Origin of the sequence: Enterobacter sp. A8, assembly GCF_004296595.1 — a bacterium.
Lineage (GTDB): Bacteria > Pseudomonadota > Gammaproteobacteria > Enterobacterales > Enterobacteriaceae > Enterobacter > Enterobacter cloacae.
The window spans coordinates 56,863-108,449 of sequence record NZ_SCMF01000009.1 but is presented as its reverse complement, the minus strand read 5'-3'; the positions used below and the strand labels follow the sequence as shown (position 1 = coordinate 108,449).

The window sequence follows — 51,587 nt, the reverse complement described above, 5'->3', positions numbered from 1 at the left end:
TGCCGAACTCAGAAGTGAAACGCCGTAGCGCCGATGGTAGTGTGGGGTCTCCCCATGTGAGAGTAGGGAACTGCCAGGCATCAAATAAGAAGAACCCCGTACCGTAAGGTGCGGGGTTTTTTGCTTTGTTTTCTCCCTCTCCTTGAAACTTTCTCACCTTAAGCTTGCAGACTCGACATTCACGCCAATTCTGGGTATCGTTGGCTGTCTGGATGTCTAAACGTTTATACGTATGCTGTGAGGATACAAGGTTATGCCGATTCGGGTGCAGGACGAGCTACCAGCCGTCAATTTCTTACGTGAAGAAAACGTCTTTGTGATGACCACTTCACGCGCGACAGGTCAGGAAATTCGCCCGCTGAAGGTGCTCATCCTTAATCTGATGCCCAAAAAGATCGAAACAGAGAATCAGTTCCTGCGCCTGCTTTCGAACTCTCCGCTTCAGGTGGATATTCAGCTGCTGCGGATCGATGCCCGTGAGTCGCGTAATACGCCTTCTGAGCATTTGAATAACTTCTACTGTAACTTCGACGATATCCGCGAGGAAAACTTCGACGGACTGATTGTCACCGGTGCGCCGCTGGGCCTGGTAGAATTTAATGATGTCGCCTACTGGCCGCAGATCAAACAGGTACTGGAGTGGGCAAAAGATCACGTCACGTCCACGCTGTTTGTCTGTTGGGCAGTACAAGCTGCGCTGAATATCCTCTACGGCATCCCCAAACAAACCCGTACCGAAAAACTCTCCGGCGTATACGAACACCACATTCTTCACCCTCATGCCTTGCTGACACGCGGGTTTGATGATTCGTTCCTGGCCCCGCATTCGCGCTACGCCGATTTCCCGGCGCAGCTGATTCGCGACTACACCGATCTGGAGATCCTGGCCGAAACAGAAGATGGCGATGCTTACCTGTTTGCCAGCAAAGATAAGCGTATTGCCTTTGTAACCGGGCATCCTGAATACGATCCACACACCCTCGCGGCAGAGTATTTCCGTGATGTCGAAGCGGGTCTCAATCCGGATGTGCCGTATAACTACTTCCCGAAAAACGATCCCCAGAACAAACCGCGAGCCACCTGGCGCAGTCACGGGAATTTGCTGTTTACCAACTGGCTCAACTATTACGTCTACCAGATAACGCCATACGATCTGCGTCACATGAATCCGACGCTGGAGTAATCTTCTGCGTAAAACGATCCTAAAGCGTTTCAGCTATTCACATCAGGCACCTTCGGGTGCCTTTTTTATTTCCGAAATTCAACTCAACATGCAATAAAACTTTAAATTCACAGTAATCAATAAGTTGAAGTTAAATTGAATTTAAAATGGAAATTGTTTTTGATTTTGGAAAAAATAGAGATAGTCTTAATTCTGCTGAGCGAAAACTACACAACGATCTTTCGTTCGCATTGGGGATGTGAATTTGGATCTTTGATGAGGAGCAGAGTGATGACTCAACAGGCAACGACGGTCGATGAACTGGCCTTTACCCAGCCGTATGGCGAGCAAGAACAGCAAATTTTGACGGCTGAGGCGGTTGAATTCCTGACTGAACTGGTGACCCGCTTTACGCCGCAGCGCAATAAGCTGCTGGCTGCACGCATTCATCAACAGCAGGAAATTGATAATGGCAAGCTGCCTGGGTTTATTTCGGAAACCGCTTCCATTAGACGCGGCGACTGGGAAATCCGCGGCATCCCTGAAGATTTGCAGGATCGCCGCGTTGAGATCACTGGCCCGGTAGAGCGCAAAATGGTGATCAACGCCATGAACGCCAACGTCAAAGTCTTTATGGCGGATTTTGAGGACTCCCTGGCCCCGGACTGGCGTAAAGTGATCGACGGGCAGATCAACCTGCGCGATGCCGTTAATGGCACCATCAGCTATACCAACGAAGCCGGTAAAATTTATCAGCTGAAACCCAATCCGGCGGTTCTGATCTGTCGCGTACGCGGCCTGCACCTGCCGGAAAAACACGTCACGTGGCGCGGAGAAGCGATTCCGGGCAGCCTGTTTGATTTTGCCCTCTATTTCTTCCACAACCACAAAAACCTGCTGGCAAAAGGCAGTGGCCCCTATTTCTACCTGCCGAAGACCCAGGCCTGGCAGGAAGCGGCCTGGTGGAGTAAGGTGTTCAGCTACGCGGAAGATCGCTTCAACCTGCCGCGTGGCACCATTAAAGCCACCCTGCTGATTGAAACGCTGCCTGCCGTATTCCAGATGCATGAAATCCTGCACGCTCTGCGCGATCACATTGTGGGTCTGAACTGCGGACGCTGGGACTACATCTTCAGCTATATCAAAACGTTGAAAAACTACCCCGATCGCGTACTGCCGGATCGCCAGGTTGTCACCATGGATAAACCGTTCCTCAGCGCCTACTCGCGCCTGCTGATTAAAACCTGCCACAAGCGCGGTGCCTTTGCGATGGGCGGCATGGCGGCCTTTATTCCGAGCAAAGACGCTGAGCGTAACAATCAGGTGCTCAACAAGGTGAAAGCTGACAAGGAGCTTGAAGCGCGTAACGGTCACGACGGCACGTGGATCGCCCATCCAGGCCTGGCCGATACGGCAATGGAAGTCTTTAACCACGTGCTCGGCGACAACAAAAACCAGCTGTTTGTCACCCGTGATGACGATGCCCCAATCGCAGAAGAGCAACTTCTGGCGCCGTGCTCGGGTGAACGCACGGAAGAGGGCATGCGTGCCAATATCCGCGTGGCCGTGCAGTACATCGAAGCGTGGATCTCCGGTAACGGCTGTGTGCCCATCTACGGTCTTATGGAAGACGCGGCGACGGCAGAAATCTCCCGTACCTCTATCTGGCAGTGGATCCACCATCAGAAAACGCTCAGCAACGGCAAGCCGGTGACCAAATCCCTGTTCCGCCAGATGCTGGCCGAAGAGATGCGCGTCATTCAGGACGAGCTGGGCGAACACCGCTTTAGCAGCGGACGTTTTGATGATGCCGCCCGCCTGATGGAGCAAATCACAACCTCAGATGACTTAATCGACTTCCTCACCCTGCCAGGCTACCGCCTGCTTGCGTAAATCCACCACATAACAATATGGAGCATCTGCACATGAAAACCCGTACCCAACAAATCGAAGAACTGAAGAAAGAGTGGACACAGCCGCGCTGGGAAGGTATCCGTCGCCCGTACAGCGCTGAGGAAGTGGTGAAACTGCGTGGCTCGGTCAATCCGGAATGCACGCTGGCGCAAAATGGCGCGGCGAAGATGTGGCATCTGCTGCATGGCGGCTCCAAAAAGGGCTACATCAACAGCCTCGGTGCACTGACCGGCGGTCAGGCGTTGCAGCAGGCGAAGGCCGGTATCGAAGCCATTTATCTTTCCGGCTGGCAGGTCGCGGCGGATGCCAACCTGGCCTCCAGCATGTATCCGGATCAGTCGCTCTATCCGGCAAACTCGGTGCCGTCGGTGGTGGATCGGATCAACAACACCTTCCGCCGTGCGGATCAGATCCAGTGGGCGGCAGGTATTGAGCCAAACGATCCGCGCTTTATTGACTACTTCCTGCCGATCGTCGCGGATGCAGAAGCCGGTTTCGGCGGCGTGCTGAACGCCTTTGAGTTGATGAAATCGATGATTGAGGCCGGTGCAGCGGCCGTACACTTCGAAGATCAGCTGGCCTCGGTGAAGAAATGCGGACACATGGGCGGCAAAGTGCTGGTCCCGACCCAGGAAGCGATTCAGAAGCTGGTCGCTGCGCGTCTTGCCGCTGACGTGCTCGGCGTGCCGACGCTGGTGATTGCCCGTACCGACGCGGACGCGGCTGACCTGATCACCTCTGACTGCGATCCATACGACAGCGAGTTCATTACCGGCGAGCGCACCAGCGAAGGATTCTATCGTACCCATGCTGGCATTGAGCAGGCCATCAGCCGTGGCCTGGCGTATGCACCGTACGCGGATCTGGTCTGGTGCGAAACCTCCACGCCGGATCTGGCGCTGGCAAAACGCTTTGCCGATGCTATCCACGCCAAATACCCGGGCAAACTGCTGGCCTATAACTGCTCGCCGTCCTTCAACTGGCAGAAGAATCTGGACGATAAAACCATCGCCAGCTTCCAGCAGCAGCTGTCAGACATGGGCTACAAGTATCAGTTCATCACCCTGGCGGGGATCCACAGCATGTGGTTCAACATGTTCGACCTGGCGCACGCCTACGCGCAGGGCGAAGGCATGAAGCACTATGTTGAGAAAGTGCAGCAGCCGGAGTTTGCCGCGGGTAAAGAGGGCTATACCTTTGTTTCTCATCAGCAGGAGGTGGGAACCGGTTACTTTGATAATGTGACCACGATTATTCAGGGCGGCGCCTCCTCCGTCACCGCCTTAACGGGGTCAACAGAAGAAGCACAGTTCTAATCTTTTCCCCCTCTCCCCTCTGGGGAGAGGGTTGGGGTGAGGGGGAATCTATGTCGCGTGGTCTGGAATTACTGATTGCACAGACTATTTTGCAGGGCTTCGATGCCCAGTATGGTCGTTTTCTGGAAGTCACCTCCGGCGCGCAGCAGCGCTTTGAGCACGCCGACTGGCATGCGGTCCAGCAGGCCATGAAGCAGCGTATTCACCTCTACGATCATCACGTGGGACTGGTGGTGGAACAACTGCGCTGCATTACCGACGGTAAAAACCCTGACGCGGCATTTTTACTGCGCGTTAAGGAGCACTACACCCATTTGTTGCCAGACTACCCGCGCTTCGAGATTGCGGAGAGCTTTTTCAACTCCGTGTATTGCCGGTTATTTGACCACCGCTCATTATCTCCTGAGCGGTTATTTATTTTTAGCTCCCAGCCGGAGCGCCGTTTTCGCACCATTCCGCGCCCGCTGGCGAAGGATTTTTTCCCCGACCACGGCTGGGAGAAGCTCCTGCACCGCGTGTTAACAGATTTACCGCTGCGTTTGCCGTGGGAGAATAAAGCCCGCGATATTGGCTTTATCATCGCCCATCTCCACGAATCCTTTGGCGAAGAGGCTCTCAGCCACTGCCATTTGCAGGTCGCCAACGAGCTTTTCTACCGCAATAAAGCCGCATGGCTGGTGGGCAAGCTGGTGACGCCCTCCGCCACCGTGCCGTTTCTGCTGCCCATACACCGTACCGATGACGGCGAACTGTTTGTCGATACCTGCCTGACCACCAGCGCTGAGGCCAGCATTGTGTTTGGCTTCGCCCGCTCCTATTTTATGGTCTACGCTCCGCTGCCTGCCGCCCTGGTGGAGTGGTTGCGCGAGATCCTGCCGGGCAAAACCACCGCCGAGCTGTATATGGCGATTGGCTGTCAAAAGCATGCCAAAACGGAAAGCTACCGGGAGTATTTGCGTTATGTCACCACCGCCGATGAGCAATTTATCGAAGCGCCCGGCATTCGCGGCATGGTGATGCTGGTCTTTACGCTGCCGGGATTTGACCGGGTTTTTAAGGTCATCAAAGATACATTCGCGCCGCAGAAAGAGATGACCGCAGCGCATGTTCGTGCCTGCTATCAGCTGGTGAAAGAACACGATCGCGTCGGACGTATGGCGGATACGCAGGAGTTTGAAAATTTTGTGCTGGATAAGCGGCAGATCGATCCGGCTTTAATGGCCCTGTTACTGCAGGAAGCACCGGCAAAAATCACCGATTTGGGCGACAAAATAGCGATTAGCCATCTGTATATCGAGCGCCGTATGGTGCCGCTGAATATCTGGCTGGAACAGGCCGACGGTCAGGCTTTAAAAGATGCCATTGAAGAGTACGGCAACGCGATTCGTCAGCTTGCCGCCGCCAATATCTTCCCTGGCGACATGCTGTTTAAAAACTTCGGCGTGACCCGACACGGGCGGGTAGTGTTCTATGATTACGATGAAATTTGCTACATGACCGAGGTTAATTTCCGCGATATCCCGCCGCCCCGTTACCCGGAAGATGAACTCTCCGGCGAGCCGTGGTACAGCGTCTCACCGGGCGATGTCTTTCCCGAGGAGTTTCGCCACTGGCTGTGCGCCGACCCGCGTATTGGGCCATTGTTTGAAGAGATGCATGCCGATCTGTTTCGTGCCAGCTACTGGCGCGGGCTGCAAACGCGGATCAAAAACGGGCATGTGGAAGATGTGTACGCCTACCGTCGTAAGCAGCGGTTTTGCATCCGGTTTTCTCTCTCTCCCGCAGGGTAAGGGCATCATGTTTTCTCCCTCTCCCTGTGGGAGAGGGCCGGGGTGAGGGCAACAGACCGCACTCAATCCTAGCGAATCCCACCATACGCCAGGGTCACCTCTTTCGCCGCCTTAATCACCAGCGCACCCAGCTCGGTGACGCGATCGTCGGTCATACGGGAAATCGGCCCGGAGATGGAGATGGCGGCAAACGGTTCGCGATGCTCGTCAAAGATACAGGCCGCAATGCAGCGCAGGCCCAGGGCGTGCTCCTCGTCGTCAAACGAATAGCCGCGCTTACGGGTCAACGCCAGATCTTCTTTCAGATGCACCGGTGAAACCAGCGTGGCGTGGGTATAGGCGTGCAGCCCTTTACGGTGCAGCAGCCCCGTCACCTGTTCCTCGCTCAGCTGCGACAAAAAGGCTTTCCCCGCGCCGGACGCGTGCATAGGCAGCTTACCGCCAATGGGGGCTGACATACGCATCAGCTGGGTACACTGTACCTGGTCAATGATGATCGCCTGATGGTCGCTCTGGTCGAGCACGGCCAGATTCACGGTCTCGCCCGACTCTTCCATTAATTTGCGCAGGATAGGGTGCACAATCGCCAGCAGGTTGCGGCTTTGCAGGAAGCTGCTGCCGACGATGAACGCATGGGCGCCGACTGCCCAGTGCCCCAGCTCGCCAACCTGACGCACAAAGCCAAGCTGTTGCATGGTGGTCAGCAGCCTGTGCGTAGTGGAGTTCGGCAAACCGGCCTGTTGGGCCAGCTCCGTCAGGGCCACGCTGCTGTGCGACTCGGCTATCCATTCCAGCAGCTTCAAACCGCGTGTAAGCGATTGAACCTGTCCACCCTGTTGTGCGGCGGGGGTGGCAGCAGGTTTTCTGCCGCGTTTCGCGGGAACGGTCGTGACCATGACGATCTCCTTTTTCTGTATCGTGGAAATCATTTTCGTTTTATTTGGTGATTTTGCAACCGTTATCCTGACTGATCGGATGAGTGATAGTGAACATGTCTCATGTTACCGCCGTGTGACTTTTCCACCCTGCAAGATTGTGCCAGTATGGACCGCAGCCTTTTGGCCTGGTTGAGCGTTGTCGGGAGCAAGTGTGAGCAGCAAAGTAGAGCAACTGCGTGCGCAGTTAAATGAACGAATTCTGGTGCTGGACGGCGGCATGGGCACCATGATCCAGAGCTATCGCCTCAGTGAAGACGATTTCCGTGGCGAACGTTTTGCGGACTGGCCATGCGATCTCAAAGGTAACAATGACCTGCTGGTATTAAGCAAACCGCAGGTGATTGCGGATATCCACAACGCCTACTTCGAAGCGGGTGCGGATATCGTTGAAACCAACACCTTCAACTCGACAACCATCGCCATGGCGGATTACCAGATGGAATCCCTGTCGGCGGAGATAAACTATGAGGCGGCGAAGCTGGCCCGCGCCTGTGCCGACGCGTGGACGGCGCGCACGCCGGAGAAACCGCGCTACGTTGCCGGGGTGCTGGGCCCAACCAACCGCACCGCCTCTATTTCACCGGACGTAAACGACCCGGCGTTTCGTAACATCACCTTTGACCAGCTGGTGGCAGCCTACCGTGAATCAACCAAAGCGCTGGTGGAAGGCGGTTCCGACCTGATCCTGATTGAAACGGTTTTCGATACCCTCAATGCCAAAGCCGCGATTTACGCGGTGAAAGAGGAGTTCGAGGCGCTGGGCGTCGAGCTGCCAATTATGATTTCCGGCACCATTACCGATGCCTCTGGCCGTACCCTGTCCGGGCAGACCACCGAAGCGTTTTATAACTCTTTGCGCCACGCGGAAGCGCTCTCCTTCGGCCTGAACTGTGCGCTGGGTCCGGATGAGCTGCGCCAGTATGTGCAGGAACTGTCACGTATTGCGGAATGCTACGTCACCGCACACCCGAACGCCGGTCTGCCAAACGCCTTTGGCGAATATGATCTGGATGCAGACACCATGGCGGCGCAGATCCGCGAATGGGCCGAATCCGGTTTCCTGAATATCGTTGGCGGCTGCTGCGGCACCACGCCAGAGCACATCGCCGCAATGAGCAATGCCGTGGCCGGTCTGCCGCCGCGTAAACTGCCCGAGCTGCCGGTTGCCTGCCGGCTCTCCGGCCTTGAGCCGTTGACCATCGGTGACGACAGCCTGTTTGTGAACGTTGGGGAACGTACCAACGTCACCGGTTCCGCGAAATTCAAACGCCTGATCAAAGAAGAGAAGTACAGTGAAGCGCTTGACGTTGCCCGCCAGCAGGTAGAAAGCGGCGCGCAGATCATCGACATCAACATGGATGAGGGGATGCTCGACGCCGAGGCGGCGATGGTACGTTTCCTCAACCTGATCGCCGGCGAGCCGGATATCGCTCGCGTGCCGATCATGATTGACTCCTCCAAATGGGAAGTGATCGAAAAAGGGCTGAAGTGCATTCAGGGCAAAGGTATCGTCAACTCCATCTCAATGAAAGAAGGGGTCGATATCTTTATTCACCACGCGAAGATGGTGCGCCGCTACGGCGCGGCCGTGGTGGTGATGGCCTTTGATGAAGTGGGCCAGGCGGACACCCGCGAGCGCAAAATTGAGATTTGCCGCCGCGCGTACAAGATCCTGACCGAAGAGGTGGGCTTCCCGCCGGAAGACATCATCTTTGACCCGAACATCTTCGCCGTCGCCACCGGGATTGAAGAGCACAATAACTACGCCCAGGACTTTATCGGCGCGTGTGAAGACATCAAACGTGAGCTGCCGCATGCGCTGATCTCCGGCGGTGTCTCGAACGTGTCGTTCTCGTTCCGCGGCAACGACCCGGTACGTGAAGCGATCCACGCCGTATTCCTCTACTACGCCATCCGCAACGGGATGGATATGGGGATCGTCAACGCCGGACAGCTGGCGATTTATGACGATCTGCCCGCAGAACTGCGCGACGCGGTGGAAGATGTGATCCTCAACCGCCGTGACGACGCCACCGAGCGGCTGCTCGATCTGGCAGAAAAATACCGCGGTAGCAAATCGGACGACGCTGCCAACGTCCAGCAGGCCGAGTGGCGTAGCTGGGATGTCAAGAAGCGGCTGGAATATTCGCTGGTAAAAGGCATCACCGAATTTATCGAGCAGGATACCGAAGAGGCGCGCCAGCAGGCCGCCCGGCCCATCGAGGTTATCGAAGGGCCGCTGATGGACGGCATGAACGTGGTGGGCGATCTGTTCGGCGAGGGCAAAATGTTCCTGCCGCAGGTGGTTAAGTCCGCGCGCGTAATGAAGCAGGCCGTGGCGTATCTGGAGCCGTTCATCGAAGCCAGCAAAGAGCAGGGCTCCAGCAACGGTAAAATGGTTATCGCCACCGTGAAGGGCGACGTGCATGACATCGGAAAGAACATTGTCGGTGTGGTGCTGCAGTGCAATAACTACGAGATTATTGACCTTGGCGTAATGGTGCCGGCGGATAAAATCCTCAGGACCGCGCGCGAAGTCAATGCTGACCTGATTGGCCTTTCCGGGCTGATTACCCCGTCGCTCGACGAGATGGTTAACGTGGCGAAAGAGATGGAGCGTCAGGGCTTCACCATTCCGCTGCTGATTGGCGGGGCGACCACCTCAAAAGCGCATACTGCGGTGAAGATTGAGCAGAACTACAGCGGCCCGACGGTCTATGTTCAGAACGCCTCGCGCACCGTGGGCGTGGTCTCAGCGCTGCTCTCCGACACCCAGCGCGATGACTTTGTGGCCCGGACCCGCAAAGAGTACGAAACCGTCCGCATTCAGCATGCCCGCAAGAAACCGCGCACCCCACCGGTGACGCTTCAGGCGGCGCGCGATAACGATCTGGCGTTTGACTGGGCGAGCTATACGCCGCCGGTTGCCCATCGCCTGGGCGTGCAGGAGGTGACCGCCAGCATCGAAACGCTGCGCAACTACATCGACTGGACACCATTCTTTATGACCTGGTCGCTGGCGGGCAAATATCCGCGTATCCTGGAAGATGAGGTTGTCGGCGAAGAGGCGAATCGCCTGTTTAAAGACGCTAACGACATGCTCGACAAACTCAGCGCCGAGAAATCCCTTAACCCGCGCGGCGTGGTGGGGCTGTTCCCGGCTAACCGCGTGGGCGACGACATCGAAATTTATCGCGATGAGACGCGCACTCACGTGCTGACAGTAAGCCATCACCTGCGCCAGCAAACCGAAAAGGTCGGGTTTGCCAACTACTGTCTGGCCGATTTTGTTGCGCCGAAGCTGAGTGGTAAAGCCGACTACATCGGTGCCTTCGCCGTGACCGGCGGTCTGGAAGAGGACGCCCTGGCGGATGCCTTTGAAGCGCAGCACGATGATTACAACAAAATCATGGTCAAAGCGATTGCCGATCGTCTGGCGGAAGCGTTCGCAGAGTATCTGCATGAGCGCGTACGCAAGGTTTACTGGGGCTACGCGGCGAATGAAAATCTCAGCAATGAGGAGCTGATCCGCGAAAACTACCAGGGGATCCGCCCGGCACCCGGCTACCCGGCCTGTCCGGAACATACCGAAAAGGGCACCATCTGGCAGCTGCTGGACGTTGAGGCCCATACCGGAATGAAACTGACCGAATCTTTCGCGATGTGGCCTGGGGCATCGGTATCCGGCTGGTACTTCAGCCATCCGGACAGCAAATACTTTGCCGTGGCGCAGCTGCAGCGCGATCAGATTGAAGATTATGCACTGCGTAAAGGCATGAGCGTCTCTGAAGTGGAGCGTTGGTTAGCGCCGAATCTCGGCTACGACGCCGACTGACCGTCACTTTTCCTTACAACTAACAGGGCGCTCATTGAGCGCCCTGTCTCTTTCTTACGTTTAAACCCTTATACTGACCTAAGGAAAATGAATAACGATAAGGAGGATAACCTTCCGTGCTGACCCTGTTACATCTGCTCTCGGCAGTCGCACTGCTGGTCTGGGGCACCCATATTGTCCGTACCGGCGTGATGCGCGTATTTGGCGCACGTTTACGTACTGTTCTCAGCAGCAGCGTGGAGAAGAAACCGCTCGCCTTCTGCGCGGGTATTGGCGTAACGGCGCTGGTTCAGAGCAGTAATGCGACCACATTGCTCGTGACATCGTTTGTCGCTCAGGATCTGGTGGCGCTGGCCCCTGCACTGGTTATTGTGCTGGGCGCTGACGTGGGTACCGCGCTGATGGCACGTATCCTGACTTTCGATCTCTCCTGGCTGTCGCCGCTGCTGATATTTATCGGGGTCATCTTTTTCCTTGGGCGTAAGCAGACGCGCGCTGGTCAGCTTGGACGCGTGGGGATTGGCCTCGGGCTGATTCTGCTGGCGCTGGAGCTGATTGTGCAGGCGGTCACGCCCATTACCGAAGCCAACGGCGTGCAGGTTATCTTCGCCTCGTTAACCGGCGATATTATGCTGGATGCGCTCATCGGCGCGGTGTTTGCCATCGTCAGTTACTCCAGCCTGGCGGCGGTGCTGCTGACGGCCACGCTCACCGCCGCAGGGGCGATCTCCTTCCCGGTCGCACTGTGTCTGGTGATCGGGGCTAACCTCGGCTCGGGCCTGCTGGCGATGCTCAATAACAGCGCTGCCAATGCTGCCGCGCGCCGCGTGGCGCTCGGCAGTCTGCTGTTTAAGCTGGTGGGCAGCCTGATTATTCTGCCGTTTGTGCACCCACTGGCGAACCTGATGGACAACCTCTCTCTGCCGAAGGCCGAGCTGGTGATCTACTTCCACGTCTTCTATAACCTGGTGCGCTGCCTGGCGATGGTGCCGTTTGCTGAACCGATGGCGCGCTTCTGTGAACGGCTTATACGCGATGAACCGGAGCTGGATGCGCGCCTGAAACCGAAGCATCTGGATACCTCCGCGCTGGATACTCCTGCGCTGGCGCTGGCCAATGCCGCCCGCGAGACGCTGCGCATGGGTGATGCCATGGAAACCATGCTCGAAGGCCTGCAAAAGGTGATGCACGGCGAGCCGCGGGAAGAGAAAGAGCTGCGCCGGCTGGCGGATGATATCAACGTACTTTATACCGCTATCAAGCTCTATCTGGCGCGCATCCCGCAGGATGAACTGGCGGAAGAGGAGTCCCGCCGCTGGGCGGAAATTATAGAGATGTCGCTTAACCTTGAGCAGGCTTCGGATATTGTGGAGCGGATGGGCAGTGAAATTGCTGACAAATCTCTGGCCGCCCGCCGTGCGTTCTCCGTCGAAGGGCTGAAGGAGCTGGAAGCCCTGCACGAACAACTTCTTAGCAACCTGAAGCTGGCGATGCTGGTCTTCTTCTCCAGCGATGTGCCGAGCGCACGCCGTCTGCGCCGCAACAAGCATCGCTTCCGTATCCTCAACCGCCGCTACTCGCACGCCCACGTTGAACGTCTGCACCAGCAGAACGTGCAGAGTATCGAAACCAGCTCCCTGCACCTGGGGCTACTGGGGGATATGAAACGCCTTAACTCATTGTTCTGTGCGGTGGCGTACAGCGTGATGGAACAGCCGGATGAAGATGACGAGCGGGATGAGTATTAATCTCTGAAAGCGCCTCGCAAAACCCATTTGCGAGGCGTGACGCTTTATAAAGAGCAATTTACTCTTCAGACCTTATATTTTGAAGGGAATAGAAAATGCTCGTTTATTACGCTACACTTCGCCAATTCATGCGCATTCCAATGGGGGTTCTCATGCGCACTACCCATGGCATTAAAAAATCGGTCAATGTCTCGTTAGCACCTGAAATTCTTGAAGAAGCGCGACGGCTTAAACTCAATCTCTCTGCTGTACTCACTACCGCTCTACAGGAGCAGTTTCGTGCGCATCAGCGCGCAGAGTGGTTAGCAGAAAATAAAGCGTCTATAGAGGCCATCAACCAGTGGGTTGATGAAAACGGCTCCTTTAGTGATTTTCAGAGGTCGTTCTGATGGAGCAATATTTTGCTTATGAGAATGAAGGCAATGGGAGAAAAGCCTATCCATGGCTTATTAATATGCAGCACCCTGTTGCTAATGTGATGAAACATGTACTTGTCGCTCCCGCCGTTGAATTAAGCCTGCTGGGCGGCATTCGTCCGCCTGCGAAAGTGTGCCCTGTCGTTGAAATCGCGGGTAAGCCCTGCGTTGTCATGATGCATATGCTGTCAGGCATATCTTCAAAAGAGTTAGGTGAACGTGTTGCCGATCTCACTGACAACAGTGCTTCATTGCGGGATGCACTCGATTTTCTCATCAACGGTTACTAGGACTTTTTTGTCAGCCGCAAGGTAAGGTATATTTCGCCCTTCACAGGAGAAACTATGCTGCCAACTCAATCAACCCGATTAAACAAATACATTAGCGAGAGCGGGATCTGCTCACGTCGCGAGGCGGACCGTTACATCGAACAAGGTAATGTGTTCCTCAACGGCAAACACGCCACTATTGGTGACCAGGTGATGCCTGGCGACGTGGTCAAAGTGAATGGTCAGCTCATCGAACCGCGTGATGCAGAAGACCTGGTGTTTATCGCGTTGAATAAACCGGTTGGGATTGTCAGCACCACAGAAGATGGCGAGCGGGACAACATCGTTGATTTCGTTAACCACAGCAGCCGTATCTTCCCGATTGGCCGTCTGGATAAAGACTCGCAGGGGCTGATTTTCCTCACTAACCACGGCGATCTGGTGAATAAGATTCTGCGTGCCGGGAATGACCACGAGAAAGAGTATATCGTGACGGTGAATAAGCCGGTCACGGACGAATTTATTCGCGGCATGGGCGCCGGTGTACCCATCCTCGGTACCGTCACGAAAAAGTGTAAGGTGAAGAAAGAAGCGCCGTTCGCGTTCCGCATTACCCTGGTGCAGGGCCTGAATCGTCAGATCCGCCGTATGTGCGAATACTTCGGTTATGAAGTGACGAAGCTGGAACGCACGCGCATCATGAACGTCAGCCTGTCCGGTATCCCGCTGGGCGAGTGGCGTGATTTAACCGATGATGAACTGATCGAGCTGTTTAAGCTTATCGAGAACTCCTCGTCTGAAGCAAAGCCGAAGGCCAAAGCCAAACCGAAAACTCAGGCGATTAAACGCCCGGTCGTGAAAGCACCGCAGTCGGAAGAGAAAGGGCGAGGCAAGCCCGCGGGTAAACGCTTTACGCAACCGGGACGTAAAAAGAAGGGGCGTTAAGCCCCTTTTTCCCCGGCTTGCGCGTGCGGAGAGTGTAGGTCGGGTTAGCGTAGCGCCACCCGACTGTTAAAGACGATATTCGCCTGTTTTCTGTGGTTTTTCTTCTATCGGTTTGCCGGACCAGTATCCCGCCAGCAGCGAACCGGACAGGTTATGCCAGACCGAGAAGAGCGCACCAGGCAGAGCCGCCAGCGGCGAGAAGTAAATTTTCCCGAGTGCCGCTGCCAGACCGGAGTTCTGCATTCCTACCTCAATTGCCAGCGTCCGGCAGGTGGATTCATCGAAGCCAAACAGTTTCCCGCCCCAGTATCCGCCCAGCAGGCCAATGGTGTTATGCAACACTATCGCGATAATCACGACAAAGCCCACGGATGCAATGTGCGACGCAGAACCGGCCACCACGGCGCTGATGATGGCCAGAATACAGACCATCGAAAACGCAGGCAGATAGGGCTCAACGGCTTTTACCACGCGCGGGAACAGGTGGTGAATGACAAGGCCCAACGCGATCGGAATCACCACGATTTGCAAAATGCTCAGCAGCATTCCCATCACGTCCACCTGAATATGGGCGTCAACGTACAGGCGTGTTAGCAGCGGCGTGGCGATCACACCCACCAGCGTGGATACCGAAGAGATGGTCACGGAGAGCGCCACATCGCCTTTTGCCAGATAGATCATGACATTGGAGGCGGTTCCGCTGGCCACGCTGCCCACCAGCACCATCCCGGCGGAGAGGTCGGGTGGCATCTTAAAGGCCATTGCCAGCAGCCAGGCCGCAAGGGGCATCACCAGGTAGTGCAGGAAAATCCCTGCAGCAACCGGAGCCGGGCGCGAGAGCACGCGTTTAAAGTCGTCGATTTTTAGATGCACACCCATGCCGAACATAATCAGCATCAGCAACGTGGTCACCCACGGACCAATGCCCGTGAACGTAGTGGGGGTGTAATACGCGAGTATGGAGAGCAGCAGCGCCCATAACGGGAACAGCCGGGTGATGGCGGATAACATAGATATTCCTTGCAGTATTGTCGTGTTGTTTAGTTATAAAAAAGCCGGGTCTGTGCCCGGCTTATAGATATTGTTTATCGTGCTAACGAATTTTATTCAAACAAATTCTGATGAAGTTTCTGCACCACCTGTTCTGCCTGCTCAGCAGGCACCAGGAAGCAGAGGTTGTAGCTGGAGGCACCGTAGCAAATCATGCGGATATTGAACGGGTCGAGCACACCGAAGACCTCTTTGCCCACGCCACAGGCGCGCGACAGCTTATTGCCGATGATGGCTACCAGCGCCAGGTTTTCTTCTACTTCCACGCGGCACAGTTCTGACAGCTCAATCAGCAGCGACTGCGTCAGCAGGGTGTCACCCGTTGAGGTTGAACCGGTGGTGTCCAGCGTCAGTGCGATACTCACTTCGGAGGTGGTGATCAGATCCACGGAGATGTTATGACGCGCCAGGATGCCAAACACTTCCGCCAGGAAGCCGCGCGAGTGCAGCATATTATGGCTGTGCAGCGTAACCAGCGTTTGCTTACGGCGCAGGGCCAGCGCGCGGAACAGCGGTGGATTTTCGGTTTTCTTGCACACCAGCGTACCGCCCGCTTTCGGATCTTTACTTGAACCGACGAAGACCGGGATATCACTACGCACGGCAGGCAGCAGCGTTGCCGGGTGCAGCACTTTGGCACCGAAGGTCGCCATTTCCGCCGCTTCTTCAAACGCAATCACATCAATACGTTTTGCCGCAGAGACGACGCGTGGATCGGTGGTGTAAATCCCCGGGACGTCAGTCCAGATATCCACACGGGTCGCGTGCAGCGCTTCACCCAGCAGCGCCGCGGTGTAATCACTGCCGCCACGGCCAAGCGTGGTGGTGCGTCCTTTGGCTTCGCTGCCGATAAAGCCCTGGGTGATCACGATACCCTCATCCAGGCGTGGAACCAGTTGCTGATTGGTCAGCTCGGCCAGCGCTTCCACGTCCGGCTCGGCGCGGCCAAAGCGATCGCTGGTGCGCATGATTTTACGCACGTCGAACCACTGTGCCTGAACGTTACGTTCACGCATGATTTCAACAAACAGCAGGGTGGACATGAGCTCACCGTGGCTGACCAGCTCATCGGTCAGGGCGGTGGAGGTGGCCAGAGAAGCCGCTTCTGCCAGCGTGGTGATATTTTCCAGCAGACGCTCCACTTCTTCGCGGATCACGTTCGGGTTCTGCAGACGTTCGAGGATGTCGAACTGAATTTTGCGCAGTGCGTCCAGCTTAACGAAGCGCTCGGTGGCCTCCAGCCCTTCAGACAGAGAAACCAGCAGGTTCGTCACGCCAGCAGAGGCAGAAAGCACTACCAGGCGGGTATTCGGATCGGCCAGCACCACATCGGCGCTGCGGTTCATGGCATCGTAATCTGCCACACTGGTGCCGCCAAACTTGGCGACCACAAAACTCGTCATAACAACCTCGTGTCAGGGAATGAATAAAGCGACCATGGCACAAGAATGAAACGAAAACAGGTGCAGGCGCAAAATACGGCCCTATAAATAAAATGTGGGGGAGGTCCTGTCAATGCCGGGATTATGCGGATTTTTCATGGGGGGGTACCCCTGAGAAACAGGACTTATAACAGGGCCATATTTTATGCTTCGTTTTCCCCGGTTTTGACCGACATTTCGCCGCCACGGGTGGGCGCGTCAGCAGCTATACTTTTCGGGTCTTTTCACCTGCGTTTGATGCAGGCCAGGGCAATGGCATAAAAACCATCACAATTTTTATTTGCAGGCGCTACAATCGACCGCAGTCACAATTCTCAAATCAGAAGAGTATTGCTAATGAAAAACATCAACCCAACGCAGACCGCTGCCTGGCAGGCACTACAAAAACATTTTGATGAAATGAAAGACGTCACCATCGCGGAGCTGTTCGCGAAAGATGCCGATCGTTTCAACAAATTCTCCGCGACCTTCGATGATCTGATGCTGGTGGATTTCTCCAAAAACCGCATCACCGAAGAGACGCTGGCGAAACTGCAGGATTTGGCGAAAGAGACGGAACTGGCAGACGCCATCAAATCCATGTTCTCCGGTGAGAAGATCAACCGTACCGAAGACCGTGCCGTGCTGCACGTGGCTCTGCGTAACCGTAGCAATACGCCAATTATCGTTGACGGCAAAGATGTGATGCCGGAAGTGAACGCGGTGCTGGAAAAGATGAAAGCCTTCTCTGAAGCAATCATCTCCGGAAGCTGGAAAGGTTACACCGGCAAAGCCATCACCGACGTGGTGAACATCGGTATCGGCGGTTCTGACCTCGGCCCGTTCATGGTGACCGAAGCGCTGCGTCCATACAAAAATCATCTCAACATGCACTTTGTCTCCAACGTCGATGGTACCCACATCGCCGAAGTGCTGAAGAACGTGAACCCGGAAACTACACTGTTCCTGGTGGCTTCTAAAACCTTCACCACCCAGGAAACCATGACCAACGCCCACAGCGCACGCGACTGGTTCCTGAAAACCGCAGGTGACAACAAGCACGTGGCGAAACACTTCGCAGCGCTGTCCACCAACGGTAAAGCGGTTGGCGAGTTCGGTATCGACACCGCGAACATGTTCGAGTTCTGGGACTGGGTTGGTGGCCGCTACTCTCTGTGGTCTGCGATCGGCCTGTCTATCATTCTCTCCGTGGGCTTCGACAACTTTGTTGAGCTGCTCTCCGGCGCGCACGCGATGGACAAACACTTCTCCACCACCGCACCTGAGAAAAACCTGCCGGTGCTGCTGGCGCTGATCGGTATCTGGTACAACAACTTCTTCGGCGCAGAGACCGAAGCGATCCTGCCGTACGACCAGTACATGCACCGCTTCGCGGCCTACTTCCAGCAGGGCAATATGGAATCCAACGGTAAATACGTTGACCGTAACGGCAACGCGGTGGATTACCAGACTGGCCCAATCATCTGGGGTGAGCCAGGCACCAACGGTCAGCACGCGTTCTACCAGCTGATTCACCAGGGGACCAAAATGGTACCGTGCGATTTCATCGCCCCGGCTATCACCCATAATCCACTGTCTGATCACCATCCTAAACTGCTGTCTAACTTCTTTGCTCAGACCGAAGCGCTGGCGTTTGGTAAATCCCGCGAGGTGGTAGAGCAGGAATACCGTGACCAGGGTAAAGATCCGGCCACCCTGGAACACGTTGTGCCGTTCAAAGTGTTCGAAGGCAACCGTCCAACCAACTCCATCCTGCTGCGTGAAATCACGCCGTTCAGCCTGGGTGCGCTGATTGCTCTGTATGAGCATAAGATCTTCACGCAGGGCGCAATCCTGAACATCTTCACCTTCGATCAGTGGGGCGTTGAGCTGGGTAAACAGCTGGCGAACCGTATTCTGCCTGAACTGGGTGATGACAAAGCGATCAGCAGCCACGACAGCTCGACAAATGGTTTGATTAACCGTTATAAAGCATGGCGCGCGTAATTAAATCGTCATAAAAACGTGCCGGCGATATGCCGGCATTTTTTTATCAGACAATTCCTGATGTCTGTTATTTAACTCAAATCCCCGTTATGAGTTTTATCCGAAAATACCTTTTAACCCGTTAATGAGTGCGGTTTATTTTAGGATTATACGGAGAATTCTTTTTGTCTTGTGTAATTATATCTTTTTGATTTTTAACATATAATTTATTGGTTAATTATTCTTATACTTCACATTTATCCAATAGTCCGAAAACCCTTCCTCTATTTATCCGTACGGCAAACCCTCTGCTTTAGTTGTGTATACTCGAATCCGCCTGAATTTCTTTTCGGGCAAATCTCCATTCATTCATTGAAGGGAAATTGTTATGAAGAAAGTACTGTATGGCATTTTTGCCATATCTGCACTTGCGGCGACATCTGTCTATGCAGCTCCGGTCCAGGTCGGGGAAGCAGCAGGGTCGGCAGCGACGTCTGCGTCTGCGGGGAGTTCTACCGCGGCCAGCACCAGCACCGTAAGTTCAGCCGTGGGTGTCGCGCTGGCGGCAACCGGTGGCGGTGATGGCTCCAATACCGGAACCACGACCACTACGACGACCAGCACCCAGTAATTCCGGGTGTTTTAATCATAACCACACTTCGGTGTGGTTATTTCGCCCCTTCGGAGAAGAGTCGTGAAGCGACCTGCAATCATCCTGATTTGCCTGCTGTTGCAGGCGTGCTCGGCCACCACCAAAGGGCTGGGCAACTCACTGTGGGACAGCATATTCGGTACGCCGGGTGTGCATTTGACCGATGATGAACTTCAGAACATGCCGTATGCCAGCCAGTACATGCAGCTCAACGATGGTCCGCAACTGTTTGTGGTGCTCGCTTTCGATGAAAACGGGCAGCAGAAATGGGTGACGCAGGATCAGGCCACCATCGTGACGCAACATAGCCGTATTGTGAAAACCCTGCTCGGTGGCGATAACCTTCTTGAGGTCAACAACCTTGCGGCCGATCCGCTCAGCAAACCGAACCAGATCACCGACGGGGCAAGCTGGACGCGGACAATGGGCTGGACGGAACACAAGCAGGTGCGTTACGCCACCGCCCGCTCTACCTTCCGCTGGGACGGTACGGACAGCGTCAGGGTAGGCAGCGACGAAACCCGGGTTCGCGTACTGGATGAAGAGGTCACGACCGATCGGGCAACCTGGCATAACCGTTTCTGGGTGGATGATGAAGGGCAGATCCGTCAGTCCCTGCAATATTTGGGTGCCGGATTCTTCCCGGTTAAAACCACGCTGATCAAGGCCGCGAAATCATGAAAACACTTATTCGCGTTGCGCTGATCGCAAGCTTTGCCACACCGCTCGCCTGGTCTGCCGGGACGGTGAAGGTCTACACGCCGGACAGCACGCAGCCCAAAACGTTAACGAACGCCGGCCACCTGATTGATCTCGTCGGCCAGCCAAGGCTGGCAAACAGCTGGTGGACAGGTGCGGTGATCGCTGAGCGGCAGGCAACGGTGGCGGCGGAACAAAAGCACAAGGCGCTGCTCGCCAGATTAACGGGGTTAGCAGAACAGGAAGACGGCGACGATGCGGCAGCCATTAACAGCCTTCGCCAGCAGCTTCTGGCGCTGAAGGTTACCGGAAGACAAAACATCAATCTCGATCCGGATGAAGTCCGCGTGACGGAAAAAGGCAATCCGGCCCTGGAGGGCGATTACACGCTCTGGCTCCCGGCGCAGCCTTCCACCATCACGGTGATGGGGCTTATCAGCAGCCCGGGTAAAAAATCGTTTACTCCCGGCCGCGACGTGGCGAGCTATCTCGACGAGCAGAGCCTGCTGAGTGGTGCGGATAACAGCTACGCCTGGGTGATTTATCCTGACGGGAACACGCAAAAGGCGCCGGTTGCCTACTGGAACAAGCGGCATGTCGAACCCATGCCAGGCAGCATCATTTTTGTCGGTTTTGCCGACCATTTCTGGACGAAGGCATATGACGGGCTGAATGCCGATATCCTTCATTCCCTGACACAGCGGATACCGGAATAATGAAAAAGACCTATCTCTATAGCATGCTGGCACTGTGTGTGAGTGCCGCCTGTCATGCAGAAACATATCCGGCACCCATTGGCCCGTCTCAGTCAGACTTCGGTGGCGTCGGTTTACTGCAAACCCCTACCGCGCGTATGGCGCGAGAAGGGGAAATCAGCCTTAACTATCGTGATAACGACCAGTACCGCTACTATTCTGCATCCGTACAGCTGTTCCCATGGCTCGAAACCACGCTGCGCTACACCGACGTACGAACGAAACAGTACAGCAGCGTGGACGCGTTTTCCGGCGATCAGACCTACAAAGATAAAGCCTTCGATCTCAAACTGCGCCTGTGGGAAGAGAGCTACTGGATGCCGCAGGTATCCGTGGGGGCCAAAGATATCGGCGGTACCGGCCTGTTCGACGCGGAGTACATTGTCGCCAGTAAGGCCTGGGGGCCATTTGACTTTTCGCTGGGGCTTGGCTGGGGCTATCTCGGCACCAGCGGCAACGTGAAAAACCCGTTCTGCACCTACAGCGACAAATTCTGCTATCGCGACAACAGCTATCAGAAAGCGGGTTCCATTAACGGTGACCAGATGTTCCACGGCCCGGCTGCCCTGTTTGGCGGCGTGGAGTATCAGACGCCGTGGCAGCCGCTGCGCCTGAAGCTGGAGTACGAAGGTAACGACTACTCGCAAGAGTTCGCCGGAAAGATTGAGCAAAAGAGCAAGTTTAACGTCGGCGCCATTTACCGCGTCACCGATTGGGCCGACGTTAACCTCAGCTACGAGCGCGGCAACACCGTGATGTTTGGCTTTACGCTGCGTACTAACTTTAACGACATGCGGCCGCACTATAACGACAACGCGCGGCCTGCGTACCAGCCGGAGCCGCAGGATGCCATTCTGCAGCACTCCGTGGTGGCCAACCAGCTGACGCTGTTGAAGTACAACGCCGGTCTGGCGGATCCGAAAATCCAGGTGAAAGGCGATACGCTGTACGTGACCGGTGAGCAGGTGAAATACCGCGACTCGCGGGAAGGGATCGAACGTGCTAACCGGATCATCATGAACGATCTGCCGGAGGGGATCCGCACGATCCGCGTAACGGAGAACCGCCTGAATCTGCCGCAAGTGACGACGGAAACGGACGTGGCCAGTCTGAAGCGCCATCTGGAGGGCGAGCCGCTGGGGCATGAAACCGAGCTGGTACAAAAACGCGTTGAGCCAATCGTGCCGGAGACGACCGAGCAGGGCTGGTATATCGATAAATCGCGCTTCGATTTCCACATCGACCCGGTGCTAAACCAGTCTGTCGGCGGGCCGGAAAACTTCTACATGTACCAGTTGGGCGTGATGGCAACGGCGGATCTGTGGGTGACCGACCACCTGCTGACCACCGGCAGCCTGTTTGGCAACATTGCCAACAACTACGACAAGTTCAACTACACTAACCCGCCGAACGACTCGAAGCTGCCGCGCGTGCGTACCCGCGTGCGTGAGTACGTGCAGAACGATGCCTACGTAAACAACCTGCAGGCCAACTACTTCCAGTACTTCGGCAATGGCTTCTACGGCCAGGTCTACGGCGGTTATCTGGAAACCATGTATGGCGGCGCGGGGGCGGAAGTGCTTTATCGTCCGGTGGACAGCAACTGGGCGTTTGGTATTGATGCCAACTACGTTAAACAGCGTGACTGGCGCAGCGCGCAGGACATGATGAAGTTCACCGACTATAGCGTGAAAACCGGCCATCTGACGGCCTACTGGACGCCGTCGTTCGCCCAGGACGTGCTGGTGAAAGCCAGCGTGGGCCAGTACCTGGCGGGCGATAAGGGCGGCACGCTGGATATTTCCAAACACTTCGACAGCGGAGTGGTGGTCGGTGGTTACGCCACCATCACCAACGTCTCGCCGGACGAATACGGGGAAGGGGACTTCACCAAAGGGGTGTATGTGTCGATTCCGCTGGATCTGTTCTCATCCGGTCCAACCCGCAGCCGTGCGGCCATTGGCTGGACGCCGCTGACGCGCGACGGGGGCCAGCAGCTGGGTCGTAAGTTCCAGCTGTATGACATGACCAGTGATAAGAACATTAACTTCCGCTGATAGCCCTCATCCTTTTCTGTTGTAGGCCCGGTAAGCGCTTGCGCCACCGGGCCACTCACAAGCGGCGCAGCAGCCTCGCCGGGTTTCCCGCATAAACGCCTTTCTCGGTGATGGATTTGGTCACCACGCTCCCCGCACCAATCACCACCCCGTCGCAGATGGAGACCGCCAGGATGGTCGCCCCGCTGCCTATCGACACATCATTTCCCACAGTAATGCGTCCCCAGCTGTTCCGGTCAGCATTGGGTTTGCCGTCGCGAAACATATCGTTGGCAAACATCACCCCATGGCCAATGAAACAGCGTTCGCCCAGGGTGACGTACTCGCAAATGAAGGTGTGCGACTGAATTTTGCTCTCGTCGCCAATGCGCGTATTGCCCTGAATTTCAACAAACGGGCCGATAAACACACCGTTGCCAAGCACGCAGTCATAGAGATTGCAGGGCTCATACAGGGTGACATTTTCACCACAGGTTACGTTGCGAACCCCGGTAGGTCTGCGCTCCATTCGTTACCTCCGTACATAAAACATAATTAAAAAATATAGATCCACGTCACATTTTTGCGTTATACAGGAACCTCGCCCTGGAGAATGAGGTGCTGTATGACATCCCTGACTCGCCCGCGCGTTGAGTTCATCTCAACTATCCTCCAGACCGTGCTCAACCTCGGTCTGCTGAGCCTTGGCCTGATCCTGGTCGTCTTTTTGGGTAAAGAGACGGTGCATCTGGCGGATGTACTGTTCGCCCCCGAGCAAACCAGCAAATATGCGCTGGTGGAAGGCCTGGTGGTCTACTTTCTCTACTTTGAATTTATCGCCCTGATTGTGAAGTATTTCCAGTCAGGCTTTCACTTCCCGCTGCGCTATTTTGTCTACATTGGGATCACCGCGATAGTGCGGCTGATCATCGTCGATCATAAATCTCCCCTTGATGTGCTGATCTACTCGGCGGCGATCCTGCTGCTGGTGATCACGCTCTGGTTGTGTAATTCGAAGCGGCTGAAGCGCGAATAGGCGCTCTGACGCGGAAGAGATGCGGTCAAAATGTGATCTATATAGATTTAATTTAAAACTATATAGTTTTAAATGTGTGGCAGTTCAGGAATACGCGGTACTGAAATTAACTGCCACATACTTAATCTATTCGACAGGTGATCTGCATGGCCCACTCTTCAATACTGGAGCGGATAACTGACGTCTCGCAAAAGCTGGCATCAGAAGTCCATCTTCGAAGTCTACGGGACAGTTTTATTATTTCTGTCCCGTTCCTTGTCCTGGCTGGACTCTTCATTATGCTTAATTATGTTTTTCTCGATCCGAAAGGCATATTGAGCGGTCTGTTATCCACTGACACCCTGGTACAGCTACGCAATATTGGCGAGCGCGTACTTAACGGTACAATGAATATTTTATCGCTGATGCTGGTGATATTAATTGCGTATCATATTGCCAGTAAGAAAAAACACCCTACGCCAGTCATTCCCGCTATGGTTGCGCTGGCGGTGTTTTATGCATTAATGCCCATTGAAACCGTGCAAACCCTGGCCGATGGTCAGCAGGTTCGGCTTACCGGAATGGTCTCCTATGGCAGTACCAATGCTGGCGGTGTCTTTCTGGCAATACTGACGGCGGTGTTATCAACAAATCTTTTTTTATGGATTTCGAAAAATAAAAAATTACAGATCCGGCTAGGAGATGATGTGCCTTCCATGGTGGTACAATCCTTCCAGTCGATGTTTTCAATTATGCTAACCGTCGCTATTTTCGCGCTGGTGGCATTTAGCGTTAATCTTTTCCTTCATACTGAAATCCCGGCGCTGATTCAGCATCTCATCCAGGCGCCGCTGGTACATTTAACGACTAATTTATCCGGTTTTCTGGTGTTAACGACCCTGACAAATCTTCTCTTTTCGTTGGGGATACATCCGGGTGGGATTATTAATCCCATTCTTGAACCTCCCTTGCTGGTAGCGATGCAGGAGAACATGTCCGTCTTTGCCAGCGGGCAGATCCCACCCCATATTATCGTTCTGCCATTTCGCGATCTGTATGGTCATATGGGAGGAACCGGGAGCACGCTGGCCCTGCTGCTGGCAGTGTTTGTTCGAAGCCATATGTCCAGCCACCGTAACTTTTCCAGAACGGTGATTGCCCCAGGCATTTTTAATATTAACGAGCCGGTCATTTTTGGTTTCCCGGTGCTCTACAACCCGTTAATGATGATCCCTTTTATCCTTTATCCGCAGATTAATTTCACGATCGCGTACTTTGCAACCGCCTGGGGGTGGGTCTCAAAAATTGTTGCCTACGTTCCCTGGTCAGTGCCTCCGCTTATTTCTGGCTGGCTCGGATCCGGCGGTGATTTTCGTAATGTCATTTTGCAGATCCTGCTATTAGCGCTTGGAGTCGTAATCTATTTACCTTTTTTAACCGCCTATGAGCGTTCGTTAATCAAACGCAGCAATGAAACGATAATTAATACTCTCGCCTCTGAGTCAGAAATAACGCCGCAGGAGGACAATGATATTCATCGGTTGGATGGGAAAACCATTATTCTGGCCTGCAATGAAGGCATGTCGACCTCTTTGATGGCCAGCAAAATGCGAAAATATTGCGAAAGCCAGAATTGTACGCTCAACGTGTATGCCGTGAATGCAGGTAAACTGGTCGATGAATATAAAAACGCCCAGCTTATATTGCTGGGTCCGCAAATCGCGTATCTCCAGGAAACCATTCTTCAGGATATCAATCACCACTGCCCGGTGATCCCCCTTGACCCTCAGCACTTCAGCAAACTTGATGGACCGGCGGTAATTCATGCCGCCCTGCCATACTTTAAAAAGGAATCCGTATGATTAACTGCGCCTATATTGGCTTTGGTAAAAGCGCCACGCGCTATCATCTCCCTTATGTTTTATGCCGCAAGGATAAATACAACGTAAAGCGTATTTATGATATTGCGCGTAAGCCAGAGGTTGAAGCGCAGCCGCACTATCAACACATCTGTTTTACCTCCCGGCTGCAGGATATTCTGGAAGACAATACGCTTCAGCTGGTGGTTATCTGCACCCATCCTGATAGCCATTTTGAGTATGCCCGGCTATGTCTGGCACATGGCAAAAACGTGCTGGTCGAGAAACCTTTTACAACCACCCCAGAAGAAGCGAAAACGCTGTTTGCTCTGGCGAGAGAAAAGGGCTTAACCGTCTCTCCGTTTCAGAACCGACGTTTTGATAGTTGTTATTTGACCATGAAACAGGCGATTGAGAGCGGAAAACTGGGGGAAATTGTCGAGATCGAAAGCCATTTTGACTATTTTCGCCCGGCGTCGGAAACCTGTCCCGGCAGTTATTTCGACGGCGCGTTTTATGGCCTTGGCGTGCATACGCTCGATCAAATTATCGCCCTGCTGGGGCGTCCGCAGCAGGTCGGGTACCATCTTCAGCGCCAGAGAAACCCGCTCAACCCTGACGACGCCTTCACCGTTCACCTCTATTACCCGAAGACGACCGCGATCGTGAAAACCAGCCATCTGGTGAAAATACCCTCGCCGAGATTCACGGTACACGGTACGCGAGGATCGTTTATTCGCTATGGTATCGACCAGCAGGAAACCAGCCTGAAGGCGGGCATTATGCCTGGGCACCCAGGGTTTGGTGAAGATCGTGAATGCGCGGTGCTGGAGTATATCGATGACGCAGGATGTTCTGTCCGGGAGGAACTGCCGGCGGTACCCGGCGACTACGGACGCGTTTATGACGCGCTTTACGACACACTCTCCTCAGGCAAGGCCAACTATGTCAGCGAGCATGAAGCGTTAACCAATCTCGACATTTTGCAAAAGGCATTTCAACAGCCAACGCCTGCCATCGTTTCTCTCGAAGAGGAGGCGTAAAGATGAAACGGCTTCTGAATTGCCGGGCCAGCGACTTTCGTGGCCCCATTACCGGCGATAGCTTACGAGATGCCATCAGCGCCAGCGAAGGGCGCGTCATTATGGCCGAAATTGCCGTGCAGGCGCCCCCGCTGTTTGCAGAGGTGACGAATGCGGAATTGTTGTGCGCGTTTGGCGCCGACCTTCTGCTGCTCAAGGGGATCCATTTTCAGCGGCCCGCATTGAACGGCGGAGAAGAACGTTTTGGCGCCGATCCTGTCAGCCAGGTGAAATGTCTGACGGGGCGTTTAACAGGCGTCAATTTTGAAGTCCTGCCCGCAGACGATCTCTCCAGCCCCGGCGCTTTTCTGCCTGCGCATCTGGAGGCAGTGCGGCATGCGGATTTTTACTGCCTGACCGGCTATGACAAGCCCGGGGTGACGGCCGGGCGTATGTGTCAGGCGATAGCAGCGCTCAGGGCGCAAACCGATAAGCTGATTCTGGCCGCGAAATTTTATAATTCCGGGCTGGCGCAACCCCAGGAGTATGCTGGTTATATCAGTGCAGGTGCAGATGGCGCTATCTTTTCGGCACCAGGCGGATGCCGGGGGGCATCGGAAGGACGCGTCAGCCACATTGCGCAGGCAGTGCAGTCGCTGGGAGGGCTTGCCATCACCACGCTGAGCAGTAGTCAGGAAGGTGCGGATTGTGCTACGGTGCGCGACATTGGCCTGGCCAGTAAACGTTGCGGTAGCGACATGCATAATTTTGGCGACGCAGGGGTGGCAGGCATGGCCGACCCGAAAGCGCTGAATGCCTTATCCCTCGCTATCCGTGGCCGACGGCACACCTGGGTGCGTATGGCAGCATCCCTGTCTCGTTAATTTGAGTCGGCCCTGTAAGGGGCCGTTTGCGGAGAGCGTTATGCCTAAGTATATGGAGATCTACCATGAAGTGCGACGGCGCATTGTGGTGGGCATCTATGCTCCCGACAAAAAATTGCCCGAAGGGGCAAGGCTCGCCGCTGAATTTGAATGTAGCGAGCTAACCATCACCAAAGCGCTGGATTTGCTCGTCCGCGAGGGACTGGTGCTGCGCAAGCGTGGGCTAGGCTCGTTTGTTAAGCGCCAGGTTTCTGCGGCAAGCAACTCACACCTGATAGGCACCGCGCAGCGCTGCGCCACTCAGGGGAAAACCCTTACCACTCGCGTGCAGTTATATACCGCCGTGCCTGCCTCTGCCGATATCGCGCAAAAATTGCAAATCCCTGAGGGTGAACTGGTGCATGAAATCCACAGGGTACGCGTCATAGCGGAGATCCCTTCCATCGTGGAGTACACCTGGATGCCTGTCGCGCTCTTTCCTCGTCTGGCTCTGAGCCATGTTCAGCATTCCATTTACGCGTACATTACCCATGAACTGGGGTGTACCGTCCATAGCGCACATATGAAAGTCACCGGGCGAAACGCCAGCGAGCAGGAAAGGGTATGGCTGGAGCTGACCGAACCCACCACGCTTATTCAGGTGGAGCAGACGGCATTTCTCGATAACGGCAAGCTGTTTGAATACTCCTGCGCCCGCCATCTCTGGCATACCTTTAACTTTGAGACTGACTTTGTGCGTGTCTGACCCATAAAAAAATGGCGCTCCGAAGAGCGCCTAACAACAGTCACAAGTTGGGTTAATACAATACGTCTAAAGTTGAGGGTTGCAGTGGCATAACAGATGAAACTTAACCTTTCACACCGCCCGCCGTCAGGCCGTTGACCAGCCAGCGCTGCGCCAGCAGGAACACCACGGTAATCGGGATGGCAGAGAGTACGGCCGCCGCGGCAAAGTCGCCCCACAGATAGTTTTGCGGGTTGAGGTATTGCTGCATACCCACGGCCAGGGTGTAACTATTCACATCACGCAGTAACAGAGACGCGACCGGCACTTCGGTGATGGCGGCGATAAACGACAGGATAAACACCACCGCCAGGATAGGCACCGACAGTGGCAGCAGAACCAGACGGAACGCCTGCCATGGTGTCGCGCCATCCAGCGCCGCCGCTTCTTCCAGCGAGCCGTCGATGGTTTCGAAATAACCTTTGATGGTCCACACATGCAGGGCGATACCGCCAAGATAGGCGAAGATCACGCCGCCGTGGGTGTTCAGGCCGATAAACGGCACATACTGGCCCAGGCGGTCAAACAAGGCATACAACGCGACCAGAGACAGTACCGCCGGGAACATCTGGAAAATCAGCATCCCTTTCAGCAGTGAAGCCTTGCCCGGGAACTTCATACGGGCGAAGGCGTACGCACAGGTGGTGGAGAGCGTCACGATGCCGATCGCGGTGATGGTCGCCACTTTCACCGAGTTCCACAGCCACAGCAGTACCGGGAACGGCGGCGGCGTAACGCGGCCATCGGCATGCTCCACGCTGAAGCCCAGCGCAAGCTTCCAGTGCTCCCAGGAGATTTCGTCCGGGATCAGGCTGCCGGTAGCGAAGTTACCCGAACGCAGGGAGATGGCGATGACCATCAGCAGCGGGAACATGATCGCCGCAATAAAAATCAGCAGCCCTAAATGTGTCGCCAGGAGGCGCAGTTTCTGAGATTTGGGTTGTACCATAGCCATGATCGATGCCCTCCTTAGTCAAATTTCATACGTGTGGCTTTCAGGTTCACTATCGCCAGCGCGCCAACCAGCAGGAAGATCAGGGTGGCAATCGCTGCCGCCAGACCAAAGTCCTGACCGCCGCCGCCTTCAAAGGCGATGCGATAGGTGTAGCTCACGAGCAGGTCGGTATAGCCGGCTGGCGTGGTGGTACCGAGACGATCCGGGCCACCGTTGGTCAACAACTGAATCAGCACGAAGTTGTTAAAGTTGAAGGCAAAGCTGGCAATCATCAACGGAGTCAGCGGTTTGATGAGCAGCGGCAGCGTAATTTTAAAGAAGTTCTGGAACGGACCCGCGCCATCCATTGCCGAGGCTTCATACAGGTCGTCCGGGATAGCCTTCAGCAGGCCCATGCACAGGATCATCATGTACGGATAACCCAGCCAGGTGTTGACGATGATAATCATCGAACGGGCGGTGGTCGGGTCGCTGAACCAGGCCGGTTTGATGCCGAACAGCGCGCTCAGCATCATGTTGATTTCACCGAAGCTCTGGTTAAACAGCCCTTTGAAAATCAGAATTGAGATAAACGACGGTACGGCATACGGCAGGATCAGCAGCACGCGGTAGATCGCTTTGCCTTTCAGGGCTTCCCACTGCACGAGGCAGGCCAGCACCATACCCACGGCTACGGTCAGGAGTACCGTCAGTACGGAGAAAACTACCGTCCAGACGAAGATAGCAAAGAACGGCTTCTGGATCCCTTCGTCGGTAAACACGCGGGTAAAGTTGTCCCAGCCGATAGTCACGGTATAGCCCGGGCTGAGTTTGTCATCGCCCCAGCTGCCGTCGGCGTTTACAGACTGATAGAAACCAATATCGTTGTTCGGACGGTACTTCACGCCGCTCTGGTTATTCGTCAGCGTGCCGTCATCCGCAAGGGTATAGAGTGGCTGCGTGCCGGAAAACTGGCGCAGCGAGCTCATGGTCACTTTGCTTTCGTCTGGCAATACGGCGGTGAGCTGAGTCAGCGCCTGACGGTTCTGGGTAATGATACGCAGGTTAGCGCGTTCGCCTTCCGGCAGGGCAGGGGCCTCTTTTAAGGCCAGCTTCTGCTCGCCGCCAAATTTGAAAGCGTCGGAAATATAGGTTTTGCCGCTCTCGCCGTCAGTCAGTGCTAATTTCCATTCGTCACCCGCAGGATACAAACCAAAGTTGAAGGTCTTGCCTGCCTGATAAGAACGGTCCAGAAGCACCTGAGTGGCGCGCTCTTGCGCGAGTTGGTTGGTGCTGCTGTAGTTAGTGAATGCGATAGCGATAGTACAGATCAGCGGGAACAGGACAAACAGCCCCATCCCGGCCACGCCCGGATAGACATAACGCCAGGCATACGCCTTACGGTTGGCGAAAATATACAGGCCAGCAGAGCTTAAAATCAGCGTCATGATGGCGAACAGATATTCCCCTTGTACGTACATTAAAACAACAAGGTAACCCACCAGCAGACAGAGCAGACCGATCGCTGACCACTTCAGCACGTCGCTTTGCCACCAATGTTTCTTTTTAATGACATCCATGGGGTTCTTCCTCTACAACGTTTGATCTTTTCTCCCTCTCCTGGGGGAGAGGGCCGGGGTGAGGGCGTGCGGATAGCGACAACCCTCACCCTAACCCTCTCCCAGAGGGAGAGGGGACTACGGCATTACTTAGTAATACGACCCTGCGCATCTTTCAGCGCGGCATCGACAGTCTGACGACCGCTTGCGGCGTTAATTACCGCAGTACGGGTGGCATACCAGAACGCGGCCATCTGTGGGATGTTCGGCATGATTTCGCCTTTCTGGGCGTTATCCATGGTTGCCGCGATGCGTGGGTCTTTCGCCAGCTGATCCTGGAAGGATTTCAGCGCAACGGCACCCAGCGGTTTGTCCTTGTTCACTTCATCCAGACCCTGATCGGTCAGCAGGTAGTTTTCGAGGAACTCTTTCGCCAGCTCTTTGTTCGGGCTGGCGGCGTTGATACCTGCGCTCAGCACGCCGACGAACGGTTTAGACGGCTTGCCGTTGAAGGTTGGCAGCAGCGTCACGCCGTAGTTGATTTTGCTCTTGTCGATGTTGGTCCAGGCCCACGGACCGTTGATGGTCATCGCGGTTTCGCCTTTGTTGAACGCCGCTTCCGCGATGGAGTAATCGGTATCCGCGTTCATGTGTTTGTTCTTGATCAAATCGACCAGGAAGGTCAGACCCGCTTTCGCACCCGCGTTGTCCACGCCCACGTCTTTGACGTCATATTTGCCGTTTTCAAACTTGAACGCGTAACCGCCATCGGCAGCAATCAGCGGCCAGGTGAAGTACGGCTCCTGCAGGTTGAACATCAGCGCGCTCTTACCTTTCGCTTTCAGCTCTTTATCCAGTTTCGGGATCTCTTCCCAGGTTTTCGGCGGGTTAGGCACCAGGTCTTTGTTATAAATCAGAGACAGGGCTTCCACTGCAATGGGATAAGCGATCAGCTTGCCGTTATAGCGAACGGCGTCCCAGGTGAACGGGAACAGTTTGTCTTGGAAGGCTTTATCAGGCGTGACTTCCGCCAGCAGGCCGGATTGTGCATAACCCCCGAAACGGTCATGCGCCCAGAAGATGATGTCCGGGCCGTCACCGGTTGCCGCAACCTGCGGGAATTTCTCTTCCAGCTTGTCCGGGTGTTCTACGGTGACTTTGATACCGGTGTCTTTTTCGAATTTTTTACCCACTTCGGCCAGGCCGTTATAGCCTTTGTCGCCGTTAATCCAGATAACCAGCTTACCTTCTTCAATTTTGGCGAGAGCCGGTGCGGAAATCATCATTGCTGCAAGGGCGGACAATGCGAAAACGCGTGCGCCAGTCTTGATCTTCATATCTGCCATCCTTTTTTGGTGATGTGCTCGTGGATACATAAGGTGGTTCAACGTCACTCAGTCTCCTTATTTGACATCCTCTTTCCATCCTCCCAACCCCTACGCCCCACCCCCGGTTTGTGTGATCTGTGTTGCATAAATTTAAGTTATGAGTGCTGGCGCACATAAAAACACGCTGAATTTTGCAGGTGGCTTCACGAATTTTGCCTCAGCCCGCCAGCTGCGGTCGCAGAGCCTGCTCTCTCATCCTCCCGCCTCCTCCCCCATAAAAAAGCCGGGGGGTGGAGGATTCGCGAAAGTAATGGATACCCCATAGTGAACTTATCTTGAATGTTTCTGTCGGTGACAGGTTGTAACGAAGGGAGAAGGGCATGGCGAGCGTACAGCTGCGTAATGTAACGAAAGCCTGGGGCGACGTAGTGGTGTCAAAAGACATCAATCTCGACATCCACGAAGGTGAATTCGTGGTGTTTGTTGGCCCATCTGGCTGCGGTAAATCAACTCTGCTGCGTATGATTGCCGGTCTTGAAACCATCACCAGCGGTGATTTGCTGATTGGTGATACCCGAATGAACGACATTCCGCCTGCCGAACGTGGCGTTGGCATGGTGTTCCAGTCTTATGCACTTTATCCCCATCTCTCCGTCGCCGAGAACATGTCCTTTGGCCTGAAGCTGGCGGGGGCGAAAAAAGAGGTAATTAACCAGCGCGTCACGCAGGTGGCGGAAGTGTTACAGCTGGCACACCTGCTGGAGCGTAAACCGAAGGCGCTTTCCGGTGGTCAGCGTCAGCGCGTCGCGATTGGCCGTACGCTGGTTGCCGAACCACGCGTCTTCCTGCTGGATGAACCACTTTCTAACCTGGATGCCGCGCTGCGCGTCCAGATGCGTATCGAAATCTCCCGTCTGCATAAACGTCTTGGCCGCACGATGATTTACGTCACCCACGATCAGGTCGAAGCGATGACGCTGGCTGACAAAATTGTGGTGCTGGACGCAGGCCGCGTGGCACAGGTGGGTAAACCGCTGGAGCTGTACCACTATCCGGCAGACCGCTTTGTTGCGGGCTTTATTGGCTCGCCAAAGATGAACTTCCTGCCCGTCAAAGTCACGGCGACAGCCATTGAACAGGTACAGGTGGAGTTGCCAAACCGTCAGCAAGTCTGGCTGCCGGTCGACAGCGCCAACGTACAGGTGGGGGCCAACATGTCCCTCGGTATTCGTCCTGAGCATTTACTGCCGAGCCACATCGCCGATGTGACGCTGGAAGGTGAAGTTCAGGTCGTCGAACAACTTGGTCACGAAACACAGATTCATATCCAGATCCCCGCCATCCGTCAGAACCTGGTCTACCGCCAGAATGACGTGGTGTTGGTAGAAGAGGGTGCCACATTCGCTATCGGTTTGCCGCCAGAGCGTTGCCATCTGTTCCGCGAGGATGGCACTGCATGTCGTCGGCTGCACAAAGAGCCAGGCGTTTAAGCAATCCCAAAAGAAGACACGAAACCGACAGGTCAAGTGTTCAAAGAAAAGCAATGATCTCAGGAGATAGAATGATGATTACTCTGCGCAAAGTCCCTCTGGCACTCGCCATTGCGGCAGGCATTATGTCTGCCCAGGCCGGCGCTGTAGACTTTAAAGGTTATGCTCGTTCCGGCATTGGCTGGACCGGGAGTGGCGGTGAACAACAATGTTTTGCAACGACGGGTACTGGCGGTACTAAATATCGTCTCGGTAACGAATGTGAAACCTATGCTGAATTGAAACTGGGCCAGGAAGTGTGGAAAGAGGGCGACAAGAGCTTCTATTTCGACACTAACGTAGCGTATTCCGTTTCTCAGCAGAACGACTGGGAATCCACCAGCCCGGCCTTCCGTGAAGCTAACGTGCAGGGTAAAAACCTGATTGAGTGGCTGCCAGGCTCCACCATCTGGGCCGGTAAGCGCTTCTATCAGCGTCATGACGTTCACATGATCGACTTCTACTACTGGGACATCTCAGGTCCTGGTGCCGGTATTGAAAACATCGATCTGGGCTTTGGTAAACTCTCTCTGGCAGCTACCCGCTCTTCTGAATCAGGTGGTTCTGCAACCTTCGCCGATCGTGATGAAAACGGCGATCGTGTTTATGACAACATTGTACCTAACGACGTCTTCGACGTGCGTTTAGCCGGTCTGGAAACTAACCCGGGCGGTACGCTGGAGCTGGGCGTTGACTATGGTCACACCAACATTCCTGACGACTACTACCTGCAGCCTGGCGCTTCTAAAGATGGCTGGTTGTTCACTGCTGAACACACCCAGAGCATGATGAAGGGCTTCAACAAGTTCGTACTGCAGTACGGTACGGATTCCATGACCTCTAACGGCAAAGGTATTCCACAGGGCGGTAGCGTTGATAACGATGGCTCCATGTGGCGTGTGCTGGACCACGGTGCAATCACCCTGGCAGACCGTTGGGACCTGATGTACGTCGGTATGTACCAGAACATCGATCGTGACAACAACAACGGTACCGAGTGGTGGACCGTGGGTGTTCGTCCGATGTTCAAATGGACGCCAATCATGAGCACCCTGCTTGAAGTGGGCTACGACAACGTCAAATCTCAGAGAACTGACGAGAAGAACAGCCAGTACAAAATCACCCTGGCACAACAATGGCAGGCAGGCGACAGCATCTGGTCCCGTCCGGCTATCCGTGTCTTCGCAACTTACGCGAAGTGGGATGAGAAATGGGGTTATGCAAATAGCGGCAGCGATCAGGCTGCAGGCTACACCCCTGGCGTCGCGTATAACGACACTTCTGCACGTACCTTCAGCCGTGGCGACAACGATGAATGGACCTTCGGCGCCCAGATGGAAATCTGGTGGTAATTCGTTAGACCTGACGTAATGACCTGAAAAGAGGGGCGCAAGCCCCTCTCTCCTTAGGGTGCTGCGCGCTATTGCCTGGCCACCGCAGTGCTCACGCTATCAGAGGTAATAACAATGAAAATGAAGAAAAGTCTCGTCGCGCTGTGCCTCTCTGCGGGGCTGTTAGCCTGTGTTCCGGCCGTCTCCTTTGCAGACGTGAATTTCGTGCCACAAAATACCAGTGCTGCGCCCGCTATCCCGGCAGCGGCACTCCAGCAACTGACATGGATGCCGGTTGATCAATCCAAAACGCAGTCGACTCAGCTCTCTATGGGTGGCCAACAACTGAACGTGCCGGGAATTTCTGGCCCCGTTGCGGCTTATAGCGTACCGGCGAACATTGGTGAATTGACCCTGACGCTGACCAGCGAAGTAAACAAACAGACCAGTGTGTTTGCGCCAAACGTCCTGATCCTAGATCAAAACATGACGCCATCGGCGTTCTTCCCGAGCGACTATTTTAGCTATCAGGAACCGGGCGTAATGAGTGCTGACCGCCTGGAAGGCGTTATGCGCCTGACACCTGCTCTGGGTCAGCAAAAGATTTACGTGCTGGTATTCACAACAGAGAAAGATTTGCAGCAGACAACAAAGCTGGTTGACCCGGCGAAAGCTTATGCCAAAGGCACCGGTAACTCTGTCCCGGATATTCCGGATCCGCTTGCCCGCCATACCACTGATGGCCTGGTCAAACTGAAAGTTTCCACCAACAGCGCTTCCAGCGTACTCGTTGGCCCACTGTTTGGCTCGTCTGGTCCAGGTCCGGTGACTGTGGGGAATACCGCTGCACCTGTTTATACCGCGCCAGCGGCTACGGCAGCCGCGACCGCAGCCCCAGCTCCGGCGAAGAAAGCTGAGCCGGTACTGAACGACACCGAAGAATACTTCAACAACGCCATTAAGCAGGCGGTGAAGCGCGGCGATGTCGATAAAGCGCTGAAACTGCTTGATGAAGCCGAACGTTTAGGTTCAACCACTGCCCGTTCCACCTTTATCAGCAGTGTAAAAGGCAAGGGGTAACCGTTTCCCCACAGTGCTGATTTGTTAGTAGTTTAGTGCGCCTGAGTGGGCGCACTTTTTTTCGTGCCGCTCGCGCTGTTGCACCATTGTTGCGATAGTGATCGCTAAATAACGTTTGACCGCCCTCAATGCGCTTTTCTGCGATACAATGCCATTACGTTATGTATCGGAGAGTCCGGCATGTCACACCCTGCGCTAACGCAACTGCGTTCGCTGCGCTATTTCGACCAAATACCTGCGCTTGACCCGCAGCAGCTTGACTGGTTGCTGCTGGAAGATTCCATGACTAAACGTTTTGAGCAACAGGGTAAGACGGTTACGGTGACGATGATTCAGGAAGGGTTTGTCACCTCTGCTGACATTGCCAGTGAGCTGCCGCTGTTACCAAAAGAAGAACGCTACTGGTTGCGTGAAATTCTGCTCTGCGCGGATGGTGAGCCGTGGCTCGCCGGACGAACCGTGGTGCCTGAATCCACCCTTTCCGGGCCAGAGCTGGCACTGCAACGGCTGGGAAATACCCCGCTCGGGCGGTACCTTTTCACCTCGTCTGAACTTACCCGGGATTTTATTGAAATTGGACGCGATGCCGAACTGTGGGGACGTCGTTCCCGTCTTCGCCTGAGCGGTAAACCGTTAATACTGACGGAGCTTTTTTTACCGGCATCGCCGTTGTACTGAGAGGAAGAAAAAAATGGAGTGGAGCCTGACGCAGAACAAGCTGCTGGCCTATCACCGCTTAATGCGTACCGATAAACCCATCGGCGCGCTACTGCTGTTGTGGCCGACATTATGGGCGCTATGGGTGGCGACGCCGGGCGTTCCACCGCTGTGGATCCTGGGCGTGTTTGTGGCCGGTGTCTGGCTGATGCGTGCGGCGGGCTGTGTGGTCAATGACTACGCCGATCGTAAATTCGACGGACATGTGAAACGGACAGCCAATCGTCCGTTACCCAGCGGGCAGGTCACAGAGAAAGAGGCCCGCGTGCTGTTTATCGTGCTGGTGCTGCTCTCCTTCCTGCTGGTGTTAACCCTCAACACCATGACCATCCTGCTTTCCGTTGCGGCCCTCGCGCTGGCATGGGTCTATCCGTTTATGAAACGCTATACCCATCTGCCGCAGGTGGTGCTCGGCGCGGCGTTTGGCTGGTCGATCCCAATGGCGTTTGCGGCGGTCAGCGAGTCGGTACCGCTGAGCTGCTGGCTGATGTTCCTGGCGAACATTCTCTGGGCCGTGGCTTATGACACGCAATATGCGATGGTCGACCGCGATGACGATCTGAAAATTGGCATTAAATCGACCGCCATTCTGTTTGGTCGTCACGACAAGCTGATTATCGGTATCCTGCAGGTCGCGGTGCTGGCGCTGATGGTGGCGATTGGTCGCCTGAACGGGCTCAACTGGGAGTTTTACTGGTCAGTGCTGGTGGCGGGGCTGCTGTTTGCTTATCAGCAAAAGCTGATCGCAAAGCGTGAGCGTGACGCCTGTTTTAAAGCGTTTATGAATAATAACTACGTGGGCCTGGTGCTGTTCCTGGGGCTGGCGATGAGCTATTTTGGCTGAAAAAAAGCCCGGTGACGCTGAAGCTTACCGGGCCTGCATGATATGAAGGATCAGATTGTGAGCCGGGTAAGGCGAAGCCGCCACCCGGCTTTTTCACATCACTCGCCCTGCGTCGCACTCTCAATCGTCAAACGCACGTCGGAGGTAATCAGCTCTGCCAGCATCTGATACACCTTCAGCGTCTCTTCCGGCTCGGCATCGCCCGTGTCGCTAATGAACCCTTCATCACGCAACGTCAGTACCAGTGAACTGAAGACCGCTTTGTCGAAGAATTCCGGGGCGTTGATGCCGTGCAGAACGGAAAGGCGCTGTGCCAGCGTCCGGCTCTCTTTCTCCAGCGTACCGCGGTTAATGGATGGGTTCGCGCTCAGCAGCCAGAAGGTGATAGCGTAGCGCTGCAGTGTTTCACGCGCACCCGCCGCCAGCAGTTGCAGCGTACGGGAGCGTGACGGATTGATATGCAGCTCGTCGTTAACAACGGTAATCAGCCCCTGACGACGCAGCTCCTCGGTCATTTTATCCAGCTCAATCGCCAGTTCATCCTTGCTCCAGCGCAGGAACAGCTCTGCTTTCAGCATCGGATAAAGCGTCTCTACATGACGCAGCAGCTCCTGACGAGAAATACGGCGATGCTGGGTAATGATCGCCGCCATCAGCGACGGCAGCATCAGCATATGCGCGATATTGTTACGATAGTAGGTCATCAGCACCGCCTGCTCGCGCGGGAGAATGATGATGTCGCCAATCGTATCTTTCTCGACTTCAAACTTGTTCATCTGCAGCGCATGGTCGATCAGCTCGCTCGCCGTGCTGGCAGGCGTCGTTGAATCCACCGAGTAGGGAACGTTGCGCATCAGGTCAAGATAGCAATCCAGCTGCTCCGTAAGCTGTTCACGGGTCAGCGAGCGTTGACGTGACGCCAGCAGCGCCGTACAGCACAGGTTCATGGCGTTTGCGGCACCGGCGTTGTTAATACGCACCATCAGCTCAGCCGCGATACCGTTAACCGTTGGCGTCAGCCAGGCTGGACGCACCGCTTCGATAGGATCGATAGACTCGCGCCAATCGGGAACATGGTTGTTCAGATACGTCATCAACGGCATCGGCTCGCCGAAGTTTACGTAGCCCTGACCAAGATTGCGTAGCTTGCTCAGCCCGCGCAGCATCTGCGGCAGGCTCTCTTTCTCTTTAGTCGCCCCGCGCAGCTCTTTGGCGTAAGTTCCCACTTCCATGACGTGCTCATAGCCAATGTAAATGGGCACCAGCGTGATGGGACGAGTGCCGCCGCGCAGCATCGCCTGGATGGTCATCGACAGCGTGCCGGTTTTCGGATCCAGCAGACGGCCGGTTCGTGAACGGCCCCCCTCCACGAAGTACTCAACGGAATAACCGCGGCTGAACAGCTCGCCCAGATATTCACGGAATACGGTGGAGTAGAGCTTGTTGCCCTTAAAGGTACGACGAATGAAGAACGCCCCCAGGCGGCGGAAAATCGGGCCTGCTGGCCAGAAGTTCAGGTTGATACCGGCCGCGATGTGCGGTGGCACCAGCCCCTGGTGATAGAGCACATACGAGAGGAGCAGGTAGTCCATGTGGCTGCGGTGGCAGGGCACATAAACAATTTCATGGCCGTCATGCGCCAGTTGGCGAACGCGCTCGGCATTATGGACGTTAATGCCCTGATAGAGGCGGTTCCATGTAAAGCCCAGGATGCGGTCAGAAAGACGGATCATCTCATAGGAGAAGTTCGCAGCAATCTCTTCCATCAGCGCAATGGCGTTCTGCTGTGCTTTTTCATGAGAAATCTTTTTACTGCGCGCTTCGTCTTCAACGGCACGAGCGATCGCTTTGGAAGCCAGCAGCTTGTTGAAGAGATCCTGACGCGCCGGAAGGCGAGGGCCAACGGCGGCCAGACGCTGACGAGCGAAATGCATGCGCGCCACGCGCGCCAGTTTTTGCGCGATGATCTTATCGGTGCCGTGCTCGTCGGCCATCCGGCGCAGCGAGACGGAAGGGGAGAAGCGCACAAAGCTGTCGCGCCCCAGCCAGGAGACGGCGAAGAATTTCTGGATGCCATTAAGCATGCGTAACGGTGGGTTCTCTTCCCCTTTTTCGCGGCCCGGACGACGACCAAACATCACCGACACCGGCACCATCTGCACATCCAGATCGGGATTGCTGCGATGCAGGTCGAGATAGTCGTGGAACAGCTTAATGGACTCTTCTTTTGGCGTGTAATAGGTAAACACGCGTGGCCCACCGTGAATGAACACGTATCGCGGCAACAGCGTACCGTCGACTTCTAACGGTTCAAGCGGGTCAGGTAAATCATGCGCCAGACACTGGGCGCGAAGCGTCAGCAAGTCTGCCTTCGAGTTATAAGGCAAAACATACATAATAGGGCGCGACGTATCGAGCCCCAATTCCAGCGCGGGTTCTGCTGGGATAGACTTACTTTTTACCAGGACGCTTAATGGTAAATTAAGTAATTTGTAGTAAATTCGTGGCCAGCCAGACATAAACGATGTAAAGCCTCTGGTTAATAATGCAATTGCGGCGCAAGGATAACAGAAAGCGCGCGAAATTACTGTTGTTACCCGTCATACTTCAGGCTACAGCGCAACACGTTGCGCCTCCTGTTATTGACGCTATTTCAAATAAAAGGTTCTTTTAATGGCCAATAATACCACTGGGTTAACCCGTATCATTAAAGCTGCTGGCTATTCCTGGAAAGGTTTTCGCGCCGCTTGGGTCAACGAAGCCGCGTTTCGCCAGGAGGGTGTCGCCGCGATTGTCGCGGTGATTATCGCCTGTTTCCTTGATGTTGATGCCATTACCCGCGTGCTTCTGATCGGCTCCGTGCTGTTGGTGATGATAGTGGAAATTCTTAATAGCGCTATTGAGGCCGTTGTGGACCGTATTGGCTCTGATTTCCACGAACTTTCTGGCCGGGCAAAAGACATGGGCTCTGCTGCCGTGTTGCTGGCGATTATCACTGCGGTCATCACCTGGGTCACGCTGCTTTGGTCACATTTCCGATGAGCCTCGAGGAATAATTAAGTCCCTGGTTTTTTGTGCAGTTTTTGGTTCCAAAATCGCCTTTGACTGTATATACTCACAGCATAACTGTATAAACACCCAGGGGGCGGAATGAAAGCGTTAACGACCAGGCAGCAAGAGGTGTTTGATCTCATTCGGGATCATATCGGCCAGACGGGTATGCCACCCACGCGTGCGGAAATCGCGCAGCGTCTGGGCTTCCGTTCTCCGAACGCTGCCGAGGAACACCTGAAAGCGCTGGCGCGTAAAGGCGTAATTGAGATTGTATCGGGTGCTTCACGCGGTATCCGCCTGCTGGTGGAAGAAGAGACGGGCATTCCGCTGGTGGGGCGCGTCGCGGCAGGTGAACCTCTGCTGGCGCAACAGCATATTGAAGGCCACTACCAGGTTGATCCCGGCATGTTCAAGCCGAGCGCGGATTTCCTGCTGCGCGTAAGCGGTATGTCCATGAAAGACATCGGTATTCTTGACGGCGATCTGCTTGCGGTGCATAAAACGCAAGACGTGCGTAACGGCCAGGTTGTGGTGGCGCGCATCGATGATGAAGTCACCGTTAAACGCCTGAAAAAGCAAGGTAATACGGTTCAGCTGCTGCCGGAAAACAACGAGTTTTCCCCCATTGTGGTAGACCTCCGCGAACAAAACTTCTCTATCGAGGGGCTGGCGGTAGGGGTCATTCGCAACGGAGAATGGCTGTAATCTCATCCTGACAGGCTACGGATCTGCCGTGGCCTGATTCCTTATCCACTCCCGGTATTTTTTCATGTCACTGCTTACGGCATCCGATAAGGCATTGTGGCGTCTTGCACTGCCGATGATTTTTTCCAATATCACCGTTCCTCTGCTGGGGCTGGTGGATACGGCAGTTATTGGTCACCTTGATTCACCCATCTATCTGGGCGGCGTGGCGATTGGCGCGACGGCGACCAGCTTCCTTTTTATGCTCCTGCTCTTTTTGCGCATGAGTACCACCGGGCTTACGGCGCAGGCGTACGGTGCTAAAGATCCTTTGCGTCTGGCGCGTGCGCTGGTTCAGCCGTTAATTCTGGCGCTTGGGGCAGGCGCGTTAATCGCTATATTACGTACCCCACTGATTGATCTGGCGCTGCATGTCGTTGGCGGCAGCGAGGCGGTACTGGAGCAGGCACGACGCTTCCTGGAAATTCGCTGGCTCAGCGCGCCCGCGTCGCTGGCCAATCTGGTTCTGTTGGGGTGGTTACTCGGCGTGCAGTATGCCCGCGCGCCCGTAATCCTGTTGGTGGTAGGCAACCTCCTCAACATCGTGCTCGATCTCTGGCTGGTGATGGGCCTGCACATGAACGTGCAGGGTGCGGCACTGGCGACGGCGATTGCCGAATACGGGACGTTTATCCTTGGTCTGTGGATGGTCTGGCGGGTGCTGGTCATGCGCGGGATCTCCGTTACACTGCTCAAGAGTGCATGGCGAGGCAATATCCGCACCCTGCTGGCGCTTAATCGCGACATTATGCTGCGCTCATTGCTGCTGCAGCTCTGTTTCGGCGCACTGACGGTCTTTGGCGCCCGGCTTGGGCCAGATATCGTCGCGGTGAATGCCGTTCTGATGACGCTGCTGACCTTTACCGCCTATGCACTGGATGGCTTTGCCTATGCTGTGGAAGCGCATTCCGGCCAGGCATACGGCGCACGTGAGAGTGGTCAGTTGCGGGATGTCTGGCGGGCGGCCTGTCGGCAGTCGGGGCTGGTGGCGCTGGCGTTCGCGCTGATTTACGCCTGGTTTGGCGAACAGATTATTGCGTTACTCACCTCCCTTCCTGCACTGCGCGAGCTGGCAAGCCATTACCTCATCTGGCAGGTCATTTTGCCGGTGGTGGGGGTCTGGTGCTATCTGCTGGACGGTATGTTTATCGGCGCGACGCGAGGAGCGGAGATGCGTAACAGTATGGCGGTGGCGGCGGCTGGTTTTGCCCTGACGCTGCTCACGCTCCCCTGGCTGGGTAACCATGGTTTATGGCTCTCCCTGGCGGTCTTTCTCGCGTTGCGAGGCCTGTCACTGGGCTTTATCTGGCACCGGCACTGGCAAAACAATACCTGGCTTCCTTCCCGCAACGATATATCGTGACGGTTAAAGATTCCGAATATGAAATCAACTGCCGAATCCTTAACTACAATTATTATCACGTCCAGCAGAAAAGAACGTAACGGACGTTACGACCCGACGCTTAACTAAGAGGACACGATGATGAATAAAGACGAAATCGGCGGCAACTGGAAGCAGTTCAAAGGTAAAGCGAAAGAACAGTGGGGTAAGCTGACGGATGACGATATGACGGTCATCGAAGGTAAACGCGATCAGCTTGTCGGTAAAATTCAGGAACGCTACGGTTACGAGAAAGACCAGGCGGAAAAAGAGGTCGGCGACTGGGAAAAACGCAACGACTACCGTTGGTAACCGTGTGATACCCGACAGTACAAGGAAGTACTCCCTGAGGGCGGCCATGGGCCGCCTTTGTTTTGGCTGTTAACGCGGCTTTTTCTTTACGAGGATAGAGTGGTCATGGTGGCACGCGTCCTGATGCCGGCAGGCCTCCACTTCTACACACGCAGAGCATAATCCGTGTGCTTCAATGACGTTATGGCGCAAGGCAAAGCCCATTCTGGCCGCCAGCGTATGCATAATATCTTCTACGCCTTCCGCCCCTTCTTCTTTCACCACGCCACAACGGTCGCAGATAAACATGGCCGACGTATGGGTTGGCTGGTCAAAAAGATGACACAACACATAACTGTTTGTTGATTCGACCTTGTGTACAAACCCTTGTTCCAGCAGAAAATCTAGCGCACGATAGACCGTAGGCGGTTTAGCCTGTGGCTCGCTTTCGCGCAGCAGGTCGAGCAGGTCGTATGCGCTGATGGCGCCCTGCTGCAGGGTCATCAGACGCAAGACTTCAAGGCGCTGCGGAGTCAGGCGCACATTGCGTTGCGCGCACAGCTTCTCTGCCTGCGCTAACAGCTCTTTTGTGGACTTATCCATTTAGCACCTCGGATGTTATAGGCTGGAAAACCCTCACTTTACCATGTTCTGGTAAAAACGCCGAGATCCGCCAGGCTGTGCTATACCTGACCCATCGCAAACCGGGAAATTAATGATGAAAAAACCTGACTGTATTCGGCACTGGCGAGACGTGGAAGAGCCAGATAATTCAACCTATCCCGACAGCAACGAGCTTTTCTCCATCGGTGCACCGTTGGCTCGTCACCTGGGGCTCAGGCGAATCGGTATTCACCACGAGCGTTTGCCGCCCGGGCGTCGAACCTCCTATCCCCACGCGGAAAGCGACGAAGAAGAGTTCATCTATGTGCTGGAAGGGTATCCGGAAGCCTGGATTAACGGCTATTTGTGGAAGCTAGAACCCGGCGACAGCGTAGGGTTTCCTGCTGGCACCGGCGTCTGCCATACCTTTATTAATAACACCGAAGAAGAGGTGCGATTACTGGTTGTTGGCGAGGCTAACAAGAAGCACAACCGAATCTACTATCCGCTTAATCCGGAGTATGCCGCCACGCGTGAAGATCGCTGGGTTGATCATCCCCCTCAGTTCTTTGGGCCGCACGATGGAAAACCTGGGAAAAAATAATTTCCTCTTCTATAAATATTGAGGGCCGTCACAAATAACAACAGGCCTGTCCGGAGTTTTACTTAAGGAAATAGCGGGTCTTTTTGTACTTATTCACAGCAATAGTTCGTTCCTGTTTGGGTGATAACAAACAGGGTGATGTTATTAACGACAATAAGACGAGCATACTGTGAAAAAACATTTAAAATTTTCGGTGGTTAGCATCGCTGTCTCCCTGTTTATGGCAAATCAGGCGGGAGCAGCCAATACCTGGACAGAATCACGTAGCGACGCAATGGGTGGCACGGGCGTCGCTTCGGGCAGCTATGGCAGCGGGGCGTTAATCAACCCTGCGTTGTTGGCAAAGGCGAAACCGGACGATGATGTGACGGTTATTTTACCGTCCGTCGGCGTGCAGGTGACGGATGAAGACAATCTTCAGGATGAGATTGATACCATCAACGATAAAATCAATCACTATAAGGATGTGGTTGATAGCCTGACCCCCATCGAAGTGATTACCAACCCGCTGGGCTCAATCAATCAGTTCCAGGGAGCGGCAAAAGATCTTGCCGATGAACTGGACTATCTCAAAGGCAAAACCGCACGCGCTACGGCAGGCGCGGGGATTGCGGTGAGTATCCCTAACGATGTGCTCTCCGTGGCCTTTATGGCGAAAGGCTATGCCCACGGGCGCGTCAGCTCTTCTATCGATCAGCAAGATATTGATTACCTGCGCAGTATCCAAAACAGCGATGCGGTGGCGGCGGGCGTGGCACTGGATGCGGCGCTAAACGGTACCGATCAAATCACGAAAAACCTTAACTCTACGGCGTCTGGCCGGGCGGCAATTGTCTCCGATTATGGTGTTGCCATTGCCCGTCAGTTCGATCTGGGTGGCGTCCCGGTTTCCCTTGGCGTCACGCCAAAACTGCAGAAAACCTGGATCTACAACTACACCACCTCAATTTACGATTACGACAGTAACAAGTGGAACGACAGCCGCTACCGGAAAGACGATACCGGCTTTAACGTGGATGCCGGTATCGCGGCCGATTTCGGCGAGCACTGGACGGTCGGGGTGAGCGGGCAAAACCTGATGTCGCGCGATATCGACACCAAGGACATTCGCATCCGCAACGGGCGCACGGGGGAAGTGGTGAGCTATAAAGACACCTATCAAATCCGTCCGCTGGTGACGGCCGGTGCCGCCTGGCACAACGATCTGGTGACTCTGACCGCCGATGGCGATCTGACAGAAACCAAAGGCTTTAAAAGCGAAGATACCTCGCAGTATGTTGGCGTGGGTGCGGAAGTGACGCCGCTGAGCTGGCTGGCCGTGCGGGCGGGTTATCGTGCCGATATGAAAGGGAATGACAGTAACGTCTTTACCGGTGGTGTCGGTTTTGCACCGTTTAACACGGTCCACGTCGACCTGATGGGGCTCTACGGTGAAGATGAAACCTGGGGCGCAGGGGCGCAGTTGAGTATGACGTTCTAAAGGGCACCGGAGGCGTTGCGCCTCCGGCTTTTCTTTATGCTATAGTAGCGCCCCTTTTCCACCAGATGCTTAAAACTTCGCCATGTCGTCAGAACACCAGACTGCCTTTCCCGCACACCGTTTCTCCATTGCGCCCATGCTCGACTGGACGGACAGACACTGCCGCTATTTCCTGCGCCAGCTCTCCCGCCATACGCTGCTGTACACCGAAATGGTCACCACCGGTGCCATTATTCACGGTAAGGGCGACTATCTGGCGTACAGCGAAGAAGAGCATCCGGTTGCCCTGCAGCTGGGTGGCAGCGATCCGGCTGCGCTGGCGCACTGTGCGAAGCTGGCTGAAGAACGTGGCTACGACGAAATTAACCTTAACGTTGGCTGTCCGTCCGATCGCGTGCAAAACGGCATGTTCGGCGCCTGTCTGATGGGGAACGCACAGCTGGTAGCGGACTGCATCAAGGCGATGCGTGATGTGGTCTCCATTCCGGTGACGGTGAAGACCCGTATCGGTATTGATGACCAGGACAGCTACGAATTCTTGTGTGATTTCATCAATACGGTTGCCGGAAAGGGCGAGTGCGAGATGTTTATCATCCATGCGCGTAAAGCCTGGCTCTCTGGCCTTAGCCCGAAAGAGAACCGCGAAATTCCGCCGCTGGACTACCCGCGTGTGCATCAACTGAAGCGGGACTTCCCGCACCTGACCATGTCGATCAACGGTGGTATCAAGTCGCTCGACGAGGCCAAAACACATCTGGCGCATATGGATGGCGTGATGGTCGGTCGCGAGGCATATCAGAATCCGGGTATTCTGAGGACGGTCGATCGCGAGATCTTCGGCGATGAAGGCGCAGACACTGACCCGGTTGCCGTAGTGCGGGCCATGTATCCGTACATTGAACGTGAGCTGAGTAACGGCACTTACCTTGGCCATATCACGCGTCATATGCTTGGCCTGTTCCAGGGGATCCCGGGCGCACGCCAGTGGCGTCGCTATCTGAGCGAGAACGCGCATAAAGCTGGCGCGGATATCGAAGTGCTGGAACAGGCGCTACGCCTGGTTGCAGATAAACGATAAATCTCGCTAAAAATTCGTCAAATTCACCACGCCCCGCACAGCCTTGCGGGGCGTTTTGCTTTTATAACAACACGTTAGAGTTGGCATGGATCTTGTAATGATTGCGACATCATTCGGGAACTCATGGGAGAGAACCATGTTGGAACTGCTTTTTGTGATTGGCTTTTTTGTCATGCTGTTAGCCACCGGCGTGTCGCTGCTCGGCATTCTGGCAGCGCTTGTGGTAGCGACAGTGGTCATGTTTATTGGCGGATTATTTGCCCTGACGATCAAACTTCTGCCGTGGCTGCTGCTGGCCGTTGCGGTGGTGTGGGTTATACGGGCGATTAAATCACCAAAACTGCCCACTTATCAGCGTAATAACCGCTTTCGTTACTAAGGTATTGAGGGGTTCGTCACATACCTGCAACTTTTCCGGCGGCATTGCTTAGAACGGAATAGGATTTACTTATCGAATCTGTCACTATGGCTGCCGCTAAAGAATTCATCGAGCTGTACCCTACATACAGCCGAACTAAAAAAAGAAAGGGCTTCCTCAGGGAAGCCCAATTTCTTTTATGGGATCAGGGAATTAACAGGCTTGACCCCTGCGTTGACCGGCTCTCCAGCACCTCATGCGCACGTTGCGCATCGCTTAGCGCGTACTTCTGCGCATCAGCCACATCCACTTTGATGACCCCGCTGGCAATCAGCGAGAACAGTTCGTTACTGGCTTCGAGCAACTCTTCGCGATTGGTGATGTAGCCCTGCAGGGATGGACGAGTGACATACAGCGAGCCTTTCTGGTTCAGAATACCCAGATTCACACCGGTCACCGCGCCTGACGCGTTACCGAAGCTCACCATCAGACCGCGGCGCTGCAGGCAGTCCAGAGACGCTTCCCAGGTATCTTTCCCTACCGAGTCATATACCACGCGCACTTTCTTGCCGCCGGTTACCTCTTTTAAGCGTTCAACGATGCTCTCTTCCCGGTAGTTAATCACCTGCCAGGCGCCGGCCTGCAGCGCGCGCTGGGCTTTTTGCGCGCTCCCTACGGTGCCGATCAGTTTTGCGCCTAACGCTTTGGCCCACTGGCAGGCGATGAGTCCTACGCCGCCCGCAGCCGCATGGAACAGGAACTGCTCGTCGGGTTTGATTTCATAGGTTTTGCGCAGCAGATAATAGACCGTCAGCCCTTTCAGGAAGGAGGCCGCGGCCTGTTCAAACGAAATGGCATTGGGCAGGAGGGCAACTTTGTCAGCCGGAACGTTGTGTACGGAGCTGTAAGCGCCCAGCGCCGATTGCGCATACACCACGCGATCGCCTTCTTTAACATGCTTAACGGCGCTGCCCACTTTGCTGACCACGCCCGCCGCTTCGGTACCCAGACCGCTCGGCAGTGACGGCGGTGGATAAAGACCGCCGCGAATATAGGTATCGATGTAGTTAATGCCGATGGCTTTATTTTCAACCTGCACTTCATTTTCGCCAGGCGCGGCGGGGGTAAACTCCACCGCGTTGAGTACGTCAGGGCCACCATGCTTGTGAAATTCAATACGTGTTGCCATGCTTCCTCCAGAATGTGGTAATCTTTCGACCCACTCTTTATCTCGGTAACTCCATTCACTATGGCAGGAAACAAACCCTTCAACAAACAGACTGAACCTCGTGAGCGTGATTTTCAGGTCGCCGGGTTAAAAGTCCCGCCGCACTCGATTGAAGCGGAACAGTCGGTGTTGGGCGGTTTAATGCTGGATAACGAGCGCTGGGACGACGTCGCCGAGCGCGTCGTGTCCGACGATTTCTACACCCGCCCGCACCGCCACATCTTCACCGAAATGGCGCGCCTGCAGGAGTCCGGTAGCCCGATTGACCTGATTACGCTCGCGGAATCGCTGGAGCGGCAGGGGCAACTGGACAGCGTTGGCGGTTTTGCTTATTTAGCAGAACTGTCGAAAAACACGCCAAGTGCAGCGAACATTAGCGCTTATGCGGACATCGTTCGCGAACGCGCCGTTGTTCGTGAGATGATCTCGGTCGCGAATGAAATCGCCGAAGCGGGCTTTGATCCGCAGGGTCGCACCAGCGAAGACCTGCTCGATCTCGCGGAATCCCGCGTCTTTAAAATCGCTGAAAGTCGCGCCAATAAAGACGAAGGCCCGAAAAACATCGCCGATGTGCTCGATGCCACCGTCGCCCGTATTGAACAGCTCTTCCAGCAGCCGCACGATGGCGTAACCGGAGTTAACACCGGCTATGACGATCTCAATAAGAAAACCGCAGGCCTGCAGCCGTCGGATTTGATTATCGTCGCCGCGCGTCCGTCGATGGGTAAAACCACCTTTGCGATGAACCTCGTCGAAAACGCGGCGATGTTGCAGGATAAACCGGTCTTAATCTTCAGTCTGGAGATGCCATCTGAGCAGATCATGATGCGTTCTCTGGCGTCGCTTTCTCGTGTGGATCAGACCCGTATCCGTACCGGTCAGCTCGACGATGAGGACTGGGCGCGTATCTCCGGCACCATGGGGATCCTGCTGGAAAAACGTAACATTTATATCGATGACTCCTCCGGCCTGACGCCGACAGAAGTGCGCTCCCGTGCGCGCCGTATCGCCCGCGAGCATGGCGGTATTGGCCTTATCATGATCGACTACCTTCAGCTGATGCGCGTGCCGTCGCTCTCCGATAACCGTACGCTGGAGATTGCGGAAATTTCCCGCTCGCTCAAGGCATTAGCCAAAGAGCTGCATGTGCCTGTCGTGGCGCTCTCGCAGCTTAACCGCTCCCTGGAACAACGTGCCGACAAACGCCCGGTCAACTCCGACCTGCGTGAATCCGGCTCCATCGAGCAGGATGCCGACTTAATCATGTTCATCTACCGTGATGAGGTTTATCACGAGAACAGCGACCTGAAAGGGATCGCCGAAATTATTATCGGTAAACAACGTAACGGCCCTATCGGTACGGTACGTCTGACCTTTAACGGACAGTGGTCGCGTTTCGACAACTATGCCGGTCCTCAATATGATGATGAGTAATTTCTAAGGAAATCAAATGCAAGCGGCAACTGTTGTGATTAACCGCCGCGCTCTCCGACACAACCTGCAACGTCTGCGTGAACTAGCTCCTGCCAGTAAACTTGTTGCAGTCGTGAAAGCGAACGCTTACGGACACGGTCTTCTTGAGACCGCGCGAACGCTCCCCGATGCCGACGCCTTTGGCGTTGCCCGTCTTGAAGAAGCCCTCCGCCTGCGCGCGGGGGGGATCACCCAACCGATTTTGCTGCTCGAAGGCTTTTTTGAGGCTGCAGACCTGCCGACCATTGCAGACCAGCATCTGCACACGGCGGTACACAACGAAGAACAGCTTTCCGCTCTCGAAACCGCTGAGCTGAGCGAGCCAGTCACCGTCTGGATGAAGCTCGACACGGGCATGCACCGTCTGGGCGTACGTCCGGAACACGCGCAGGCGTTTTATCAGCGTCTGTGCCAGTGCAAAAATGTCCGCCAGCCGGTAAATATTGTCAGCCATTTTGCCCGGGCTGATGAGCCTGACTGCGGCGCTACTGAACAACAACTCGACACCTTTAACACCTTCTGCGAAGGCAAGCCGGGGATGCGCTCTATCGCGGCCTCCGGTGGCATTCTGCTGTGGCCGCAGTCGCACTTCGACTGGGCGCGTCCGGGGATTATTCTTTACGGCGTATCGCCGCTGGAGAACAGACCCTGGGGGCCGGACTTTGGCTTCCAGCCGGTGATGTCCCTGGTGTCTAAGCTGATTGCGGTGCGTGAGCACAAGGCGGGGGAACCGGTGGGTTACGGCGGCACCTGGACCAGCGCGCGTGACACCCGGCTGGGTGTGGTGGCGATGGGGTATGGCGACGGTTATCCACGTGCTGCGCCGTCCGGTACGCCGGTTCTGGTCAATGGCCGCGAAGTGAAGATTGTCGGTCGCGTGGCGATGGACATGATTTGCGTAGATCTGGGCCCCGATGCCCAGGATAAAGCGGGCGACGATGTGGTGATGTGGGGTGACGGTTTGCCCGTCGAACGCATCGCGGAAATCACGAAAGTGAGTGCTTACGAACTTATAACGCGCCTGACATCAAGGGTGGCAATGAAGTACATCGATTAAACTGCTGTGAATGCCGGGGGGCAGCGTTGCCTGACCCGGCATGGAACAGGTTAAACGCTCGATCTTCTGTCATATCCGGTTTATTGTTGAATTCCCTGCCTCATCGAATTCCGGAGAACCATCGCGTGTTTCAGAAAGTTGACGCCTACGCCGGCGACCCCATTCTCTCCTTAATGGAGCGTTTCAAAGAAGATCCTCGCAGCGACAAAGTGAATCTCAGCATTGGTCTGTATTACAACGAGGACGGCATTATCCCTCAGTTGAAAGCCGTTGCTGAAGCGGAAGCGCGTCTTAACGCCGCCCCGCACGGTGCTTCTCTTTATCTGCCGATGGAAGGGCTCAATACTTACCGTAACGCCATCGCGCCGCTGCTGTTTGGTGCCGATCACGCGGTGCTCGCACAAAAACGTGTGGCAAC

At 55.0% G+C, this 51,587-nt stretch carries 45 protein-coding genes and 1 pseudogene (1 of these 46 running past the window's edge); 36 read left to right on the top strand and 10 right to left on the bottom strand.

All coding sequences use genetic code 11. The features are described from left to right. Positions 1–253: 253 nt before the first annotated feature. From metA to aceK, 4 genes are all read left to right on the top strand, one after another. A complete protein-coding gene (gene metA, locus EQV24_RS23140; protein ID WP_013095021.1) occupies positions 254–1,183 on the top strand; it encodes a homoserine O-succinyltransferase in 930 nt (309 codons plus the stop codon). Between the two features lie 270 nt (positions 1,184–1,453). Further along, positions 1,454–3,055, top strand: a complete 1,602-nt coding sequence (aceB, locus tag EQV24_RS23135; protein ID WP_095907227.1) for a malate synthase A — start codon at positions 1,454–1,456, stop codon at positions 3,053–3,055. 32 nt (positions 3,056–3,087) lie between these two features. Continuing rightward, positions 3,088–4,392 (top strand): isocitrate lyase, encoded by a 1,305-nt coding sequence (gene aceA, locus EQV24_RS23130; RefSeq protein WP_020686610.1) that lies wholly within the window; start codon positions 3,088–3,090, stop codon positions 4,390–4,392. Positions 4,393–4,442: 50 nt separating this feature from the next. Then, positions 4,443–6,182 (top strand): bifunctional isocitrate dehydrogenase kinase/phosphatase, encoded by a 1,740-nt coding sequence (gene aceK / locus EQV24_RS23125; RefSeq protein ID WP_130627090.1) that lies wholly within the window; start codon positions 4,443–4,445, stop codon positions 6,180–6,182. A 68-nt stretch (positions 6,183–6,250) separates the two neighbouring features. On the opposite strand, the gene iclR is transcribed toward aceK, so the two are convergent. Beyond that, the gene (gene iclR / locus EQV24_RS23120; protein WP_013095025.1) at positions 6,251–7,078 is read right to left on the bottom strand and encodes a glyoxylate bypass operon transcriptional repressor IclR; all 828 of its coding nucleotides are present in this window, start codon (positions 7,076–7,078) and stop codon (positions 6,251–6,253) included. A 193-nt stretch (positions 7,079–7,271) separates the two neighbouring features. On the opposite strand from iclR, the gene metH reads away from it, so the two are divergent. The 5 genes from metH (at position 7,272) to rluF (ending at position 14,333) form a co-directional block, all read left to right on the top strand. Beyond that, positions 7,272–10,955, top strand: coding sequence for a methionine synthase (metH, locus tag EQV24_RS23110; protein WP_095907229.1), 3,684 nt, complete (start codon positions 7,272–7,274; stop codon positions 10,953–10,955). 116 nt (positions 10,956–11,071) lie between these two features. Continuing rightward, a complete protein-coding gene (locus EQV24_RS23105) occupies positions 11,072–12,703 on the top strand; it encodes a Na/Pi cotransporter family protein (protein WP_013095027.1) in 1,632 nt (543 codons plus the stop codon). A gap of 95 nt (positions 12,704–12,798) precedes the next feature. After that, positions 12,799–13,092 carry a type II toxin-antitoxin system CcdA family antitoxin gene (locus EQV24_RS23100; protein ID WP_020686614.1) on the top strand — a complete coding sequence of 98 codons (294 nt, stop codon included), beginning with the start codon at positions 12,799–12,801 and terminating at the stop codon, positions 13,090–13,092. Beyond that, the gene (locus EQV24_RS23095) at positions 13,092–13,409 is read left to right on the top strand and encodes a CcdB family protein (protein ID WP_023621410.1); all 318 of its coding nucleotides are present in this window, start codon (positions 13,092–13,094) and stop codon (positions 13,407–13,409) included. The genes EQV24_RS23100 and EQV24_RS23095 overlap by 1 nt, the downstream gene beginning before the upstream one ends. Positions 13,410–13,463: 54 nt before the next feature. Continuing rightward, the gene (rluF, locus tag EQV24_RS23090) at positions 13,464–14,333 is read left to right on the top strand and encodes a 23S rRNA pseudouridine(2604) synthase RluF (protein WP_130627089.1); all 870 of its coding nucleotides are present in this window, start codon (positions 13,464–13,466) and stop codon (positions 14,331–14,333) included. Between the two features lie 66 nt (positions 14,334–14,399). On the opposite strand, the gene panS is transcribed toward rluF, so the two are convergent. Then, complete coding sequence (gene panS / locus EQV24_RS23085) at positions 14,400–15,344, bottom strand: ketopantoate/pantoate/pantothenate transporter PanS (protein WP_062935429.1); 945 nt, start codon at positions 15,342–15,344, stop codon at positions 14,400–14,402. A 92-nt stretch (positions 15,345–15,436) separates the two neighbouring features. Then, entirely contained in the window at positions 15,437–16,786 is a 1,350-nt protein-coding gene (gene lysC, locus EQV24_RS23080) for a lysine-sensitive aspartokinase 3 (protein WP_013095032.1), read from the bottom strand. Between the two features lie 375 nt (positions 16,787–17,161). Here lysC and pgi point away from each other — a divergent pair, with 375 nt between their 5' ends. The 5 genes from pgi (at position 17,162) to EQV24_RS23055 (ending at position 22,953) form a co-directional block, all read left to right on the top strand. Then, complete coding sequence (pgi, locus tag EQV24_RS23075; protein ID WP_020686615.1) at positions 17,162–18,811, top strand: glucose-6-phosphate isomerase; 1,650 nt, start codon at positions 17,162–17,164, stop codon at positions 18,809–18,811. Between the two features lie 367 nt (positions 18,812–19,178). Next, positions 19,179–19,421 carry an exopolysaccharide production protein YjbE gene (gene yjbE, locus EQV24_RS23070; protein ID WP_013095034.1) on the top strand — a complete coding sequence of 81 codons (243 nt, stop codon included), beginning with the start codon at positions 19,179–19,181 and terminating at the stop codon, positions 19,419–19,421. Positions 19,422–19,484: 63 nt separating this feature from the next. Continuing rightward, entirely contained in the window at positions 19,485–20,123 is a 639-nt protein-coding gene (locus tag EQV24_RS23065; protein ID WP_013095035.1) for a YjbF family lipoprotein, read from the top strand. Beyond that, positions 20,120–20,857, top strand: coding sequence for a capsule biosynthesis GfcC D2 domain-containing protein (locus EQV24_RS23060; RefSeq protein WP_094916506.1), 738 nt, complete (start codon positions 20,120–20,122; stop codon positions 20,855–20,857). Before EQV24_RS23065 ends, EQV24_RS23060 begins: the two co-directional genes overlap by 4 nt. Next, complete coding sequence (locus tag EQV24_RS23055; RefSeq protein ID WP_029882648.1) at positions 20,857–22,953, top strand: YjbH domain-containing protein; 2,097 nt, start codon at positions 20,857–20,859, stop codon at positions 22,951–22,953. Before EQV24_RS23060 ends, EQV24_RS23055 begins: the two co-directional genes overlap by 1 nt. A gap of 55 nt (positions 22,954–23,008) precedes the next feature. Here EQV24_RS23055 and EQV24_RS23050 read toward each other — a convergent pair whose 3' ends face one another. After that, positions 23,009–23,461 (bottom strand): acyltransferase, encoded by a 453-nt coding sequence (locus EQV24_RS23050; protein WP_020686619.1) that lies wholly within the window; start codon positions 23,459–23,461, stop codon positions 23,009–23,011. 96 nt (positions 23,462–23,557) lie between these two features. Between EQV24_RS23050 and psiE the strand changes: the two genes are divergently transcribed. The 5 genes from psiE to EQV24_RS23025 all read left to right on the top strand — a co-directional run bounded on the left by psiE (position 23,558) and on the right by EQV24_RS23025 (position 28,457). Then, on the top strand, positions 23,558–23,968 hold the full coding sequence (psiE, locus tag EQV24_RS23045; protein ID WP_000202963.1) for a phosphate-starvation-inducible protein PsiE: 411 nt from the start codon (positions 23,558–23,560) through the stop codon (positions 23,966–23,968). Between the two features lie 146 nt (positions 23,969–24,114). Beyond that, positions 24,115–25,809: a PTS transporter subunit EIIC gene (locus tag EQV24_RS23040; protein ID WP_130627088.1), complete on the top strand. Its 1,695-nt coding sequence runs from the start codon at positions 24,115–24,117 to the stop codon at positions 25,807–25,809. Beyond that, positions 25,806–26,849 carry an oxidoreductase gene (locus EQV24_RS23035; RefSeq protein ID WP_040023628.1) on the top strand — a complete coding sequence of 348 codons (1,044 nt, stop codon included), beginning with the start codon at positions 25,806–25,808 and terminating at the stop codon, positions 26,847–26,849. The genes EQV24_RS23040 and EQV24_RS23035 overlap by 4 nt, the downstream gene beginning before the upstream one ends. 2 nt (positions 26,850–26,851) lie before the next feature. Beyond that, a complete protein-coding gene (locus EQV24_RS23030; RefSeq protein ID WP_040023630.1) occupies positions 26,852–27,712 on the top strand; it encodes a hypothetical protein in 861 nt (286 codons plus the stop codon). 40 nt (positions 27,713–27,752) lie between these two features. Beyond that, complete coding sequence (locus EQV24_RS23025) at positions 27,753–28,457, top strand: GntR family transcriptional regulator (protein WP_038418451.1); 705 nt, start codon at positions 27,753–27,755, stop codon at positions 28,455–28,457. A 103-nt stretch (positions 28,458–28,560) separates the two neighbouring features. Here EQV24_RS23025 and malG read toward each other — a convergent pair whose 3' ends face one another. The 3 genes from malG to malE all read right to left on the bottom strand — a co-directional run bounded on the left by malG (position 28,561) and on the right by malE (position 32,326). Next, entirely contained in the window at positions 28,561–29,451 is an 891-nt protein-coding gene (gene malG, locus EQV24_RS23020; protein WP_013095043.1) for a maltose ABC transporter permease MalG, read from the bottom strand. A gap of 14 nt (positions 29,452–29,465) precedes the next feature. Continuing rightward, the gene (malF, locus tag EQV24_RS23015; protein WP_020686620.1) at positions 29,466–31,010 is read right to left on the bottom strand and encodes a maltose ABC transporter permease MalF; all 1,545 of its coding nucleotides are present in this window, start codon (positions 31,008–31,010) and stop codon (positions 29,466–29,468) included. A gap of 125 nt (positions 31,011–31,135) precedes the next feature. Next, complete coding sequence (gene malE / locus EQV24_RS23010) at positions 31,136–32,326, bottom strand: maltose/maltodextrin ABC transporter substrate-binding protein MalE (RefSeq protein ID WP_014830274.1); 1,191 nt, start codon at positions 32,324–32,326, stop codon at positions 31,136–31,138. Between the two features lie 371 nt (positions 32,327–32,697). Here malE and malK point away from each other — a divergent pair, with 371 nt between their 5' ends. From malK to ubiA, 5 genes are all read left to right on the top strand, one after another. Continuing rightward, entirely contained in the window at positions 32,698–33,807 is a 1,110-nt protein-coding gene (gene malK / locus EQV24_RS23005) for a maltose/maltodextrin ABC transporter ATP-binding protein MalK (protein ID WP_008500080.1), read from the top strand. Between the two features lie 71 nt (positions 33,808–33,878). Continuing rightward, positions 33,879–35,198 carry a maltoporin gene (locus EQV24_RS23000; protein ID WP_038418453.1) on the top strand — a complete coding sequence of 440 codons (1,320 nt, stop codon included), beginning with the start codon at positions 33,879–33,881 and terminating at the stop codon, positions 35,196–35,198. 114 nt (positions 35,199–35,312) lie between these two features. Continuing rightward, positions 35,313–36,257 (top strand): maltose operon protein MalM, encoded by a 945-nt coding sequence (malM, locus tag EQV24_RS22995; RefSeq protein ID WP_130627087.1) that lies wholly within the window; start codon positions 35,313–35,315, stop codon positions 36,255–36,257. Positions 36,258–36,437: 180 nt separating this feature from the next. Continuing rightward, positions 36,438–36,935: a chorismate lyase gene (ubiC, locus tag EQV24_RS22990; RefSeq protein WP_013095049.1), complete on the top strand. Its 498-nt coding sequence runs from the start codon at positions 36,438–36,440 to the stop codon at positions 36,933–36,935. 13 nt (positions 36,936–36,948) lie between these two features. After that, positions 36,949–37,818, top strand: a complete 870-nt coding sequence (ubiA, locus tag EQV24_RS22985; RefSeq protein ID WP_013095050.1) for a 4-hydroxybenzoate octaprenyltransferase — start codon at positions 36,949–36,951, stop codon at positions 37,816–37,818. A gap of 98 nt (positions 37,819–37,916) precedes the next feature. Here ubiA and plsB read toward each other — a convergent pair whose 3' ends face one another. Then, entirely contained in the window at positions 37,917–40,337 is a 2,421-nt protein-coding gene (plsB, locus tag EQV24_RS22980; RefSeq protein WP_013095051.1) for a glycerol-3-phosphate 1-O-acyltransferase PlsB, read from the bottom strand. Positions 40,338–40,491: 154 nt separating this feature from the next. On the opposite strand from plsB, the gene EQV24_RS22975 reads away from it, so the two are divergent. The 5 genes and pseudogenes from EQV24_RS22975 to EQV24_RS22960 all read left to right on the top strand — a co-directional run bounded on the left by EQV24_RS22975 (position 40,492) and on the right by EQV24_RS22960 (position 43,309). After that, positions 40,492–40,860, top strand: coding sequence for a diacylglycerol kinase (locus tag EQV24_RS22975; RefSeq protein WP_013095052.1), 369 nt, complete (start codon positions 40,492–40,494; stop codon positions 40,858–40,860). Positions 40,861–40,968: 108 nt separating this feature from the next. Further along, positions 40,969–41,577: a transcriptional repressor LexA gene (gene lexA / locus EQV24_RS22970; RefSeq protein ID WP_013095053.1), complete on the top strand. Its 609-nt coding sequence runs from the start codon at positions 40,969–40,971 to the stop codon at positions 41,575–41,577. A 64-nt stretch (positions 41,578–41,641) separates the two neighbouring features. Then, complete coding sequence (gene dinF, locus EQV24_RS22965; protein ID WP_130627086.1) at positions 41,642–42,979, top strand: MATE family efflux transporter DinF; 1,338 nt, start codon at positions 41,642–41,644, stop codon at positions 42,977–42,979. Then, positions 42,976–43,050, top strand: a pseudogene (locus EQV24_RS23915) (hypothetical protein); the annotation flags it as partial. The gene dinF and the pseudogene EQV24_RS23915, both read left to right, overlap by 4 nt. A gap of 49 nt (positions 43,051–43,099) precedes the next feature. Continuing rightward, positions 43,100–43,309 carry a CsbD family protein gene (locus EQV24_RS22960; protein WP_020686626.1) on the top strand — a complete coding sequence of 70 codons (210 nt, stop codon included), beginning with the start codon at positions 43,100–43,102 and terminating at the stop codon, positions 43,307–43,309. Between the two features lie 69 nt (positions 43,310–43,378). Here EQV24_RS22960 and zur read toward each other — a convergent pair whose 3' ends face one another. Next, a complete protein-coding gene (zur, locus tag EQV24_RS22955) occupies positions 43,379–43,891 on the bottom strand; it encodes a zinc uptake transcriptional repressor Zur (protein ID WP_013095057.1) in 513 nt (170 codons plus the stop codon). Between the two features lie 115 nt (positions 43,892–44,006). Between zur and EQV24_RS22950 the strand changes: the two genes are divergently transcribed. From EQV24_RS22950 to pspG, 4 genes are all read left to right on the top strand, one after another. Then, the gene (locus tag EQV24_RS22950; RefSeq protein ID WP_023620296.1) at positions 44,007–44,495 is read left to right on the top strand and encodes a cupin domain-containing protein; all 489 of its coding nucleotides are present in this window, start codon (positions 44,007–44,009) and stop codon (positions 44,493–44,495) included. 169 nt (positions 44,496–44,664) lie between these two features. After that, positions 44,665–45,975 carry a conjugal transfer protein TraF gene (traF, locus tag EQV24_RS22945; RefSeq protein WP_029882658.1) on the top strand — a complete coding sequence of 437 codons (1,311 nt, stop codon included), beginning with the start codon at positions 44,665–44,667 and terminating at the stop codon, positions 45,973–45,975. 82 nt (positions 45,976–46,057) lie between these two features. Continuing rightward, a complete protein-coding gene (gene dusA / locus EQV24_RS22940) occupies positions 46,058–47,053 on the top strand; it encodes a tRNA dihydrouridine(20/20a) synthase DusA (protein ID WP_130627085.1) in 996 nt (331 codons plus the stop codon). A gap of 136 nt (positions 47,054–47,189) precedes the next feature. Next, entirely contained in the window at positions 47,190–47,432 is a 243-nt protein-coding gene (gene pspG, locus EQV24_RS22935; RefSeq protein ID WP_013095061.1) for an envelope stress response protein PspG, read from the top strand. A gap of 184 nt (positions 47,433–47,616) precedes the next feature. On the opposite strand, the gene EQV24_RS22930 is transcribed toward pspG, so the two are convergent. Beyond that, positions 47,617–48,600 (bottom strand): quinone oxidoreductase, encoded by a 984-nt coding sequence (locus EQV24_RS22930; RefSeq protein ID WP_013095062.1) that lies wholly within the window; start codon positions 48,598–48,600, stop codon positions 47,617–47,619. Between the two features lie 60 nt (positions 48,601–48,660). Between EQV24_RS22930 and dnaB the strand changes: the two genes are divergently transcribed. From dnaB to tyrB, 3 genes are all read left to right on the top strand, one after another. Continuing rightward, the gene (gene dnaB / locus EQV24_RS22925) at positions 48,661–50,073 is read left to right on the top strand and encodes a replicative DNA helicase (protein WP_013095063.1); all 1,413 of its coding nucleotides are present in this window, start codon (positions 48,661–48,663) and stop codon (positions 50,071–50,073) included. Positions 50,074–50,089: 16 nt separating this feature from the next. Next, positions 50,090–51,169 (top strand): alanine racemase, encoded by a 1,080-nt coding sequence (gene alr, locus EQV24_RS22920; protein WP_095440400.1) that lies wholly within the window; start codon positions 50,090–50,092, stop codon positions 51,167–51,169. A gap of 125 nt (positions 51,170–51,294) precedes the next feature. After that, a protein-coding gene (gene tyrB, locus EQV24_RS22915) for an aromatic amino acid transaminase (RefSeq protein WP_029882661.1) crosses the window boundary here: on the top strand, positions 51,295–51,587 show its 5' end (the start). Its footprint extends 901 nt past the window's final position; only the first 293 of its 1,194 coding nucleotides appear in the window; the start codon lies at positions 51,295–51,297; its stop codon lies beyond the right edge, outside the window.

Excerpts from the sequence above, each read along its gene's own strand:
- alr (WP_095440400.1), top strand. The coding sequence starts at position 50,090 with ATGCAAGCGGCAACTGTTGTGATTAACCGCCGCGCTCTCCGACACAAC.
- EQV24_RS23040 (WP_130627088.1), top strand. The coding sequence starts at position 24,115 with ATGGCCCACTCTTCAATACTGGAGCGGATAACTGACGTCTCGCAAAAG.
- panS (WP_062935429.1), bottom strand. The coding sequence starts at position 15,344 with ATGTTATCCGCCATCACCCGGCTGTTCCCGTTATGGGCGCTGCTGCTC.
- pspG (WP_013095061.1), top strand. The coding sequence starts at position 47,190 with ATGTTGGAACTGCTTTTTGTGATTGGCTTTTTTGTCATGCTGTTAGCC.
- ubiC (WP_013095049.1), top strand. The coding sequence starts at position 36,438 with ATGTCACACCCTGCGCTAACGCAACTGCGTTCGCTGCGCTATTTCGAC.
- EQV24_RS22960 (WP_020686626.1), top strand. The coding sequence starts at position 43,100 with ATGAATAAAGACGAAATCGGCGGCAACTGGAAGCAGTTCAAAGGTAAA.
- EQV24_RS23050 (WP_020686619.1), bottom strand. The coding sequence starts at position 23,461 with ATGGAGCGCAGACCTACCGGGGTTCGCAACGTAACCTGTGGTGAAAAT.
- EQV24_RS23055 (WP_029882648.1), top strand. The coding sequence starts at position 20,857 with ATGAAAAAGACCTATCTCTATAGCATGCTGGCACTGTGTGTGAGTGCC.
- plsB (WP_013095051.1), bottom strand. The coding sequence starts at position 40,337 with ATGTCTGGCTGGCCACGAATTTACTACAAATTACTTAATTTACCATTA.
- ubiA (WP_013095050.1), top strand. The coding sequence starts at position 36,949 with ATGGAGTGGAGCCTGACGCAGAACAAGCTGCTGGCCTATCACCGCTTA.
- dnaB (WP_013095063.1), top strand. The coding sequence starts at position 48,661 with ATGGCAGGAAACAAACCCTTCAACAAACAGACTGAACCTCGTGAGCGT.
- rluF (WP_130627089.1), top strand. The coding sequence starts at position 13,464 with ATGCTGCCAACTCAATCAACCCGATTAAACAAATACATTAGCGAGAGC.
- EQV24_RS23030 (WP_040023630.1), top strand. The coding sequence starts at position 26,852 with ATGAAACGGCTTCTGAATTGCCGGGCCAGCGACTTTCGTGGCCCCATT.
- lysC (WP_013095032.1), bottom strand. The coding sequence starts at position 16,786 with ATGACGAGTTTTGTGGTCGCCAAGTTTGGCGGCACCAGTGTGGCAGAT.
- EQV24_RS22975 (WP_013095052.1), top strand. The coding sequence starts at position 40,492 with ATGGCCAATAATACCACTGGGTTAACCCGTATCATTAAAGCTGCTGGC.
- malE (WP_014830274.1), bottom strand. The coding sequence starts at position 32,326 with ATGAAGATCAAGACTGGCGCACGCGTTTTCGCATTGTCCGCCCTTGCA.
- EQV24_RS23035 (WP_040023628.1), top strand. The coding sequence starts at position 25,806 with ATGATTAACTGCGCCTATATTGGCTTTGGTAAAAGCGCCACGCGCTAT.
- zur (WP_013095057.1), bottom strand. The coding sequence starts at position 43,891 with ATGGATAAGTCCACAAAAGAGCTGTTAGCGCAGGCAGAGAAGCTGTGC.
- EQV24_RS23000 (WP_038418453.1), top strand. The coding sequence starts at position 33,879 with ATGATGATTACTCTGCGCAAAGTCCCTCTGGCACTCGCCATTGCGGCA.
- aceK (WP_130627090.1), top strand. The coding sequence starts at position 4,443 with ATGTCGCGTGGTCTGGAATTACTGATTGCACAGACTATTTTGCAGGGC.
- aceA (WP_020686610.1), top strand. The coding sequence starts at position 3,088 with ATGAAAACCCGTACCCAACAAATCGAAGAACTGAAGAAAGAGTGGACA.
- EQV24_RS23095 (WP_023621410.1), top strand. The coding sequence starts at position 13,092 with ATGGAGCAATATTTTGCTTATGAGAATGAAGGCAATGGGAGAAAAGCC.
- iclR (WP_013095025.1), bottom strand. The coding sequence starts at position 7,078 with ATGGTCACGACCGTTCCCGCGAAACGCGGCAGAAAACCTGCTGCCACC.
- EQV24_RS23100 (WP_020686614.1), top strand. The coding sequence starts at position 12,799 with ATGCTCGTTTATTACGCTACACTTCGCCAATTCATGCGCATTCCAATG.
- malG (WP_013095043.1), bottom strand. The coding sequence starts at position 29,451 with ATGGCTATGGTACAACCCAAATCTCAGAAACTGCGCCTCCTGGCGACA.
- malM (WP_130627087.1), top strand. The coding sequence starts at position 35,313 with ATGAAAATGAAGAAAAGTCTCGTCGCGCTGTGCCTCTCTGCGGGGCTG.
- malK (WP_008500080.1), top strand. The coding sequence starts at position 32,698 with ATGGCGAGCGTACAGCTGCGTAATGTAACGAAAGCCTGGGGCGACGTA.
- dusA (WP_130627085.1), top strand. The coding sequence starts at position 46,058 with ATGTCGTCAGAACACCAGACTGCCTTTCCCGCACACCGTTTCTCCATT.
- EQV24_RS23060 (WP_094916506.1), top strand. The coding sequence starts at position 20,120 with ATGAAAACACTTATTCGCGTTGCGCTGATCGCAAGCTTTGCCACACCG.
- EQV24_RS22930 (WP_013095062.1), bottom strand. The coding sequence starts at position 48,600 with ATGGCAACACGTATTGAATTTCACAAGCATGGTGGCCCTGACGTACTC.
- metA (WP_013095021.1), top strand. The coding sequence starts at position 254 with ATGCCGATTCGGGTGCAGGACGAGCTACCAGCCGTCAATTTCTTACGT.
- EQV24_RS22950 (WP_023620296.1), top strand. The coding sequence starts at position 44,007 with ATGAAAAAACCTGACTGTATTCGGCACTGGCGAGACGTGGAAGAGCCA.
- psiE (WP_000202963.1), top strand. The coding sequence starts at position 23,558 with ATGACATCCCTGACTCGCCCGCGCGTTGAGTTCATCTCAACTATCCTC.
- EQV24_RS23025 (WP_038418451.1), top strand. The coding sequence starts at position 27,753 with ATGCCTAAGTATATGGAGATCTACCATGAAGTGCGACGGCGCATTGTG.
- yjbE (WP_013095034.1), top strand. The coding sequence starts at position 19,179 with ATGAAGAAAGTACTGTATGGCATTTTTGCCATATCTGCACTTGCGGCG.
- pgi (WP_020686615.1), top strand. The coding sequence starts at position 17,162 with ATGAAAAACATCAACCCAACGCAGACCGCTGCCTGGCAGGCACTACAA.
- dinF (WP_130627086.1), top strand. The coding sequence starts at position 41,642 with ATGTCACTGCTTACGGCATCCGATAAGGCATTGTGGCGTCTTGCACTG.
- aceB (WP_095907227.1), top strand. The coding sequence starts at position 1,454 with ATGACTCAACAGGCAACGACGGTCGATGAACTGGCCTTTACCCAGCCG.
- malF (WP_020686620.1), bottom strand. The coding sequence starts at position 31,010 with ATGGATGTCATTAAAAAGAAACATTGGTGGCAAAGCGACGTGCTGAAG.
- lexA (WP_013095053.1), top strand. The coding sequence starts at position 40,969 with ATGAAAGCGTTAACGACCAGGCAGCAAGAGGTGTTTGATCTCATTCGG.